The sequence below is a fragment of the Bartonella sp. AA168HLJHH genome, assembly GCF_042197365.1.
Classification (GTDB): domain Bacteria; phylum Pseudomonadota; class Alphaproteobacteria; order Rhizobiales; family Rhizobiaceae; genus Bartonella.
This window is the reverse complement of sequence record NZ_JBHIRS010000002.1, coordinates 1-57,671: the sequence shown is the minus strand read 5'-3', so window position 1 is coordinate 57,671 and position 57,671 is coordinate 1. Positions and strand designations below refer to the sequence as shown.

49 protein-coding genes and 3 tRNA genes (1 of these 52 running past the window's edge) are annotated in these 57,671 nt (G+C 36.9%); 43 read left to right on the top strand and 9 right to left on the bottom strand.

What is annotated here, in order from left to right:
* A protein-coding gene (gene bafA, locus ACFINM_RS02175) for a BafA family autotransporter (RefSeq protein WP_375640098.1) crosses the window boundary here: on the top strand, nucleotides 1–229 show its 3' end. The gene continues 2,339 nt to the left of window position 1, outside the view; the window shows 229 of its 2,568 coding nt (coding positions 2,340–2,568); its start codon lies beyond the left edge, outside the window; the stop codon is at nucleotides 227–229.
* A gap of 267 nt (nucleotides 230–496) precedes the next feature.
* The gene (gene ndk, locus ACFINM_RS02170) at nucleotides 497–919 is read left to right on the top strand and encodes a nucleoside-diphosphate kinase (RefSeq protein WP_375612918.1); all 423 of its coding nucleotides are present in this window, start codon (nucleotides 497–499) and stop codon (nucleotides 917–919) included.
* 312 nt (nucleotides 920–1,231) lie between these two features.
* Here the strand turns inward: ndk and pgsA are convergent, their stop codons facing one another.
* The 3 genes from pgsA to ACFINM_RS02155 all read right to left on the bottom strand — a co-directional run bounded on the left by pgsA (nucleotide 1,232) and on the right by ACFINM_RS02155 (nucleotide 5,121).
* Nucleotides 1,232–1,813: a CDP-diacylglycerol--glycerol-3-phosphate 3-phosphatidyltransferase gene (gene pgsA, locus ACFINM_RS02165; protein ID WP_273723320.1), complete on the bottom strand. Its 582-nt coding sequence runs from the start codon at nucleotides 1,811–1,813 to the stop codon at nucleotides 1,232–1,234.
* A 72-nt stretch (nucleotides 1,814–1,885) separates the two neighbouring features.
* The gene (uvrC, locus tag ACFINM_RS02160) at nucleotides 1,886–3,865 is read right to left on the bottom strand and encodes an excinuclease ABC subunit UvrC (protein WP_375630189.1); all 1,980 of its coding nucleotides are present in this window, start codon (nucleotides 3,863–3,865) and stop codon (nucleotides 1,886–1,888) included.
* A 392-nt stretch (nucleotides 3,866–4,257) separates the two neighbouring features.
* Entirely contained in the window at nucleotides 4,258–5,121 is an 864-nt protein-coding gene (locus tag ACFINM_RS02155; protein ID WP_375611253.1) for a 23S rRNA (adenine(2030)-N(6))-methyltransferase RlmJ, read from the bottom strand.
* A 1,643-nt stretch (nucleotides 5,122–6,764) separates the two neighbouring features.
* Between ACFINM_RS02155 and tatA the strand changes: the two genes are divergently transcribed.
* From tatA to ACFINM_RS02110, 9 genes are all read left to right on the top strand, one after another.
* Complete coding sequence (gene tatA / locus ACFINM_RS02150; RefSeq protein WP_375640094.1) at nucleotides 6,765–7,067, top strand: twin-arginine translocase TatA/TatE family subunit; 303 nt, start codon at nucleotides 6,765–6,767, stop codon at nucleotides 7,065–7,067.
* Nucleotides 7,068–7,122: 55 nt separating this feature from the next.
* On the top strand, nucleotides 7,123–7,563 hold the full coding sequence (locus ACFINM_RS02145; RefSeq protein ID WP_375640090.1) for a twin-arginine translocase subunit TatB: 441 nt from the start codon (nucleotides 7,123–7,125) through the stop codon (nucleotides 7,561–7,563).
* On the top strand, nucleotides 7,560–8,342 hold the full coding sequence (gene tatC / locus ACFINM_RS02140; protein ID WP_375640086.1) for a twin-arginine translocase subunit TatC: 783 nt from the start codon (nucleotides 7,560–7,562) through the stop codon (nucleotides 8,340–8,342). Before ACFINM_RS02145 ends, tatC begins: the two co-directional genes overlap by 4 nt.
* A 61-nt stretch (nucleotides 8,343–8,403) precedes the next feature.
* Nucleotides 8,404–9,681: a serine--tRNA ligase gene (gene serS, locus ACFINM_RS02135; RefSeq protein ID WP_375620754.1), complete on the top strand. Its 1,278-nt coding sequence runs from the start codon at nucleotides 8,404–8,406 to the stop codon at nucleotides 9,679–9,681.
* 133 nt (nucleotides 9,682–9,814) lie between these two features.
* Nucleotides 9,815–10,474, top strand: coding sequence for a protein-L-isoaspartate(D-aspartate) O-methyltransferase (locus ACFINM_RS02130; protein ID WP_273791164.1), 660 nt, complete (start codon nucleotides 9,815–9,817; stop codon nucleotides 10,472–10,474).
* Nucleotides 10,475–10,629: 155 nt separating this feature from the next.
* Complete coding sequence (locus ACFINM_RS02125) at nucleotides 10,630–11,811, top strand: peptidoglycan DD-metalloendopeptidase family protein (RefSeq protein WP_375640082.1); 1,182 nt, start codon at nucleotides 10,630–10,632, stop codon at nucleotides 11,809–11,811.
* Nucleotides 11,812–12,495: 684 nt separating this feature from the next.
* A complete protein-coding gene (gene yajC / locus ACFINM_RS02120) occupies nucleotides 12,496–12,948 on the top strand; it encodes a preprotein translocase subunit YajC (RefSeq protein ID WP_375640077.1) in 453 nt (150 codons plus the stop codon).
* A 462-nt stretch (nucleotides 12,949–13,410) separates the two neighbouring features.
* Nucleotides 13,411–13,797 carry an Mth938-like domain-containing protein gene (locus tag ACFINM_RS02115; protein ID WP_375611259.1) on the top strand — a complete coding sequence of 129 codons (387 nt, stop codon included), beginning with the start codon at nucleotides 13,411–13,413 and terminating at the stop codon, nucleotides 13,795–13,797.
* A gap of 877 nt (nucleotides 13,798–14,674) precedes the next feature.
* Nucleotides 14,675–15,535 carry a phytoene/squalene synthase family protein gene (locus ACFINM_RS02110; protein ID WP_375611260.1) on the top strand — a complete coding sequence of 287 codons (861 nt, stop codon included), beginning with the start codon at nucleotides 14,675–14,677 and terminating at the stop codon, nucleotides 15,533–15,535.
* A 912-nt stretch (nucleotides 15,536–16,447) separates the two neighbouring features.
* Here ACFINM_RS02110 and ACFINM_RS02105 read toward each other — a convergent pair.
* On the bottom strand, nucleotides 16,448–18,337 hold the full coding sequence (locus tag ACFINM_RS02105) for a peptidyl-prolyl cis-trans isomerase (RefSeq protein ID WP_375640074.1): 1,890 nt from the start codon (nucleotides 18,335–18,337) through the stop codon (nucleotides 16,448–16,450).
* A gap of 154 nt (nucleotides 18,338–18,491) precedes the next feature.
* Here ACFINM_RS02105 and tpiA point away from each other — a divergent pair, with 154 nt between their 5' ends.
* The 15 genes from tpiA (at nucleotide 18,492) to ACFINM_RS02030 (ending at nucleotide 33,465) form a co-directional block, all read left to right on the top strand.
* The gene (gene tpiA, locus ACFINM_RS02100) at nucleotides 18,492–19,256 is read left to right on the top strand and encodes a triose-phosphate isomerase (RefSeq protein ID WP_375612907.1); all 765 of its coding nucleotides are present in this window, start codon (nucleotides 18,492–18,494) and stop codon (nucleotides 19,254–19,256) included.
* Between the two features lie 82 nt (nucleotides 19,257–19,338).
* Entirely contained in the window at nucleotides 19,339–19,791 is a 453-nt protein-coding gene (secG, locus tag ACFINM_RS02095) for a preprotein translocase subunit SecG (protein WP_375638112.1), read from the top strand.
* Nucleotides 19,792–19,919: 128 nt separating this feature from the next.
* Nucleotides 19,920–21,548 (top strand): CTP synthase, encoded by a 1,629-nt coding sequence (locus tag ACFINM_RS02090; protein WP_375611264.1) that lies wholly within the window; start codon nucleotides 19,920–19,922, stop codon nucleotides 21,546–21,548.
* A gap of 36 nt (nucleotides 21,549–21,584) precedes the next feature.
* Nucleotides 21,585–22,421: a 3-deoxy-8-phosphooctulonate synthase gene (kdsA, locus tag ACFINM_RS02085; RefSeq protein ID WP_273791141.1), complete on the top strand. Its 837-nt coding sequence runs from the start codon at nucleotides 21,585–21,587 to the stop codon at nucleotides 22,419–22,421.
* A gap of 71 nt (nucleotides 22,422–22,492) precedes the next feature.
* The gene (gene eno, locus ACFINM_RS02080; RefSeq protein WP_375620762.1) at nucleotides 22,493–23,764 is read left to right on the top strand and encodes a phosphopyruvate hydratase; all 1,272 of its coding nucleotides are present in this window, start codon (nucleotides 22,493–22,495) and stop codon (nucleotides 23,762–23,764) included.
* 112 nt (nucleotides 23,765–23,876) lie between these two features.
* On the top strand, nucleotides 23,877–24,284 hold the full coding sequence (locus ACFINM_RS02075) for an NINE protein (RefSeq protein ID WP_375620763.1): 408 nt from the start codon (nucleotides 23,877–23,879) through the stop codon (nucleotides 24,282–24,284).
* A gap of 379 nt (nucleotides 24,285–24,663) precedes the next feature.
* Nucleotides 24,664–25,074: a TM2 domain-containing protein gene (locus ACFINM_RS02070; RefSeq protein ID WP_375620764.1), complete on the top strand. Its 411-nt coding sequence runs from the start codon at nucleotides 24,664–24,666 to the stop codon at nucleotides 25,072–25,074.
* A gap of 370 nt (nucleotides 25,075–25,444) precedes the next feature.
* Nucleotides 25,445–25,876: a hypothetical protein gene (locus ACFINM_RS02065; protein ID WP_375620765.1), complete on the top strand. Its 432-nt coding sequence runs from the start codon at nucleotides 25,445–25,447 to the stop codon at nucleotides 25,874–25,876.
* A gap of 182 nt (nucleotides 25,877–26,058) precedes the next feature.
* Nucleotides 26,059–26,370: a septum formation initiator family protein gene (locus tag ACFINM_RS02060; protein WP_012754998.1), complete on the top strand. Its 312-nt coding sequence runs from the start codon at nucleotides 26,059–26,061 to the stop codon at nucleotides 26,368–26,370.
* 137 nt (nucleotides 26,371–26,507) lie between these two features.
* Complete coding sequence (pdhA, locus tag ACFINM_RS02055; protein ID WP_375620766.1) at nucleotides 26,508–27,548, top strand: pyruvate dehydrogenase (acetyl-transferring) E1 component subunit alpha; 1,041 nt, start codon at nucleotides 26,508–26,510, stop codon at nucleotides 27,546–27,548.
* 16 nt (nucleotides 27,549–27,564) lie between these two features.
* Nucleotides 27,565–28,932 carry a pyruvate dehydrogenase complex E1 component subunit beta gene (locus tag ACFINM_RS02050; RefSeq protein WP_375640069.1) on the top strand — a complete coding sequence of 456 codons (1,368 nt, stop codon included), beginning with the start codon at nucleotides 27,565–27,567 and terminating at the stop codon, nucleotides 28,930–28,932.
* A gap of 14 nt (nucleotides 28,933–28,946) precedes the next feature.
* Nucleotides 28,947–30,290, top strand: coding sequence for a pyruvate dehydrogenase complex dihydrolipoamide acetyltransferase (locus tag ACFINM_RS02045; protein ID WP_375612899.1), 1,344 nt, complete (start codon nucleotides 28,947–28,949; stop codon nucleotides 30,288–30,290).
* Nucleotides 30,291–30,510: 220 nt separating this feature from the next.
* A complete protein-coding gene (gene lpdA, locus ACFINM_RS02040; protein WP_375620768.1) occupies nucleotides 30,511–31,971 on the top strand; it encodes a dihydrolipoyl dehydrogenase in 1,461 nt (486 codons plus the stop codon).
* Between the two features lie 67 nt (nucleotides 31,972–32,038).
* Nucleotides 32,039–33,001, top strand: coding sequence for a lipoyl synthase (gene lipA, locus ACFINM_RS02035; RefSeq protein WP_375611273.1), 963 nt, complete (start codon nucleotides 32,039–32,041; stop codon nucleotides 32,999–33,001).
* A 2-nt stretch (nucleotides 33,002–33,003) separates the two neighbouring features.
* Nucleotides 33,004–33,465: a type II toxin-antitoxin system RatA family toxin gene (locus ACFINM_RS02030; RefSeq protein WP_273791149.1), complete on the top strand. Its 462-nt coding sequence runs from the start codon at nucleotides 33,004–33,006 to the stop codon at nucleotides 33,463–33,465.
* A gap of 597 nt (nucleotides 33,466–34,062) precedes the next feature.
* Here ACFINM_RS02030 and ACFINM_RS02025 read toward each other — a convergent pair.
* From ACFINM_RS02025 to rirA, 3 genes are read right to left on the bottom strand one after another with little or no spacing between them, the layout of a single operon-like run.
* Nucleotides 34,063–34,551 carry a CinA family protein gene (locus ACFINM_RS02025; RefSeq protein WP_375611275.1) on the bottom strand — a complete coding sequence of 163 codons (489 nt, stop codon included), beginning with the start codon at nucleotides 34,549–34,551 and terminating at the stop codon, nucleotides 34,063–34,065.
* Nucleotides 34,548–35,738, bottom strand: a complete 1,191-nt coding sequence (locus ACFINM_RS02020; protein WP_375620814.1) for a bifunctional 2-C-methyl-D-erythritol 4-phosphate cytidylyltransferase/2-C-methyl-D-erythritol 2,4-cyclodiphosphate synthase — start codon at nucleotides 35,736–35,738, stop codon at nucleotides 34,548–34,550. The genes ACFINM_RS02025 and ACFINM_RS02020 overlap by 4 nt, the downstream gene beginning before the upstream one ends.
* A gap of 24 nt (nucleotides 35,739–35,762) precedes the next feature.
* A complete protein-coding gene (gene rirA / locus ACFINM_RS02015) occupies nucleotides 35,763–36,206 on the bottom strand; it encodes an iron-responsive transcriptional regulator RirA (RefSeq protein WP_375611276.1) in 444 nt (147 codons plus the stop codon).
* A gap of 172 nt (nucleotides 36,207–36,378) precedes the next feature.
* On the opposite strand from rirA, the gene ACFINM_RS02010 reads away from it, so the two are divergent.
* From ACFINM_RS02010 to ACFINM_RS01975, 8 genes are all read left to right on the top strand, one after another.
* Nucleotides 36,379–38,646, top strand: a complete 2,268-nt coding sequence (locus ACFINM_RS02010; protein ID WP_375630198.1) for an ATP-binding protein — start codon at nucleotides 36,379–36,381, stop codon at nucleotides 38,644–38,646.
* 1 nt (nucleotide 38,647) lies between these two features.
* Nucleotides 38,648–40,006 (top strand): sigma-54-dependent transcriptional regulator, encoded by a 1,359-nt coding sequence (locus tag ACFINM_RS02005; RefSeq protein ID WP_375611278.1) that lies wholly within the window; start codon nucleotides 38,648–38,650, stop codon nucleotides 40,004–40,006.
* Nucleotides 40,007–40,010: 4 nt separating this feature from the next.
* Nucleotides 40,011–41,387: a Trk system potassium transporter TrkA gene (gene trkA / locus ACFINM_RS02000; protein ID WP_375611279.1), complete on the top strand. Its 1,377-nt coding sequence runs from the start codon at nucleotides 40,011–40,013 to the stop codon at nucleotides 41,385–41,387.
* 10 nt (nucleotides 41,388–41,397) lie between these two features.
* On the top strand, nucleotides 41,398–42,207 hold the full coding sequence (locus tag ACFINM_RS01995; RefSeq protein WP_375630199.1) for a hypothetical protein: 810 nt from the start codon (nucleotides 41,398–41,400) through the stop codon (nucleotides 42,205–42,207).
* 147 nt (nucleotides 42,208–42,354) lie between these two features.
* Nucleotides 42,355–42,987 (top strand): ATP-dependent Clp endopeptidase proteolytic subunit ClpP, encoded by a 633-nt coding sequence (clpP, locus tag ACFINM_RS01990; RefSeq protein ID WP_375630200.1) that lies wholly within the window; start codon nucleotides 42,355–42,357, stop codon nucleotides 42,985–42,987.
* 183 nt (nucleotides 42,988–43,170) lie between these two features.
* Nucleotides 43,171–44,445 carry an ATP-dependent Clp protease ATP-binding subunit ClpX gene (gene clpX, locus ACFINM_RS01985; RefSeq protein WP_273723371.1) on the top strand — a complete coding sequence of 425 codons (1,275 nt, stop codon included), beginning with the start codon at nucleotides 43,171–43,173 and terminating at the stop codon, nucleotides 44,443–44,445.
* 183 nt (nucleotides 44,446–44,628) lie between these two features.
* Entirely contained in the window at nucleotides 44,629–47,055 is a 2,427-nt protein-coding gene (lon, locus tag ACFINM_RS01980; RefSeq protein ID WP_375640064.1) for an endopeptidase La, read from the top strand.
* A 229-nt stretch (nucleotides 47,056–47,284) separates the two neighbouring features.
* Nucleotides 47,285–47,563 carry an HU family DNA-binding protein gene (locus tag ACFINM_RS01975; protein ID WP_375611283.1) on the top strand — a complete coding sequence of 93 codons (279 nt, stop codon included), beginning with the start codon at nucleotides 47,285–47,287 and terminating at the stop codon, nucleotides 47,561–47,563.
* A gap of 1,057 nt (nucleotides 47,564–48,620) precedes the next feature.
* Here the strand turns inward: ACFINM_RS01975 and trmFO are convergent.
* A complete protein-coding gene (gene trmFO, locus ACFINM_RS01970) occupies nucleotides 48,621–50,036 on the bottom strand; it encodes a methylenetetrahydrofolate--tRNA-(uracil(54)-C(5))-methyltransferase (FADH(2)-oxidizing) TrmFO (RefSeq protein ID WP_375640060.1) in 1,416 nt (471 codons plus the stop codon).
* A gap of 135 nt (nucleotides 50,037–50,171) precedes the next feature.
* Between trmFO and ACFINM_RS01965 the strand changes: the two genes are divergently transcribed.
* The 6 genes from ACFINM_RS01965 (at nucleotide 50,172) to ACFINM_RS01940 (ending at nucleotide 56,150) form a co-directional block, all read left to right on the top strand.
* A tRNA-Leu gene (locus tag ACFINM_RS01965) sits at nucleotides 50,172–50,254 on the top strand.
* Between the two features lie 135 nt (nucleotides 50,255–50,389).
* Nucleotides 50,390–51,817 carry a trigger factor gene (gene tig / locus ACFINM_RS01960; RefSeq protein ID WP_375640055.1) on the top strand — a complete coding sequence of 476 codons (1,428 nt, stop codon included), beginning with the start codon at nucleotides 50,390–50,392 and terminating at the stop codon, nucleotides 51,815–51,817.
* Nucleotides 51,818–51,947: 130 nt separating this feature from the next.
* Entirely contained in the window at nucleotides 51,948–53,447 is a 1,500-nt protein-coding gene (gene gatB / locus ACFINM_RS01955; protein WP_375640051.1) for an Asp-tRNA(Asn)/Glu-tRNA(Gln) amidotransferase subunit GatB, read from the top strand.
* A 181-nt stretch (nucleotides 53,448–53,628) separates the two neighbouring features.
* A complete protein-coding gene (locus ACFINM_RS01950; protein ID WP_375620774.1) occupies nucleotides 53,629–54,027 on the top strand; it encodes an NADH:ubiquinone oxidoreductase subunit NDUFA12 in 399 nt (132 codons plus the stop codon).
* A gap of 89 nt (nucleotides 54,028–54,116) precedes the next feature.
* Nucleotides 54,117–54,542, top strand: a complete 426-nt coding sequence (locus ACFINM_RS01945) for a DUF2155 domain-containing protein (RefSeq protein WP_375620815.1) — start codon at nucleotides 54,117–54,119, stop codon at nucleotides 54,540–54,542.
* An 876-nt stretch (nucleotides 54,543–55,418) separates the two neighbouring features.
* Entirely contained in the window at nucleotides 55,419–56,150 is a 732-nt protein-coding gene (locus tag ACFINM_RS01940; RefSeq protein WP_375630205.1) for a rhomboid family intramembrane serine protease, read from the top strand.
* Here ACFINM_RS01940 and ACFINM_RS01935 read toward each other — a convergent pair.
* Nucleotides 56,147–56,977 (bottom strand): TrmH family RNA methyltransferase, encoded by an 831-nt coding sequence (locus ACFINM_RS01935; protein WP_375640046.1) that lies wholly within the window; start codon nucleotides 56,975–56,977, stop codon nucleotides 56,147–56,149. The two genes, ACFINM_RS01940 and ACFINM_RS01935, sit on opposite strands and share 4 nt — an antisense overlap.
* A gap of 205 nt (nucleotides 56,978–57,182) precedes the next feature.
* Here ACFINM_RS01935 and ACFINM_RS01930 point away from each other — a divergent pair.
* From ACFINM_RS01930 to ACFINM_RS01920, 3 genes are all read left to right on the top strand, one after another.
* Nucleotides 57,183–57,266, top strand: a tRNA-Tyr gene (locus ACFINM_RS01930).
* 31 nt (nucleotides 57,267–57,297) lie between these two features.
* Nucleotides 57,298–57,371, top strand: a tRNA-Gly gene (locus ACFINM_RS01925).
* A 181-nt stretch (nucleotides 57,372–57,552) separates the two neighbouring features.
* A partial coding sequence (locus ACFINM_RS01920) for a GTP-binding protein (protein ID WP_375640331.1) occupies nucleotides 57,553–57,671 on the top strand: 119 nt, incomplete at its 3' end.

The window sequence follows — 57,671 nt, the reverse complement described above, 5'->3', positions numbered from 1 at the left end:
GTATATTACAGCAGCATGGTTGCGTGAGAATAAAGATGACAATCAAACGTTAATTAATCAACGCCATCCATTTACCACTGACTTATCGGGGAATGCAGGTAAATTAGGAATAGGTTTAAGCAGTTTAGTGAGTGAGAAGTTAAAGTTATATGGTGAGGCACATTATATTAAAGGGCGTAAAACAAAACAGTCCCTTCAGGGTGTTTTAGGTGTACGCTATAGTTTCTAACGATATGGTTATTTTTTAATTGATCTCAATGATAATTTTGATGGAAAGCGTTGAGGAATATAAAAGAAGTTCAACATTTGCTAAGGAGCGGTAGCGCATCTTTATGATGGGATGAGCAATTGCAGGTGTTTTTATTAAAGTCTTCTTTATAATTCATTCTATATTTTTGAGAATTTGTATAGAATTTTGCAGAGTCACTTGGCAAAGGGCTCCTTGCTCGCTATAGAAATGGCTAGAGAATATTATAAATGAAATAAAGGTGGTTAAATGGCTTTAGAGCGTACTTTTTCGATGATTAAACCAGACGCAACCCGTCGTAATTTGACTGGCGCAATTACTAAAATGCTTGAGGATGCGGAGCTACGTGTTATTGCGTCTAAACGTGTCTGGATGAGCAAACGTGAGGCTGAAAAATTTTATGCTGTTCATAAAGAACGTCCTTTTTTTAGTGAATTGGTTGAATTCATGTCTTCTGGTCCAACCGTTGTACAAGTTTTGGAAGGTGAAAATGCAATAGCTAAAAACCGTGAAGTAATGGGGGCTACGAATCCTAGTGATGCAGAAGAAGGGACAATTCGTAAGGTTCATGCTTTATCGATTGGCGAAAATTCTGTCCATGGATCCGATAGTGCTGAAACGGCAAAAACAGAAATCGCCTTTTGGTTTCCTGAGGTAGAAATTGTTGGTTAATAAAGCGTATATAAGAAGCAAAAATCCGAAACACTATGTTTCGGTTTTTTGCTTATAAGATTATAGATTTTTTTGAAAGCATATAGAGCATTAATCGTTTTTTTAGCTTTTAATATTACAGCTGCTTTTACGAAAATATAAAGCCTATTTACTCTTTTCTGAAGAGTTTTTATCTACACGTCCCCCTTATTTGTAATGTGCAAAACAGTGTTTGATTGATTTATCATTAATAAAAATAAATCAATCTTATGCTATTCTTATCTCTTATTTAAGTACAAAAAGATAAATTATCATTATAAATCTCCATACTCTTCATAGGATAACGTGTTTTAAACCTGCACGAAAATAATCCCACCCTGTCCACAATGTAAGGAGGGCAGAAATCCACAACATAGTAATGCCAAACTCTACTGTGTAAGGGAAAATTTTATTACCGGCTGGTCCAGCTAAAAGAAATACAATAGCGATCATCTGTACAAAAGTTTTCCATTTTGCAAGACGAGAGACAGGAACACTAACTTTTAACTCAGCCAAATATTCACGTAATCCTGATACAAGAATTTCTCTGCAAAGAATGATAATAGCTGCCCATAGTGTCCACCCAGCGATGGTACTGTCTGCGGCAAGCAAGAGCAAACAAGCAGAGACGAGAAGTTTATCGGCAATTGGATCTAACATGCGACCAATATTGGATGTTTGTTCCCAAATACGAGCAAGGTAACCGTCAAGAAAGTCAGTAATGGATGCAACGATAAAAATAGAAACAGCAATCCAGCGAGTGATATCACTTGATTGTAGTCGCCCTTCTAAAAAAAAGCATGCAACAACCATTGGGACTGCAACAATTCGTGCATAAGTTAAAATATTTGGAAAAGAAAAAGTATGATTTTTCATGGAGCCATTTTTAATTCTTTTGAAAGAGAATATATTTCCTAAACGTAACAAGGCGAAGGTTATGAAACAAGCCTATTTTTCATGAAAATGGTTATAAATTTTTTGTGCAATTGTCATAGAGATTCCCGTAACTTTTTTTAAATCTTCAAATGAGGCACTAGCAACAGCTTTGGCACTTCCAAAATGATGAAGCAATGCACGCTTTCTTGTCGGACCGATATTTTCGATTTCATCAAGTGGGTTTTTGAATGTTGCTTTTTTTCGTTTTATCCTATGAGTTCCAATCGCAAAACGGTGTGCTTCATCACGCAGACGTTGCAAAAAATAGAGGATAGGATCACGTGGAGGAAGTGTAAAGGGGGGAATACCTTTTATAAAAAATCGTTCACGTCCCGCATGACGGTCAACACCTTTGGCGATTCCAACAACTGTGAAGAGATCATTTAATTGTAATTCAGCAAGTATTGCATGTACGCTGTTGATTTGTCCTTCACCACCATCGATTAAGATAAGGTCAGGCCAAATGGGAAAAAGATCATCATCTTTTATGTCATGACTTCTATTTGGCAGATCATACTCTTTGATAAGGCGTGAAAATCTTCGTTTAATCACTTCTTTCATCATGCCAAAATCATCGCCAGGCGTGATATCTGTTGAGCGAATGTTGAATTTTCGATATTGATTTTTAATAAATCCCATTTGACCAGCAACAATCATAGCTCCTACAGCATTTGTTCCCATGATATGAGAATTGTCATAGACTTCTATCCGGCGTGGAGGAAAAGGTAGTTGGAATGTTTTAGCAAGACCTTGAAGCAATTTTGTATGGGTGGCTGTTTCAGAAAGCTTATGTTCAAGTGCTTCATGAGCATTGAGATAGGCACGATTAACAAGAGTTTTTCGTTCACCTTGTTTAGGTAAAGAGAGGGACACTTTGTGATTTGCTTTAAGACTAAATGCCTCTGTAAGAAGTGTCTTTTCTTCAATTTCTTCAGATAAAAGGATGCTTTTAGGAAGTGGTTTATCATCGTAAAATTGGGCAAGAAAACTCGCTAAAATTTCAGTGCGGGAAAAAGAGGGATCTGCTTTAGGAAAATAGGCACGGTTTCCCCAATTTTGCCCCATGCGAAAAAAGAACACTTGAATACAGGTCATTCCTTCTTTTTGCGCAATTGCAAATACATCCGCTTCTTTTATCGTTTGAGGATTAATACTTTGATGGCTTTGTATGTGAGAAAGGGCTGATAAGCGGTCACGATAGGAAGCTGCTTGTTCAAAATCAAGATTTTCTGCGGCTTTATGCATAGCTTGAACCATATCGTTTTTAATAGATTGATCTTTTCCCGAAAGGAACGCTTTTGCTCCTTTCACCAGTTCTTTATAATCACTGTCACTAATTTCATGAGTACAAGGTGCAGAACATCGCTTAATTTGATAAAGCAAACAGGGGCGTGTACGGTTTTCAAAAACTGAATCAGTACAGGTTCGTAATAAAAAGGCGCGTTGTAAAATATGAACTGTTTGTGTCACTGCACCAGCAGAAGCAAAAGGACCAAAATAGTGAGCTTTTCGTGTTCGAGCACCACGATGTTTGTAAAGTGCAGGCACTTGATGATCATCTGTAATCATAATATAAGGAAAACTTTTATCATCACGTAGGAGTACATTAAAATGTGGATGCAATCTTTTGATGAGATTGGCTTCTAAAAGGAGTGCTTCTGTTTCTGTATGGGTGACAATAAATTCCATATGATATGTTGCACGAATCATGCGGGTAATACGATTATTGTGTCCTTGTTCACGTGTATAGCTTGAAACACGTTTTTTGAGATTACGGGCTTTGCCAACATAAAGAATATCACCATTTTCACCAATCATCCGGTAAACCCCTGGCTTATGCGGAAGGTGTCTAACAAACTCTTGTATGAACTTGATACCTTGGAATTGATTTTTCTCATTGCTTTGATTAGCATTATGCCATGTAATATTAGAGAGAAAAGAAAGATTTTCCCGTTCATTTTGCGGACAATTTGTATTATTTTTCAGGACCATTCCGTTTATTACGAATATGTTGTTTGTTTAATATATGAAATATTCTTTTTTGTTAAATAATGATTATTTATGTCTTTATATTTTTTTCTATAAATAATATCTTATAACATAAGAGTGTGATTTTAGAGAGCCGATCTTTCATAAAAAATATGAGAGTTGTTATTCTAAGACAGCTTTATGAATTTGCCCAATTTATCCATTAAAATGATTGAAATAAGAAATCCATGATGATTAAGAGGATAGGCTTTCTAAAAAAAATAATTCACGCTGATCGTTATTAGCTTACCATTATAATATGTTGATATTATCCAAAGAATCAAAGAACTTTATCATTTAATGCCTTTGTATTTTACAACATGATATTTGATTTAGGAAAAATATTAGAGAAAGATCTAAAATAATAGATGTTCTTTTTGAAGCCACTTATGCGTTATTTTGGCATTTTCATCTTGTCCAAGACGGTTGATAAGAAAGGGGCTGAGTTTTTTCATTTCTTCTTCCAAAAGGTAGGGAGGGTTAATAATAATCATACCACTTCCATTCATTGTCGGTGGACTTGAATTTTTTCGGATACGCATTTCAAGCTGTAGAATCTTAGGAATTCCGGTTTGATAAAGCGCGTGAAGAAAACTTTCAATTTCTTTGTCATATTTAACAGGATACCATAAAGCGTAGATTCCTCCAGAAAAGCGACGATAGGCTTTCGTTAATCCATCAATAAGGCGGGAAAACTCTCCAGCTTTTTCAAAGGGAGGGTCAACAAGGATAAAACCACGTTTTTCTTTTGGTGGTACATGAGCATTTAAGGAAAGCCAACCATCTAAATGCAGAACTTTTGTTTGATAATCTCCTGCAAAGTTTTTTGCTAAAATATGATAATCTTCATTGTGCAATTCTATTGCGGTGAGGCGATCTTGTTTCCGTAATAATTGACGAATAAGAACAGGAGATCCAGGATAAAATACAATTTCTTTTTCCCCTTTATTGAGGGCATCAATGATATCACACCATGGACAAAGGAGTGTTCTTAAATCTTCTGGGATAGGAGTTGAAAAAAGTCGTTGGACACCTTCGCGCCACTCTCCTGTTTTATGTGCTTCTAAAGAAGAAAGGTCATAAATACCGATTCCAGCATGCGTATCTATAACGCGAAAAGCTTTTTCTTTGCGTTTGAGATATTCTACAATGCGAGTGACAATAATGTGTTTAAAAACATCAGCAAAATTGCCAGCATGATAAATATGCCGATAATTCATGGAGTAAACTCTATCATATGTATAACTGTACCGGATTATTAGCATAGAATAATAGAATTGATATCCATAAAAATACTCTTGTAGAAATCAAACAATACCCTCACTCCCAAATTATACACTACAGAAAAAATATTAATGTCATTAGAGCATTTATTCACAAGGCTATTTTTATACTATGAGATTAATCGTTAAAATTTTAATTTTTTTATATGAAAGATAGACAAGAAGAGACAAAACATTTCAATAGAGATATTTATGTTGTAAGAGAATTTTTTTATGACCGCGGACTCTTTCAGGAAAACTATAAAAAAACTCAATTAACGAGAATATTAGTGAAGTTTGTTGAAAAATTGAAGGGTATCTTTCAAATTCATTCATCAATTTGCTTGTTTAAAGATTAAAGAATTTCAAATGGTTGATAAAAACATTGTTACATTTATAAGTTTTTTAGCAAGCGTAAAATTATGGATAGAGCAATAAAGTGCTGGTGTTATAGTGATAGATTTTTGTAAAAGTGTGAATGAATTTCATTGCTTTAAGCGGAGCCAAAGCTTTACATTATACACGCTAAATAGCTAGGTTATTGTGTATGATGCTAAAATAAAACTTTTGAAAATTGATATGTGCTCTGCAAGCTATCTCAATCAAAATGAGGAATTTTAAACTAAAGTAAATAGGTTTATCTATCTCTAACACTGTATTATCGAGCGACTTTATGAGGTAATCTTATAAAAAAGGCTAGGATAAGAAATTCTTTTTATATGGATTATGCTTCGATACCATGCTTTTGATTGAATGTAATTTTCTATTCATGCCCATTCTGTTTTCAATACTGAGATAGGTTAAACACATGATATTATGAGAACGCATGCCCAGAATCCGGAGACTTGTAATAGTTAGAGCATACAGTGGTTTAGAGAGCTGGTTATATGGAGGTATTTTACTGAATAAAGGCACAAGCTGGTACCTTTTTTATTTTTTAGCAGTATTGCCATACCTCTTGGCACTTGAGTTGGTTCATAAAGTACATTTTTACTCTTTCCGCTAATAGTTTTATTTACACGCCAGATATTTAATTGAATGCTATGATGGCTCATATTTCGTATTGTATATGGAATAATGGATGATAAAATTTCCACCCCAACGCAAAGAATAAATGTTGTGCGTAAGATGATCGTTTTTGAAGAGACTGATGATGTGTTAAGAAAGTTTTTTAGAGATTTTTCTTTCTGATTTTTTTAATTGAATACGTAAAATGTTTTACAGCATGTTATGATTTTTATCAGTAAAGGATAATTTGGCGGAAATGTTTGTAATGATATGTAAAGCATTGTTTAAAAGGAAAGACATTGGCTATAGTATTTACAGGAAGATGAGTAACCTAAGAGATCAGATGAAGTTATTTTAGAAAAGTTTTTAAGTGTTTTGAACTTTGTATGAAGTGGTTTATCATTTTTGAATGGTTTGTGTTATAATACGCTAAAAAAGGATGAGAGGATAAAAAGTTCTTTTTGCAATAAAAGCGTGTAATTGCTTTTAAGTTAAGAAGAAAATATATAAGTAAGATATTATATTTGATACATTCTTCAGAGGAAGCATGGATAAATGAAATCAAATTTAAAAGCATAAAGTTAGAGAGAATAATGGGTAATATTTTTTCACCAACGCATTTAATTATAATTTTATTGATTATCTTTGTGCTTTTCGGTCGCGGTAAAATTTCTGAATTAATGGGCGATGTTGCTAAAGGAATTAAAGCCTTCAAAAAAAATATGAAAGAAGAAGATGACGGCATTGAGGATAAAGTTGAAATGGCTCCTACTTCCCAAATGATTGATGTAGAATCTCAACAATCTCAACCGTTATCGGTAAAACATGCAACAGCGCGCAGAAAGGTTTCTTCTGCTTCTAAAAAAAGCAAAACATCTGTTGCTAAAAAACAGTAACAAAAACGCAATCATCATTGTGCAATATTTTTTGATGAGAAAGTCGAATTAAGAGATGTTTGGGATTGACGGACCAGAGTTTATCGTAATCTTACTTGTTCTCATCATTGTCGTTGGACCAAAAGATTTACCTAAAATATTAAAGACAGTAGCAAAGATAAGAGCGTATGTGTATTCAACAGCAAATGAACTTCGTCATCAGTTTGATGATGTAATAAAACAAATCGAGCGCGATGATTTGCAAAAAGTATGTTCGGATATTAGCGATTCAAGCAAGAAGTTGGCAGAAACTTTTGATCCCACTCAAAATATATTAGAGGATATCCACGATAATTGGGATGTTAAGGAAACACATCATAAATCAAAAAAAGGTAAAGAAATTTTGGAATGTGATCAAAACGTAATCAAGAAAGATATAACAGTTTCTATAGCTTCTCATCATTCTGAAAACATTTTTGTTTCCCCTAAAGATAAAGATAAAGAAGATATGTCATGAATGCTAAGAAAGATGAAGTTGATGCCCATATGGCACCACTTTTAGAACATTTAATTGAACTTCGTCAGCGAATTATTGCTGCCTTGGTTGCATTTATGATCGCTTTTATGATGTGTTTTCTTGTTAAAGATTATATCTTAAATTTTTTACTATGGCCATATCAGTGGGCAATGAAAATAGCAGGGGGTAATCCTGAGGGTATTCGTTTGCAATCAACGCAAGTATGGGAAACTTTTTTAACGAAGATGAAGCTTTCTGCTTTTGGGGGAATTATTTTATCTTTTCCCTATACGGCTTTTCAGTTTTATAGTTTTATTGCACCAGGGCTTTATAAAAATGAGCGGATGGCTTTTTTACCATTTCTCATTGGGGGGCCTATTTTATTTTGTATTGGGGGAGCGTTTGTTTATGGTCTATTAGCGCCAATAATACTATGGTTTAGCCTTTCTCAACAATTTCTTCCAGATGTTCATTTAAAAATAGAGTTTATAGTGCGTATTTCTGATTATTTGGGCTTTATGACATCATTTATCCTAATTTTTGGTTTGATTTTTCAATTACCTCTTGTCATCAGTCTTTTAACAAAAATTGGATTTTTAACGTCTCATGATTTGGTGTCTAAACGAAAATGGGCTATTTTGCTCTCTTTTATTATTGCGGCAATCATAACGCCGTCGGATTTTTTTACGATGTTTGCAGTGGCTTTACCAACGATAGCACTTTACGAGATTTCAATTTTAATTGCTTACAGTATAGAAAAGAGAAGAAAATCCGCTTAAGAAAAGTGTATAATCTTATGCGATAAGGAATGAATAAAAACAATATAAATGAGGAATTTTTATGCTTGATATTAAGTGGATTCGTGACAATCCTGAGAAATTAGATAAAGCACTCGTAAGTAGAGGTCTTGAGCCACAAGCTGAAAGGTTAATACAACTTGATCTTGCACGTCGGTCGCATATTGCTAAGGTGCAATTGGCGCAGGAACGTCGCAATGCTGTTTCAAAGGAAATAGGACAGGCTTTAGCGGTATCGGATCAGCAAATGGCTGAACGTCTTAGAGCTGAAGTTGAAGAGATTAAAGCTTTTCTTTCCTCTGCAACAGTGGAAGAAAAACAGCTGACGGAGAGTCTTGAGAAAATTCTTTCAGCACTTCCAAATATTCCATTAGATGATGTTCCAGAAGGTAAAGATGAAAGTGATAATGTCGTCATTCGACATTTTGGTACACCTCCAATATTTAATTTTACACCAAAGGAACATTTTGATCTTGGTCAAGATCTCAAACAGATGAATTTTGAACGAGCTAGTCGTTTGTCTGGAACACGTTTTACAGTACTTTCAGGGGCGTTAGCACGGCTAGAACGAGCATTAGGCCAATTTATGCTTGATGTGCATGTCAATGAGAATGGTTACACAGAAGTCTCAGTACCTCTTCTTGTTCGTGATGAGATTGTTTACGGAGCAGCACAATTACCGAAATTTGCTGAAGACCTTTTTCGTACAACAGATGGTCGATGGCTTATTTCCACAGCAGAAGTGCCATTAACCAATTTGGTCAACGATGAAATTTTTGAAATATCAGATTTACCACTGCGATTTTCTTCTTTATCTCCCTGTTTTCGTTCAGAGGCGGGAGCAGCCGGTCGTGATACGCGCGGTATGTTGCGTCAGCATCAATTTTGGAAAGTTGAAATGGTCTCGATTACCAGTGAAGAGCAGTCTTTAATTGAATTGGAACGTATGACGGAATGTGCAGAAGATATATTAAAACGGCTTGGTTTGCCTTTTCGCACAGTGGTTCTTTCTACGGGTGATATGGGGTTTGCAGCGCGTAAAACCTATGACATCGAGGTTTGGCTTCCTGGTCAAGAATGTTATCGTGAAATTTCTAGCTGTTCAGTTTGTGGAGATTTTCAAGGTCGTCGTATGAATGCGCGCTATCGTAAAGACGGCGATAAAAAATTGCATTTTGTTCATAGCCTTAATGGTTCTGGTACGGCTGTTGGACGTTGTCTTATTGCTGTACTTGAAAATTATCAACAGGCTGATGGATCAATTATTATTCCAGATGTTTTACAACCTTATATGGGAGGCATGCGCTGTATTACTGCTTAATTTTACGAAAGGAGAGACAATATGCGTTTATTGCCAAGAGGTGATGATACACAGACGCAAGTTTTTGCCATTTTAAAAGAAGCAGTTTGTCAGTATGATAAAAGTGTACCTCCATTGGAGATTGAATGATACTATGGGGCAAAAGGGTATTTTACAATTTCGTGAGGAGTTAGCCGCTCTTGTACTGAAAATGCGTAGCAAAGGCATTGATGACGTGCGATTTTTTTCGGCATTAGAGAAAATTCCGCGTCAACAGTTTGTTGCTGCTCCTTGGTTCAATAGTGCTTATGATAATAAAGTTATTCCCCTTGAGTGTGGTGAATATATGGAACGTTTGGAAGAACAACTCTTAATTCTTTCGGCATTATCGTTGAAAAAAAGGCATCGTGTCTTAGAAATTGGTACAGGATCTGGTTTTTGTACTGCTCTTATGGCATGTCTGAGTGACCGTGTGACAACGATTGATCGTTATAAAACGCTTGTTGATTTAGCACGCCAAAAATTTCAAACTTTAGGAATTGAAAATATTGTTATACGGCAGATTGATGGAAGTCATAGCGTGACAGGCTTAGGATCATTTGATCGCATTCTTATTTGGCCATCACGTTTTGATGAACCAAAGGAATTTTTAGAACTTTTAGCTGAAAATGGAATTCTCATTCAGGCGATAGGACCTGACGAAGGGGTACAAACGGTGACGCGCTATACAAAAATTGGTAGTCGATTTGAGTGTTTAGAACTGTTCCAAGTGCGTTACCAACCTTTTATTAAAGGCATTGCGGAGATACTTTAATTTTTACAAGCTAAGAAGTTTCTGCAAATTGTCTACGTTAAGTTCATTTTGATCTTATATAAAGATATTTATGAATAAAACATCTCATTTTAACTCTTCGGTAATTTAAAAAAGCTTTAATGGAGTGAGTTGATTATTGATGAGTGAGCAAAACGATGTGTCTAAAAGCTTTGGATAATATTTTCCAGCATAATTTTCAGAGAATAACTTTGTTAGCGGTGGTAACTATTGTTGCTGGTTGTAGTTCTGGTACACAGCGTTTTTCCAATACGTTCTCTCATCGTACGGTATCATCTCAATCAAATATATCAAGCACTATGTATACAGACCCGCGAATGCTATCATACGGTAGTGGTATGATACAAAGCACTGAATTGCCACCTGTGGAATCAAGCGATGATTCGTGGGGAGATGATAATTCCCCCTATAATTTTCCACATCAAGATAGGATAACTTCTTCTGATGGTCGCGTTATGGGCTCCCCTCCACGTAATCTTGGAACACTTTCTCGTTCACAAATGGATAAATCTCCTATTTTTCGGCGGAATTCTTATATTGTCCAGAGTGGAGATACACTGCTCAGTATTGCACGACAAGTAGGGGTTAGTGTTGAGGCATTAAAATTAGCAAATGGTATAAACAGCAATTCCATTTATATTGGTCAGGTACTGGTTGTTCCAAGCAGGCGTACATTAGCATCTTCAAATGCACACAATAATAACGATTGGGCAGTGTCAACAACAGAATCTGCATCCCAATCTCAAGTGATGTCCTCTATAAAAAACAAGAAGTCCTCTCCTATATATAAAGCTCCTGTAACAACGCCACCCTCTGCAAAGATGAACAAATCAAGTTCTGAGAAAAATTTTTCTAAACAGATGACGCAATTGAAACATGAGACTGGTTTGTCAAGTACTGTTACGAATACAGATAATATGACGACTCCGCAAGCCACAGGAATTTCTAAGATGCGTTGGCCAGTACGAGGGCGTTTATTAAGCCAGTTCGGTCAAAAAAAGGGAACAGTAATGAATCGAGGAATAGATATTGCAGTGCCTGAAGGGTCTTCGGTAAAGGCGGCAGAAAATGGTGTGGTTATTTACGCGGGAGATGGATTAAAAGAGCTTGGTAATGTTGTGATGATTCGACATGAAAATGATATTATCACTATTTATGGATGTAATAGTAAGCTTGTTGTTAACAAAGGACAAAGGATAAGGCGCGGTGATGAGATTGCTAAATCTGGTGTTTCAGGAAATGTTAAAACGCCACGTGTCTATTTTGAGATGCGTAAGAATTCATTACCTGTTGATCCCCTTAAATATTTAGAAAACTAATTTATTGATAACTTTGACATTTGAATAGTCTTACAGTTTATAGAAAATTCATGAAAAACAATTGATTTTCTTAAATCAATAACATAGCAGCAAAAAATCATTGGTTTCAGGAGAGTAGTTCGTTGGGTCGTTAGATATTACCATCTTTGTATTTATGAAAGTGTAAGACAATAGTATCATACTGTTTGTCAGCTTTGAGTATTCCAATTGCTCTTGCATTTGAGAGAAGCATGAAAAAAGATATTTCACGCCTTTCTTAAAAAGTTTTTATCGACAGGCTCGTTTCATATGTGTGACGTGCAAGAAAATCGTTTTGATTAATTCAGAAGGTTTGAAATGAGATCGTTTTATTGTATTTAGATCTGTCATTTGATATCAAAAACGATAAATTATCTATATAAATTAAGTTTGTTCATTAGAAAAATTATCTTGTATAATTTATTGAGTTAGTGAAAAGATTTGTATTGTAGGATATACAATAGGGGAAAGTGAATCTATTTTTTAAGATTTTTCTCATTGTATTTTGGTATTCTGCCTCTTAAGGATTTATTGTATTTTTGTAAAGCTGTGATTAGATTATGTAGTTATTGCTTTTTATGATAAATTCTTTAGGAATTTTTTCTGTATCGGAATTTCATTTTAATAGAGTGGGAAATACCTGAGGTTTAACTATAGGAGATAAAAATGTTTATTACGAACGCTTATGCTCAAGTTGCAGGCGATGTTTCCGGTGGAATTTCATTTGCTAACGCTGTCCCATTCATTTTACTTTTTGCAATTATGTATTTTTTTATCATTCGTCCACAGCGTGCCCAAATGAAAAAACGCCAAGAAATGCTTAATGCAGTACGTCGTGGTGATACAGTTATAACGGGTGGTGGTATTATCGGCAAGGTTACGAAGGTTCACGATGAGAGTGGTGAATTAGAGGTTGAAATTGGTGAGAGTATGAATATTCGTGTTATTCGCTCAACATTAGCTGATGTGCGCGTTAAAGGTGAGCCGATTGCAGAAAAAAAGTCAAAACTTAATGCTAAAGCAAAAACACCACAAAAGTCTAAATCTAAAAAGACAACGAAAGAAGATATGAGTATCTCTGAAGAGAAAAAAGCTGTATCAAAGGAAAATGCATCTTAAGGTGTAATGGCAGTTTATTACATTTTTTAAGCATTTTTATAAAAAGCTTGGCAAGATCAAGACAATTTCATTGAAAAAGAGGCTTTTATAGTGGCTACAGAAAATGGAGTTTTTGTTTTCTTTAGATTATTAAAATAGTTGTTTTATTTATAGAATGTTACGCAATTTTTTTCTGTTTTTTAAACAAGATCATTGTGTTTATAAAAAGCAATTTGTGAGTAAATAAGCTGAGGAAACTTTTTAAAAGATAGATTTATTTAAGCAGGTATAGCATTTTACTGCGGTTTATTCCAAAATTTTCATATATTTGTTGTATGAGAAGATTAGGGCATTATATAAAAATTTTCACTTCAATACTAGGCTATGTTTAACATATCAATGTTTATATCAGCCTTACTTTAATTTTTATGGTGAGAAGAAGCAAAGACAATTGGATTATTCAAAAATAAAAGGTGCATATTCATGTTCGATGCAATTCAAATTCGTGAAGCACATTTTCCAAGTCGCGCACCTATTGATGCTTATGGAAATGGTGGGTTTCGTTTTGCTGATATGTCTCATAGAGGTTCTATTATTTGTGTACCATCAGGTATTTATGGCATTGAGATGGCAGGGCCTGTTCCCACTCAAAGGGATATATCTCGTATTTTAGAAGAAGCTTCTGAAATCGAAGTTTTATTAATAGGTACTGGAATTGAATTATTACGATTACCTGAAGAGTTACGGGTGCTTTTATGGGAAAAACGTATTTCATCAGATACAATGAGTACGGGAGCGGCGGTGCGTACATTTAATGTTTTATTGGCTGAAGATCGCGCTGTTGCGGCGTTATTATTTGCGGTAGAATAGAGTATTGTTTAATAAAACAAAGGCTCTGGTCTAGCATGAAAGACTTGTGTGATTATTTTCTGCGCTGTAAAATACTGTCGTTTAAGGCGGTGATATAAGGGTATAGAATATACATAACTTAACACATTAAGTGTTTTTTAAATACAGCAGCAAGTATTCAGGACAAAGTTTGCTCATAGTTCCTAATGAATCACATGAGTGATCAGCTCTTGGGACTTAAGATAGTTCATAAGAGGCATTTTAATTCTTTCTTATACAGTTTTTACCTACAAGCCAGTTCCGCTTATGACGTGCAAGGGAATAGTTTTTATTGATGTAACATGGAATTGGTTTGAAATGAAAGCATATCTACGATATTTGGGATTCTAATTTAATATACAAAACACAAAATTATCATTATAAATCAATGCGTTTATAGTAACAGAAACGCACCGAGAGCAATTGGATTTTTTACAAATTGGTGTTGGTAAGAACCTTTGTCTTTTAGGATGGGGAGGAGGTCAATGATTGATGAAGTTTTTGTGATCAGTGCATTTTTTATAAAATAACATTGTCATCTATCCACTGAAAAAGTGTTTTGCGTTGCTTGTTGTTCAAGTTTTACTATGCATGTTACGATTGGTTTTTAGCTTTTTTATTGCAAATGAAAACTTGAAGTCCGATAAGATAAGTTTTATCAGAAAAATTATTTATTTAATTTTTTTCTTTCTAAAACGAAAAGGGATTAGAAAAGAAATTTTAATTCATAATACAGTTAAGAGACACATTTAAAAATCTTATTTTCTGAACTGTATTTGCTTATCCTTCATTTTTTAATATGAATAAAAAGAGGGTATTAATTTAATTGCTAAAAAAGGGACGTTAATAGGTTCATAGAATGATAGGCTCTCTTCCTTATTGTCTTGATATTTTACGTACCATAGATCGTGATCGCTATATATCGGTTTTATTTGCACCTAAAAAAAAGCGCCAAGCATTGGCTGCTCTTTATGTATTTAATGCTGAAGTTTCTCGTATCCGCGAAAGTGTACATGACCCACTCATAGGAGAAATACGGTTACGTTGGTGGTATGATGCTATTGCTCATGGTGAAATGCAAACGAGTGGAAACAATCCGATTTTGAATGATTTATTAAAAGCAATCACTCTTTTTAATTTACCTAAGACAGCTTTTTTACGTTATTGTGATGCGCAAATTTTAGATCTTTATCACAATCCAATAGAAACACTTCATGATCTAGAGCATTATTGTGGTGAGACAGCAGGCATAATTTTACAGCTTTCTTGTCAGATATTAGATCCTGAAACTGCACAAGAGTTTACAGATATCTATGAACATGGAGGGATTTCTCAAGGATTAAGCGGTGTATTGCGTCTTTTATCATTCATGCAATCACGATATCAATATTATTTACCCACTGATATATTAAAGGCTGTAGGAGTGAATAGGGAAGATTTGGAATCTCATCGTCTCAGCGATCAACAAAAGGGTTGTATTGTTGAAGCTATGGTAGCATTATCGCGCGATCATTATACCCAATTTTACGAGTATTCTTGTACTTTACCTAGAGTTCTTAAGCCAGCTTTTCTTCCATTGGTCATTGTACCAGCTTCTCTTCAAAAAGCTATACAGCTGGGGGCAGCAATTTTTCAAGAGAGTGCAACTTTGCCATTGATGTATCGCTATTGGTTGATAACAAGGGCAGCAATAAGCGGCAATTTTCCAAAGATATTGTAAAAAAATATTACTACGTTGGAATGCGTAACATGTAGACTGATTTTTTCATATGAAGATAAAAGGAGCTATTGTGATTCCAAACCATTTTTTTGTTATAAAAAATGTTGATGTTTTGGTTGTTATGAACGCAAAAGAATAAGAAATTTTATGATCTTGAAAATACGCTGTATTTCTTCATCAGTAATATGTTTTATTCAGTGTATTGGATGGGTGAGATGCAGAGAAAGAAAAACATGAGATAAATCTTAATACATTGGTTTGTTTGAAGAAGAACTTTTAAGTACTCTGAATGTATTGATTGTATCTCATTTGCAAATGAAATGAAATTTCTATTTTATGAGAGAAGTTATCTTAGCAGTCTATAAGTCTATAAAAAACTCTTATTTTTGAGAAATTATAACATCATAATTGATGATTGTTATGATTGATGAATATATTGATTTATAATGATAATACGTTTTTTCTCATATTGAATGAGAGTCTTGAATAGAAAAAGATTTCTCCATTTTTATAATGAATTTTAAAAATAGTTTTTTTATCTATTATAAGTTGGATGTGTAAATGAAATCATTTAAGGAAGAAGCAATACGCTCCCTATGAATGAATATTAAGAGTAGCAATATAATGAGCTATGAATGAATGACGATAGGGATGATATTTATAGCTTAATGGGCGGCAACCTTTACGACCTTTGGATGGATAATGTTTTTTAATGCATTGCAAAAACGATTCTACATTCCATTGACTATTTTCTCGCAAATCCATACATGCACTGTTTTGCGAGAAAATGAATCATTATACAAACGCTGATCCTAAGATATGCAGACAAGAAATCCGTCTTACCTCTTCAACTATAGACGAAGAGCTGATGAAAACTTTATCAATAAGTTCTTAAAATTATGCACAATCTTTTTATTGGAGAGCGTTAAAGATCTGATTATAATTTGTGCTATTAATTTCCAAAGGATGTTCTTTATTGGCAACTTGTAGCATTTCTAGCTTGAGATCTTCTCTTATCATCATATCTATATTGGCGCGGACCTCAGTTGAAAGAGTATGAGACGTGATATCTTTAGGCATGATTACAGTCTTTATTTGATAAATGATACGGTTTGTTGCAACCGGACCTTTTATGATGCCATAATGACCTTTGGGAGCAGCAAATAATGCTTTAATCCCTTCAACGCCAAGGATTTCAGATGAGTCTTGACGCCGGAGGGCGGGTGTTGTTTGTTTTGTAACACCAAGGGTATGAGCAAGAGCAACAAGACTTTTTCCTTCCGTGAGCTGTTTGAGAGCATTTTGGGCTTTTTCATCAAGAAGACGTTGGATTTCCTCATTTTTCCATTGAGAAAGAACATCTAGCTTAGCCTCTTCAAGTGTCTTATCGCGGGCAGGAATAATTTTATCGACCTTGTACCAGAGATATCCACCATTTTGAAAAGAGAGAGGATCAAGATCGACTCCTTCGTTTGATTGATAGATGGCATTCAGTAAAATATCTTTTTGAGGTAAATCCGTGAGTATTGCACCTTCAAGCGTTTTTCCCGTTTTATCAATAGTAATTGTGCGCAAAGATAACTTGTATTGGTCAGCTAACTCTTTGAGAGAAGCTCCCTCAAAACGAGCATTTTCAATGGCAGCATAATTGTTACGGATATCATCAGTAGCACGATTTTTGGCAAGTGTTTGGCGAATATTTTCTTCTACACTTTCAAAAGGAAGAGAGCTTGAAGGTTCAATATGCGTAACGCGAATGAGAACAGGTCCCTGTAAGTCATTCATCACAGGACTGACTTGGCCTTGTTGAAGTTCAAAAATTTCAGATGTCAGATGATTAGGAAGTTCATTTTCTGCGAGAGGACCTTTTTTTATGTCATTAAGAGTCTTTTTTTCAGCTTTTACCAGTTCATCAAAACTCAATCCGTCAGCTATTTTTTTTGCTGCATTATCGGCTTCTTCGCGTGAGGGGAATCGCAGTTCTTCGAATGTACGCTTTTCAGGCGTTACAAAACGTGAAGCATTTTGTGTATAATAGGCTTTCGCCTCATCTGTTGAGATATCTTTAGGTTTTACAAAATCATTAAGTTCCATAGATAGCAAAGAGACAGTACGGTATTCTGGAGCACGAAATTGACTTTGATGTGTTTCAAACCATTTTTGTAATGTTTCGTAATCAGGATCAGCAATTGTTTCCTTTTCTTTTAGATCAATAACGAGATAATCAGCAATACGCATTTCTCCCTGATAAAGAGCAAGTGCTTTATAAAAGAGATTTGGTGCCTTCATATCAGAAAGTAAAGCAGCAATAAGCTGATTACGCTTTTCTTGTTTGGTGTAATAATTAAGAAAAGCACTTTCACTAATACGTAAATGCTGAAGATAGTTATAAAACAAGTTTTTATCAAAAGTGCCATTTACTTGGAACATTTTATCAGAACCAATCGTATGAGCTATTGTATCTTTTGAAAGACTTATTTTCATTTTACGTGCTTGTTCATCAAGCAGTACATTTTGTTGTAATTGATTAAATACAAAAGCAGGAATTTGGTATTGCTGCATTTCATTTGTTGTAAACATTCGTCCAAGATGAGCAGCATATGCTAAACGTGCGCTTTGATCGGCGAGTGCAAGACGATAATCATCGACAGTTACTGTGGACTTTCCAGAAGTAATAAGATCTCTTTCACTTTTTTTGTGTAACTGCGGTACCCCCCATAAAAGAATGAAGCATAAGAGTAAAATAGCAAGGAAAATTCTAAAAATCCAAGAATTTGTAGCATTTCTTATGATGTCAAGCATTGTTCAAGTCCATTTTTAATGTGAGTTATTATCAAAGCTGTAATGGAATTTGCAATAAAGAGATGAAAGATGCAAGCTTTAAAGACTTGCTTTCATTTTATAATTTGGTAACTACAGATAAACAATGTATTGTAAAAGCTCTTGAGGTGAAAATATGTCTCAAAATATTCGGCCTTTTCTTGCTGGAAATTGGAAAATGAATGGAACGAGTGAATCGCTTGGAGAGTTGCGTGCTATTGCTACAGGCGTTAGCTCTGATCTAGGTCATCTTTTTGAGGCGCTTATTTGTGTTCCAGCAACGCTTTTATCGCGTGCTTCTAATACGCTGAATGGTGAAAATCTCCTTTTGGGAGGACAAAATTGTCACTTTGATGATCATGGTCCTTATACTGGAGATATTTCAGCTTTTATGCTTAAAGAAGCGGGAGCAAGTCATGTTATTATTGGGCATTCAGAACGTCGTACAGTGTACCAGGAAAATGATGCGATTGTCTGTGCCAAAGTGCAAGCTGCGTGGCGAGCAGGTCTTGTGGCTCTTGTATGTATTGGTGAAACATTGGAGGAGCGTAATAATAATAAAGTACTGGATATTCTCACGCAGCAGCTTGAAGAATCTCTCCCAGATGATGCAACAGCAGAGAATACCATTATCGCTTATGAACCAGTTTGGGCGATAGGCACCGGCAACACAGCGACTCCAGAAGATATTGCAAAAGTACATCATTTCATTCGTGATAGGGTGCGCTCTCGTTTTGGTGATGAAGGCAATAAGATACGTTTGCTTTATGGTGGATCCGTAAAGCCATCCAATGCATTTGAGCTTTTAAGCATTGCTCATGTTAATGGTGCTTTGATAGGTGGAGCAAGCTTAAAAGCGATTGATTTTTTAACTATTTGCGATGTTTGTCGTAAACTATAGCAGAGAAATTTGAGTTTCCCCTTGGATTGTGCGTTATTTATGTGTAAATAGCTATTAAAGAGTTATTTAAAGAGCAGGGTTTATGCAAACAGTACTTATAGTTATTCATTTTTTGATTGTGATTACTTTGGTTGGTATTATATTAATTCAACCTTCAGAAGGTGGTGGGTTAGGTGTGAGTAATAGCTCAGGGTTGATGAAAACTCGTGGATCTCGAAACCCTTTAACACGTTTGACTGCTATTTTAGCCTGTTGTTTTTTTGTTGTATCTATTGGACTTACCGTGGTGAGTAATATATCAAATTCTAGTTCTGATATTTTAAAGCGTATACCGGTTAATTCAGAGCAGAATTCTACCAATAAAGACTCAGGATCAGTCCCATCATCAGATGGTGAGTCTTCCCCTTCTATTCTTGAACAGCTAGGAGGCACTTCGAATTCTTCGCAGGAACAGAAACAGTCCACAAATCCTGAAGTAGAAAGTCCAGTTCCTCAGGTTCTTGAAAATACAGTTCCCGATAACAGTACAAAATAGTTTTTTAAGAAAACATAGACTTTTTAAAAAAGGTGATTTTTTCGCCTTTTTTATTTTAGAAGGAAAATTGTTTCTTTTTACATTTTTTGCTGGAAAAATCATTATAAATTGCTTATCACCATAAGCCCATGGCACGTTATGTTTTTATTACTGGTGGTGTGGTTTCTTCCCTTGGAAAAGGCATCGCAGCGGCGGCGTTAGCAGCGTTATTACAGGCTCGTGGCTATCGCGTACGTCTTCGCAAACTTGATCCTTATTTAAATGTTGATCCAGGTACGATGTCACCTTATCAACATGGTGAAGTATTTGTAACCGATGATGGTGCAGAAACGGATCTTGATCTTGGTCATTATGAGCGTTTTACTGGGCGTTCTGCAAATAGCCAAGATAATATTACAACAGGGCGTATTTATCGCAATATCATTGAACGAGAGCGGCGTGGTGATTATTTGGGGGCAACAGTCCAAGTTATTCCTCATGTTACAGATGAAATTAAGAGATTCATTACGATGGGAAATGAAGAATTTGATTTTGTTTTGTGTGAGATAGGTGGAACGGTTGGTGATATTGAAGCAATGCCTTTTCTAGAAGCGATTCGTCAGCTTCGCAATGAGCTACCGAGACAAAATGTCGTTTATGTCCATCTCACATTAATGCCTTATATTCCTTCAGCAGGTGAATTAAAAACGAAACCAACACAACATTCTGTCAAAGAATTGCAAGCAGTTGGTATTTCTCCTGATATTTTGCTTGTACGTGCAGATCGATCTATTCCAGAAACAGAACGGTGCAAATTATCACTTTTTTGCAATGTTCGCTCCAATGCAGTCATTCAGGCATTAGATATGCCAACAATTTATGATGTTCCTATGGCATACCATAAGGAGGGTTTGGACTCTGAAGTTCTTTGCGCTTTTGGAATCGATTCGGCACCTTCCCCCAAGATGGATCGTTGGGAAGATATTACGCATCGTATTCACCATCCTGAAGGAGAAGTTACGATTGCTGTTGTGGGAAAATATACGGGCTTAAAGGATGCTTATAAATCTCTTATTGAAGCGATTGCGCATGGTGGTTTAGCGAATAGAGTGAAGGTTAATATTGAGTGGATTGATTCGGAGCTTTTTGAAAAAGAAGATTCTGTTTCAGCTTTACAAAAAGCCCATGGAATTTTGGTTCCAGGTGCTTTTGGGGCACGAGGGGCAGAAGGGAAGATTCGAGCAATTCAATTTGCGCGAGAGCGTAAAGTTCCATTTTTAGGGATTTGTTTTGGGATGCAATTAGCTTGTATAGAAGCTGCGCGCAATATTGCACAGATTGAGAATGCTTCATCGAGTGAGTTTTGCGAAACAGACAATCCAATTGTAGGTTTAATGACAGAATGGCTTAAAGGAGACGTCCTTGAAAAACGTACAAGAAATGGTGATCTCGGCGGTTCGATGCGCCTTGGTGCTTTTGCTGCTGAATTAAAAGAAGAGAGTCATATTGCTCAAATTTATGGGGTGACCAAGATTGTCGAGCGACATCGTCATCGTTATGAGGTCAATATTGATTATAAGGATAAGTTAGAACAGTGTGGTTTGATTTTTTCTGGGATGTCTCCTGATGGTATTTTACCAGAAACGATAGAATATGTAGATCATCCATGGTTTATTGGTGTTCAATATCATCCAGAATTAAAATCCCGTCCTTTTGATCCACATCCGCTTTTTTCTTCTTTTATTGAAGCTGCTGTAGAACAAAGTCGATTAGTTTAATGCATAAATTGGGTTACTTTGCTTTTGAGGGATAAAATGACTAAACCAAATGCCCGTGTGAAAGTTGGAAATATGATTTTTTCAAATGAAATGCCTCTTTCATTAATTGCAGGGCCGTGTCAGATGGAAAGTCGTGATCATGCTTTTGAAATGGCTGGTCGTATTAAAACAATTACCGATCAGCTTGGTATCGGGTTTGTTTATAAATCAAGTTACGATAAAGCCAACAGAACCTCTTTGGGGGCGGCACGTGGTATTGGTCTTGAAAAAGCAATGTCCATTTTTTCTGATTTAAAAAAAGAGTTTAATTGTCCCATATTAACTGATGTGCATACAGAAGAGCAATGTACAATTGTTTCTTCTACAGTTGATATTTTACAAATACCGGCTTTTTTATGTCGTCAAACAGATCTTTTGGTAGCAGCCGCCAAAACAGAATGTGTTATTAACATTAAAAAAGGTCAGTTTTTAGCGCCGTGGGACATGGAGAATGTTTTAAAAAAGGTTGTTTACAGTGGTAATCCGAATGTTATGCTTTGTGAGCGAGGCACGTCATTTGGTTACAACCGACTTATTTCTGATATGCGTTCGTTGCCTATTTTACGTTCATTTGGTGCTCCTGTTATTTTTGATGCAACGCATTCTGTTCAAGAACCTGGGGGGCAGGGGGCTTCATCTGGTGGGCAGCGTCAATTTGTTGAAATTTTAGCGCGTGCAGCTGTCTCTGTTGGGGTAGCTGGTATTTTTTTAGAAACACATCAAGATCCAGATAATGCACCTTCTGATGGACCTAATATGGTTAAAGTTGATGATTTACAAAGATTGCTTGAGACTTTAATGGAATTTGATTATCTGTCAAAAAAGTTGAGCTGAGAAGAGAAAAAATATTTCATTAATAGGGCATTATAAATGAATCGAGACTTTTATTGGATAAGGAAACACATATGACTATAATTGTCGATATCATTGGGCGTGAAGTTCTTGATAGCCGTGGTAATCCAACGGTAGAAGTTGATGTTCATTTGGAGAATGGAGCTTTTGGTCGCGCTCTGGTTCCTTCGGGAGCTTCAACAGGAGCACACGAGGCTATAGAGCTTCGTGATGGTGGTTTGCGCTATCAAGGGAAAGGTGTTGAAAAAGCGGTTGCTGCAGTTAATGGCGAAATTCTTGAAGAACTTGGTGGGCGGGATGCAACAAATCAAATTGCTATTGATCAAGCAATGATTGCTTTGGATGGAACGCCAAACAAAGCCCGTCTTGGTGCCAATGCACTTCTTGGTGTTTCATTAGCTGTTGCAAAAGCAGCTGCGGATTCATTAAATTTACCTTTGTATCGTTATATTGGTGGTACACAAGCGCATATTCTTCCAACCCCCATGATGAATATTATTAATGGTGGCGTTCATGCTGATAATTTGATTGATTTTCAAGAGTTTATGATTATCCCTATAGGAGCTCCTACTGTAAGAGAAGCTATCCGTTATGGCGCTGAGATTTTCCATGCATTGAAAAAGCGTTTAAAAGATGCGGGTTATAATACCAATGTTGGTGATGAAGGTGGTTTTGCTCCTCAATTTAAAAGTGCTGATCAAGCAATTGATTTTATTATGGAATCTATCATGATATGTGGTTATAAACCAGGTGAACAAATTGCCATTGGTTTAGACTGTGCTTCAACCGAATTTTATAAAAATGGTTCGTATTTTTATAAAGGTGAGGGGAAATGCCGAGACATCCAAGAGCAGGTAGATTATTTAGCGCATCTTGTGAAAAATTATCCTATTATTACAATTGAAGATGGAATGGCAGAGGATGATTGGGAAGGTTGGAAGCTACTTACTGACACAATTGGAGAAAAATGTCAGCTTGTTGGCGATGATTTGTTTGTAACGAATTCAGCACGTTTGCGTGATGGTATCAAAATGGGGGTAGGCAATTCTATTCTCATAAAAGTTAATCAAATTGGTACATTGAGTGAAACACTCGATGCTGTAGAAGTAGCACATAAAGCAGGTTATCGTGCCATTATATCTCATCGTTCAGGCGAGACAGAGGATTCTTTCATTGCAGATCTTGCTGTTGCAACGAATTGTGGACAAATTAAAACAGGTTCTCTTGCACGTTCGGATAGATTAGCAAAATACAATCAACTTATTCGTATTGAAGAAATGCTAGGAGCCCAAGCGCATTATGCTGGTGATTTATATCGTGTATAGTTGTGAGCAAAAAATATGAAAATATAAGATCATTTAGATTATGAAATTGATATTTCTTATCAAAGGCATATGCATAGTAATTTTATAGGTATTTAAATTTATAGGGATTAAGATGAGAGGTGTGATTATTACTCAAGATCAAGGAATGTATCTCGTTTCGGGTGATGACGGTAAGCGTTATCAGTTTGCGACTTGGGATTGGTTGGGAAAGAAACCACCAAGGATTGGTGATGCGGTTGATTTTGTCTATGAAGGGGGTGTTGTCAGTTCTGTTTTTCCATTGTTGAGATCAGGTACAGAGAACACAAAGATAATGTTCGCACTGCTTTGTTGGGTTGCAGGTATCTTTGGTGTTCATCGCTTTATGGTTGGGAGAGTTCGGACGGGTACTTTAATGCTCGTTTTATCTTTATCATTGTTTGGATTGATAATTACCGGTATTTGGGCAATTGTTGATTTTATACTCATTGTTGCTGGAAAATTTACTGATAAAGATGGGAATCAGATTACAGATTTGTGAAAATCTTATAATAAAAAAAATAGTAAAGTTTACTTTTTATTTCGATCAATATATTAAGTTGCATAATGCAGGATTATTGTATTCTATTTCTTTAATGTGAGATATTAAGAGAAATATGCACAGCTGAATAAAAGTATTGAAAAAGACTGTGCTATTTTATGTGGGTAAAACAACGACGTAAATCAACTAAGGTTGTTTTGTATTGCTGCTTATAGCAGCAGAAAGCGTTAGATCATTGGGGGGACAAAACTATTTTAATTTCATGTTTATCACAGCTGCTACAAATTTTATTTACGTCGTGAGGTTAATCAACATATTATAAAAAGAAATAATCTCTTTATGAATAACACATAAGGAGCAGCTTTATAGGTGGGCAAGGATGAAGGGTAAAATTATTGGTCAAGATCAAGGAGTTTATCTCGTTTCGGGAGGTGATGATAAGCGTTATCAATTTGAGGATTGGAATTGGTTAGGAAAAAAACCACCGAGTATAGGGGATATTGTTGATTTTGTATATGAAGATAATGTTGTTAAATCTGTTCTCCCTCTCTTGAGTCAAAAAGAATCAGAGCAATCAAGATTAGGTCTGGCAGTTATTTGTTTTTTTTTGGGATGGTTGGGTATTCACCGCTTTATGGCTGGTAAAATTGGAACGGGTATCGTAATGCTTCTCATAAATGTAACAGGTATAGGAATTCTTATCAATATACTGTGGTCATTTATTGATTTTATAGTTATTTTATCTGGATATTTTAGAGATGCAGATGGCAATAAAATTACCAAGTTATAGCGACTCGACAAAATTTTAATATAAATAAATAATTTTATTTATATTTATCAATATATTAATTTAATAATGTAAGTTATTTTATTCTATGTCTTTAATGTTAAATATTAAATAAAATTATGAGTATTTAAATAAAAATATTGAAAAAGAATGTACTATTTCATATAAAAAAACAAAAGTACAAATCGAACAGCGTGCTTTGTATTGCCACTTATAAATGCGGGAATTTTAAGTTGTTGGGGGATTTTAGGCTTTTTTAAATGTCGTATATCACTGTGAGTACAGATCGTATTCATGCAGTGAGGTTTATCCAACATATTATCATATTAGAAGAAAAGCTTCTTTATGCATAACAATTTTATAGGTGGTGAAGATGAAAGGTAAAATTATTAGTCAGGATCAAGGAAATTATTTCGTTTCAGGTGGTGATGGTAAGCGTTATCAGTTCTTGAGTAGGAATTGGTCAGGAAAAAAGCCACCAAAGGTTGGTGATATGGTTGATTTTGTCTGTGAAGGGGATACTATTAAGTCTGTTTTCCCTATCTTGTCAGCAGGGCAGCCACAACAATCAAAAATGTTGTTAGCGATCGTTTGCTTGTGTTTTGGTGCATTGGGGATTCATCGTTTTATGGTTGGTAAAATTATAACAGGCATTGTAATGCTTCTTATAACTATACTAAGTACAATAGGTCTACTATTTATGGGAATAGGGCTTATAGGGATTATTTTTATAATTATACCTTGGGTATTGATTGATTTTATTCTTATTTTAACAGGAAATTTTAGGAAAAAAGCTACAAATTAGAGGATATCCAATATTTATAATATAAAAAGTGAGGCATTCAACTTACTTTGATCGTATTAAGGGGGGGGATAAATTGAAATAACAAATTATTTTGGTGTAGATTTGGTAATGAGGTATTAATCAAAATCATGCATAGTTGGGCAAAATATCAAGAAATTTTGCTGTAAAGACTGTGCTATTTTATGTGGACAAAGCAGAAACGTCGATCAATCAAAGTACGCTTTGTACTACCTCTTATGACGGTGGGAGTCTTAAGCTATTTCAGTTATCACATTTATCATGGTGAGTATGGATTGTATTCACGCAGTGAAGTTAATCAGCATATTAGCGAATTAGAAAAGGAGCTTCATAAAATAGAAGCTGAGCGGATATTCATGGAAAAGCGTATTTCTCTTTTACGCAACGGGCATATAGAAAAAGATATGTTGGATGAGTATGTCCGAAAGAATTTGAACTTTTCTAAGCCAAATGAACTGACAATCTTAATACCTTGAAATTGATACTAAAGGTAAATGAAAAATCGCTTAATTTAAACAACAATCAGCAATGATATTGTTTAAGCCGGATTGATAAGGCTTGTAACTTTTGTTCGTAAAGGTTATTCCTAAATAATCATAAAAGGGAGTTTAATATGGCAGAACGACTTAAAAAAAATTCTGCGTCGGTGGCGCGCACTGCATTATCAAGCACCACAAAGAAAGCACCAATAGCAGATTTTACAAAAGAAGAAGAACTTGATGCTTATCGTGAAATGCTTTTAATTCGCCGTTTTGAAGAAAAAGCAGGACAACTTTATGGTATGGGGCTTATTGGGGGATTTTGTCACCTTTATATTGGTCAGGAAGCCGTTGTTATAGGAACATTGAAAGCGGCAAAAGAAGGTGATCAGGTTATTACGTCTTACCGTGATCATGGTCATATGTTAGCGGTTGGGATGAGTCCGCGTGGTGTTATGGCAGAATTAACGGGACGTCAAGGTGGCTTTTCCAAAGGGAAAGGTGGCTCGATGCATATGTTCTCTAAAGAAAAGAACTTTTATGGGGGACATGGTATTGTTGGTGCGCAGGTTCCCATTGGTTCAGGTTTGGCATTTTCGAATCAGTACCTTGGTAAAGATAATGTGACATTGGTTTATTTTGGTGATGGTGCTGCAAATCAGGGGCAGGTTTACGAGAGTTTTAATATGGCTTCACTTTGGAAGCTTCCCGTTGTTTATATTATTGAAAACAATCAGTATGCTATGGGAACGTCAGTTTCACGTGCATCTGCAGAAACTGATTTTTCACGACGTGGTCTTTCTTTTGAAATTCCAGGTATTGTTGTTGACGGTATGGATGTTCGATCAGTAAAAGGAGCTGCTGATGAAGCAATTTCTTGGGCACGCTCAGGTAAAGGACCGATCATTCTTGATATGCAGACCTATCGCTATCGTGGTCATTCCATGTCTGATCCAGCAAAATATCGTTCAAAGGAAGAAGTCCAAAAAATAAAAGAGGAGCACGATCCGATTGATCAAGTAAAAAGTCGGATTCTTAAAAAAAATTGGGCGAGCGAAGACGATTTAAAATCTATTGAGAAAGAGGTCCGTGCAATTGTTGCTGATGCGGTAGATTTTGCACAAAGTGATCAAGAGCCAGATGCTTCTGAGCTCTATACTGATATTTTAGTTTGATGCGAGGGAAGCAAGTATGTCTATTGATATTTTGATGCCGACGCTTTCACCAACTATGGAAGAAGGTAAACTGTCTAAATGGCTCAAGAAAGAAGGTGATAAGGTTAGCTCTGGCGATATTATTGCTGAAATTGAAACGGATAAGGCTACAATGGAAGTAGAGGCCGTTGATGAAGGTACTCTTGGTAAAATTTTTGTGCCTGAAGGTTCAGAAGGCGTAAGGGTTAACACTGTTATTGCAATTTTGTTAGAAGAAGGTGAGCGTGCTGAGGATATTTCGCAACCTACTGATACAGCACAAAAAACTAAGGAATCTGCTCTTTCTCTGCCTTTGTCAGTTCCGCAGGCTGCTCCTACTTTTGATACATCTCTTAATTTTGATATTCCAGCGGGAACACAAATGGTTACAATGACAGTTCGTGAAGCGCTTAATCAGGCTTTGGCTGAAGAAATGCGGCGTGATGAAACAGTTTTTCTTATGGGGGAAGAAGTCGCGCAATATCAAGGTGCCTATAAGGTTAGTCAAGGTTTGTTGGAAGAATTCGGAGAACGCCGAGTTATTGATACCCCAATTACAGAACACGGCTTTGCTGGGCTGGCTGTCGGGGCTGCTTTTGGTGGGTTACGTCCTATTGTCGAGTTTATGACCTTTAATTTTGCGATGCAGGCGATGGACCAAATTATTAACTCAGCAGCCAAAACACGTTATATGTCTGGTGGACAAATGACCGCTCCTATGGTTTTCCGAGGTCCCAATGGCGCGGCTGCCCGTGTTGGTGCTCAACATTCTCAATGTTATGCTGCATGGTATAGTCATGTACCAGGTTTGAAAGTTGTCATGCCTTATAGTGCTGCAGATGCAAAAGGTTTGCTGAAATCTGCTATTCGTGATGATAATCCTGTTATTTTCCTTGAAAATGAGATTTTGTATGGGCATCAATTTGATGTTCCTCAACTGGATGATTTTCTTTTGCCTATTGGTAAGGCACGTATTCATAAGTCTGGACAAGATGTGACGATTGTTGCATGTGGAATTGGGATGCATTATGCTGTTCAAGCGTTACCAGAAATTGAAAAACTTGGTATTGATGTTGAATTGATTGATTTACGAACCATTCGCCCGATGGATCTTCCAACAATTCTTTCGTCAGTTAAAAAAACAGGTCGTTTGGTAACAATTGAAGAGGGATTTCCTCAGTCATCTGTGGGAACTGAAATAGCAACGCGTGTTATGCAGCAGGCTTTTGACTATCTTGATGCACCAATTGCTACGATTTCTGGTAAAGATGTTCCGATGCCTTATGCCGCTAATCTTGAGAAGTTGGCTTTGCCTAATACTGCTGAAATTATTGAGGCCGTTAAGGCTGTGACATACAGAGCATAACGGAGGAAAGCATAATGCCCATTAAAATTACAATGCCAGCGCTTTCCCCTACGATGGAAGAGGGAAATTTAACAAAATGGAATATTAAGGAGGGAGATAAGGTTTCCTCTGGTGATGTTATTGCTGAAATTGAGACGGATAAAGCGACAATGGAAGTCGAAGCCGTTGATGAAGGTAGGGTTGCTAAAATTGTTGTTCCTGCTGGAACACAAGGCGTTAAAGTAAATGCTTTAATTGTTGTTTTAGCAGAAGAAGGTGAAGATTTAGCTGAAGCTGCAAAAGTTGCAGAAGAAATCTCTTCTTCTACAAGACAAAAACCAGAGGGCATCAAACAGACAGATTCTCTGAAACAGACGGACTCAAAGGGAATAAAAATGTCTCACGAATCATCAACTGGGCAATTAATACAGCAAGATAAAAAGGAAGCTCGTCTTTTTGCCTCTCCCTTAGCGCGGCGATTAGCATCTCAGGCAGGTCTTGATTTATCCCTTATTTCTGGAAGTGGTCCGCATGGGCGTATTATTAAGCGCGATGTAGAAAAAGCTGTGAGCAGCGATATGTCTAAAGTGTCTTATTCATCATCGATAGGGGAGCTAATAGCTACAGGTGCTTCGGACAAACAGATATTGAAACTCTTCAAAGAGGATGAATATAGCTTCGCTCCCCATAATAATATGCGTAAAACAATCGCGACACGTTTGGTGGAATCAAAACAGAGAGTCCCACATTTCTATGTAACGGTAGATTGTGAACTTGATGCGCTATTAGCACTGCGTACACAACTAAATGCTGCTGCTCCAATGGTTAAGGGGCAGGAAGAAACTCAGCCTACTTATAAGCTTTCTGTTAATGATATGGTGATCAAAGCTGTCGCACTTTCTTTGAAAGCGGTTCCTGATGCGAATGTTTCTTGGCTTGAAGGCGGGATGCTTCATCATAAACATTGTGATGTTGGGGTTGCTGTTTCTATTCCCAATGGATTAATTACACCAATTATTCGCCATGCAGAGAAAAAGCCGTTATCACTTATTTCCAAAGAGATGAAGGATTTTGCAAAGCGTGCGCGCGAGGGCAAGTTAAAAATGGAAGAATATCAGGGTGGAACAACAGCTGTATCAAATATGGGGATGTATGGTATAAAAAGTTTTTCGGCTATTCTTAATCCACCGCATGCGACGATTTTTGCGATTGGTGCAGGGGAGCAACGCGCCGTTGTTAAAAATGGTGCATTAGTTGTTGCGACAGTTATGTCAGTTACGCTTTCTGCGGATCATCGTGCTGTCGATGGTGCTTTAGCAGCAGAGCTCGCGCGGACTTTTAAGAAGATGATTGAAAATCCATTAGCAATGTTGGTTTGAACTGTTTAACAGTTCTTCACGTAAATTGTGAGAAAGCGTGTTAGGAGAATAGAAACAAATTTAAAGAGTTTAAAGAGCAATGTTATTGCTATTTCTGGTTTGGGTAAAGCATTTACGTGAAGCTTAAAGCAAAGACATAAGATAATTCTCTCATGTTGTTTTACAGTCTTAAGTTCAAAAAATGCATATCCGTTTTTTATATATCCATGGAGGAATTACTGTGGCAAATCTTTATGATGTAATTGTGATTGGATCAGGTCCAGGCGGATATGTAACCGCAATTCGTGCAGCACAATGTGGCTTTAAGACTGCGATTGTTGAACGTGAACATTTGGGAGGGATCTGTTTAAATTGGGGATGTATTCCAACAAAGGCCCTTCTACGTTCAGCGGAAATGAAACATTTTGCTGAACATGCGACAAATTATGGATTAAAAATTAATGGTTCAATTGAGGCAAACATCAAAGATGTTGTGGCACGTTCACGGGGTGTTTCAGCACGTTTAAATGCTGGTGTTGGTTTTTTAATGAAAAAAAACAAAATTGATATTATCTGGGGTGAAGCAAAGCTTACTAAAGAAGCAAAGGGAAGCCTTCCTGCGGAAATTATGGTTTCTTCATCCTCCAAACCGATTATGCAACCGCAAAATCCAGTCCCTAAAGGGACGTTAGGGGAGGGAACTTATCAAGCAAAGCATATCATTATTGCAACGGGCGCACGTCCTCGTGTCCTTCCTGGTATTGAGCCAGATGGAAAACTCATTTGGACTTATTTTGAAGCTATGATACCGCCAGCAATGCCAAAATCGCTTTTGGTTATAGGGTCTGGGGCTATTGGCATTGAATTTGCTTCTTTTTATCATGATATGGGGGCGACAGTAACTGTTGTTGAAATGATGCCCCATATCATGCCTGCTGAAGATATTGAAATTTCAACGTTTGCTCGTAAACAGTTAGAGAAAAAAGGTTTACGTATTCTTCGTCAAGCAAAAGTAACAAAGGTTGAAAAATCTTCCGATTCTGTAAGTGTACATATTGATGTTCAAGGTAAAATAGAGTCAATGACTGTTGACCGGTTGATTTCCGCTGTTGGGGTGCAAGGTAATATTGAGAATCTTGGTTTAGAAGCTTTGGGAATAAAAACCGATCGCGGCTGCATTGTAACTGATGAATGGAGTTGGACGGGGGTGGAAGGTATTTATGCTATTGGTGATGTAGCAGGCCCTCCTATGTTGGCCCATAAAGCAGAAGAAGAAGGTGTGATATGTATTGAGCATCTTGCAGGTTTGAAAAGAGCTCATCCACTTGATAAAAGAAAAATTCCAGGGTGTACATATTGTACACCACAGGTTGCCTCTGTAGGGCTTTCAGAAGCGGCAGCAAAAGAAGCAGGTTATGATATACGTATTGGTCGTTATTCTTTTGCTGCGAATGGTAAGGCGATTGCTTTGGGTGAAGATCAGGGGTTAGTAAAAACGATTTTTGATAAAAAAACAGGACAGCTTCTCGGGGCCCATATGGTAGGGGCTGAGGTAACAGAATTGATACAGGGTTTTGTTATTGCTATGAATCTTGAAACAACAGAAGAAGAATTAATGCATACTGTCTTTCCACATCCGACCTTATCGGAAATGATGAAAGAAAGTGTATTAGATGCTTATGGTCAAGTTTTAAACGCTTGATGACTGGATTGTATGAAAAATTTTATATTTTTGATTGTTACTTCGTATTTATAAGGCAAAGGCTTAAATGGTTACGGTTGTTGATAGAGTTGCAAATAGACGATTGCGTCATCCTGAAAAGGCACATCGTCCTGATACAAGCGTTCAAAAAAAGCCAGATTGGATTCGTGTAAAAGCGCCAACATCACCAATTTATAAGGAAACACATGGTATTGTACGTACGCATAAGCTAGTGACTGTATGTGAAGAAGCTGGTTGTCCTAATATTGGCGAATGTTGGAGCCAGAGGCATGCTAGCTTTATGATTTTAGGTGAAATATGTACGCGTGCTTGTGCTTTTTGTAACGTTGCAACAGGTATTCCACTTGCCGTTGATGATAATGAGCCAGAACGTGTCGCTGATGCTGTTGCAAGGATGGAATTAAAACATGTTGTCATTACATCTGTTGATCGTGATGATCTTGCTGATGGTGGTGCTGAGCATTTTGCAAAAGTTATTTATGCGATTCGTCAAAAAACTCCTAAAACAACAATTGAAGTTCTTACACCTGATTTTCGTCATAAGGATGGCGCTTTAGAAGTTGTTGTTGCTGCTAAGCCTGATGTTTTTAATCATAACTTAGAAACAGTTCCTTCTAAATATTTGAAGGTCCGTCCAGGGGCACGTTATTTTCATTCAATTCGTTTGTTACAACGTGTTAAAGAACTTGATCCAACAATTTTTACAAAATCGGGAATTATGGTTGGCCTTGGGGAGGAGCGAAATGAAGTTTTGCAATTGATGGATGATTTGCGCGCTGCTGATGTTGACTTTATGACAATTGGACAATATTTGCAGCCTACACGAAAACATCATCCAGTTGTTCGTTTTGTGCCTCCTGAAGAATTTGAGTCTTTTGCCAAGATTGGTAAAGTAAAAGGATTTTTACATATGGCCTCCAATCCTCTAACGCGTTCATCTCATCATGCTGGAGATGATTTTGCCATTTTGCAAAAAGCGCGTGATGAAAAATTTTCCTTACAGAGATAATTATGCCGATTTTTACAATACATCGGCAGATCACCCATAGTGCCAGTGAAATGTTTGATCTGGTTTCAGATATTGAGCGTTATCCTGAATTTTTACCAATGTGTGAGTCTTTAATAATACGTTCTCGAAAAGAATATGGAAAAAAAATATTGCTTCTTGCGGATATGACCGTTGGCTATAAGATTATTCGTGAAACTTTTACGACTCAAGTATTTCTTCAGCCGGAAAAAAGTCTTATAGAAGTTAAATATATTGATGGTCCATTCAAATATCTTGAAAATCGTTGGGCCTTTCATGATATTGAAAATACCAATGCATGTAATGTAGAGTTTTTTATTGATTATGAGTTTAAAAGTAAAACGCTTGGATTAGTGATGGGCTCAATGTTTGATATTGCGTTTCGTAAATTTACCGAGGCTTTTGAGAAGCGTGCGCATCAGATTTATGGCTCTACGGTAACATAGTCTATTCTGTTATTTTTTAACAATACCTATTGCTTAAACAGCGTGAAGGTGAAAACCGGTTTCCATCTTTACTATTTGTTTTTAATTCAGCTTTCAAAAGTATATTGAAGGAATATCATTTTAAATGATGAAGATGATGCACAGCTTCATGCTTTTGTTTCTCTCTTTTTTAATGGATGCACACTCATTAAACAAAACGCCCAAATAGAACCTGCTTGCGTCATACCCATTTCATAATAGTGCTCATAATAAATAGTATAGATTCTCGTAAAAGTATATAAAATCTACATCTGTACACTTATGAAGAATTCCTCCTGTATCATTTATTTGCCATCTCTCAAGATGTTGTGCCAGCTCTTAGCACTTGAGAGAAGTACAAGTGTCTCTTTCTTTAATCATTTTATTTATACAGTTTTTTCTCTTGTGGCGTGCAAGTGAATAAATTTGATTAATTCAACCTACACAGGACTGAAGTGAGATAACTTTACGCTATTCAGATCTTTCATTTTCAGGTTGTGATACAATAAAATTTTTTCAAGATGTTGACGATTATAGACACGATGGGGAATAAAGAATTTTGAAATTAGTATGGGGAATTCAGTGAAGCAATTCCAGAATCATTTTAAAAGCATTTTCAACAGTTGCGTGGCGGATAGCATTGCGATTAAGATGAGCAAAGTGCATTTCTTTGTGCAGGGGAGAGTGGTTTTTGTAAGCAACTGCGCAATGCACAAGTCCTACAGGTTTATCAAGACTTGCACCTCCTGGACCAGCAATTCCTGTTACAGAAACTGCAATGTCAGCTTGTGAATGTTTTAATCCACCCTCAGCCATTGCAAGAGCAACTTCTTTTGAAACGGCACCATAGGTTCTTATAAGTTCAGCACAAACGCCAACAAGGCGTGTTTTAGATTCATTTGAATAAACAACAAATCCACAATCGAGAACATCTGACGATCCTGCAATATTTGTGAGGCATGCAGCAATGAGTCCCCCTGTACAAGACTCTACAGTTGTTAACAGCAAACCTTTTTGGCGAAAGGTATTAAGGACTTCATGTGCGTGTTTTTCACAAAGATATGTCATTGGGGAATTTCTCCTGAATAAAGGACGCTCACTGTTGCAAGAGCAGCAATTCCCTCACCACGACCAATAAATCCAAGCCTTTCATTTGTTGTTGCTTTGATAGAGATTCGATCAGGTGTTATTGCAAGTATTGTTATAAGATTTTCTGTCATGGCATGACGATATGGACTAATTTTAGGATTTTCAGCGATAATTGTGATATCAACATTGGCGATACGACCACCTGCTTGTTTTATAATATCAAGAGCATGACGGAGAAAAATTTCTGATGATACATTTTTCCATTGAGGATCAGAGGGAGGAAAATGTGTACCGATATCTCCAGCACCTTGAGTTGCAAGAAGGGCATCTGTTAATGCATGAAGAGCAACATCCGCATCGGAGTGTCCATTTAATTTTTTATGAAAAGGGATTTTTATACCACATAATATAAGAAAATCACCATCCTCAAAAGAGTGAACATCATAACCATTGCCGGTACGAATATCAGGAAATATTTGCATTTTCTTTTGGAGATATAAATGTGCAGTATTAAAATCTTCATGCCATGTAATTTTTATGTTGTTAGGATCCCCAGGAATGGTACGCATAGGAATTCCAAACCATTCGGCAATTGCAGAATCGTCAGTGAATTCTTGTTTGCAAGCTTGTTTTGCTTGTTTATGGGCCGCTAAGATATGTTCAAAGGGAAAACACTGTGGAGTTTGTGCACTATAAAGATGGGTACGGGGAATTGTTTCTAAAACATGCTGATTATTTATACGTTTAAGGGTATCAGAGATGGGCAGAACAGGAAGAACACCTTCTTGAGGCGTGATAGTGTTGTGAATGTTATTAAGAAGCTTGTTTTCGATAAAAGGGCGTGCACCATCATGAATATGCACATATTGGGGGGCAAATTTTTTGAGTGCCTGAAGTCCATATAAGGTAGAGATTTGACGTGTATTGCCTCCTTCAACGATAATAAGGCGCTCTTTAAAATCGTCAATAGCTTGTTCACAGATTTGACGATCTTCTGGATGAATAACAAGAATAATTGTTGTGATAGCTGGATGCTGCAAAAAACAATGCACGGTATGATAAATAATTGGCTTTTGTCCTAGAAGCCGATATTGTTTTGGAATTTTATGGGGAGATCCTGCTCTTTCACCCCGTCCAGCGGCTAATATTATTGCTGCAATAGAAATACTTAATCTCCTTGTATTATAATCTTAGTTTGCTTTTTTGTCATTAATTTTAAAATGATTTTGAAAGGATGGTTGTTGTAGATCAGCAAGGGATATCACGGATAACACCTCAAAAAAAGCATTTAATGCTTTTTGAAGTGCGGTATTTAAACCACAAAAATCAAACAAGGGGCAAGTTGGTTCTGCAGTATCGAAACATTCTGCGAGGGAAAAGTTGTCTTCTGTTACTTTCACAACATCAGCGACTGAAATCTCTGCTGCGGGTTTAGCCAATCTAACTCCACCATTGCGTCCACGCACTGTTTGTATAAAACCTGCTTGAACAAGCAGCTGAAGGATTTTAAATAAAAAAAGCTCTGAAACGGCATATGCTTTAGCGATTTCTGGAACACGACTGAGAGTTCCCTGATTATCTGCACAATACATGAGCATTCGAAGAGCATAATTTGTTTGTTTTGTTAATCGCATCTCATTTCCTTCGTAAAGTATCGTCGAACACAGTCTATTTTAAAGATATTTTGCAAAATGTAGAAGTTTTTTCTCGTTGACTATATTTGCCTATTTTAAATGTAGTATTAGTATTGTCAATTTTTGCTACAAAAGGTTATATGAGAATAATGGGATAAGGGTATGTAAGCTCATGACGAATATAACATCTGTGACGAATCTTCAAGACATAGATAAAAATACTTATAACGATGAGTTGTATCGTTTAAGTAAGGTATATATTTTTTTAGGGATTACAATTATTGTATTGGCTTTACTTACGGCCTCTGTTTCATTTATTATTCTTATTGGATTAACTCCTGTTGTTCCCAGTAGAACAGTAACCCTTATTCTTATAGGAATTAATAGTTTTTGGGTTTTAGGGCTTATTGTCATCGTTTTTTATGAGATGATACCGATCATTCGTGCTTGGCGTTCAAGGCGTGCAGGATCGCGTCTTCATGTGCGCCTTATTTCATTGTTTGCACTTGTTGCGACAATGCCAGCTGTTGCTGTAGCTCTTGTATCGGGTCCAGCACTAAATTTGGGACTTGATCGATGGTTTGATACAACAACGCGGCAAATTGTGGGCTCTTCTATTGATTTAGCAAATGCTTATGCAGATGAAATGCTCCAAAATTTAAAAAATTTATCCTACGCGATGGCATTTGCACTTGATAACAAAAAACTCTTAGAACGTAATCCAGCTGAATATAGGATGCAATTGACGCGTCATGCTCTAGGACGCAATTTGCGTGGTGCATTTTTGTTAAGTTCTAGTGGAGCTATTTTTGTATCGAGTGCTCTTGGTGATGAAGATAAACTGCCAATTCCTCCTTCTCATCTTATTGAACGTGCAACCAGTGCGAGACCTTTTTCTTTTCAACCAGGCGTCCATGATTATTTTGGTATTATTTTAAAATTTACCAATATTCCAAACACATTTTTATATTTGGTGCGTGACGTTGATAAAGGTGTTTTATCTGCTTTGCGTTTGACGGAAGTTAATACAGATCGTTATCGTGATTTAAATGAGAATCGCCTGCTGACACAGATTGCATTTGGTATGCTTTATTTGTGTCTTTTTTTTAGTTTATTCTTATCAGCCATTTGGGCTGCTATTGCTGTTGCTGATCGCTTAGTACGTCCTATTCGTCTTCTCATTAGTGCTGCCGATGATGTTGCTTCTGGAAATATGGAAATTTTCGTGCCAGTACGAGCAAAAGATGGAGATATTGGGCAATTATCCAAAACTTTTAATTACATGGTCAGTGAATTGAAAAGTCGGCGTAATGAATTGATTGCAGTGCGTGATCAAATTGATGAAAGACGGCGTTTTTCTGAAGCTGTGTTATCGGGTGTAACAGCGGGAGTAGCAGGTATAGATGATAATGGTGATATCACCATTATCAATCGGTCTATTGAAGCGATGTTTGATATTCGCTCAGAGCGCGTTGTTGGAAAAAGTCTTTTATCTTTAAGCGCTGAAATTTGGCAGGTTTTTCAGTTTGTGCGTTCATTGGATCGTAAAAACCATCGTGAGCAGGTCACTTTAAACGTTGCAGGAAAAGAGCGTGTCTGTAATGTCCAAGTTACGATGGAGGAGGATGATGGACAAGGGCAATCTTGGGTTCTAACAATTGATGATATTACAGACCTTGTTGCAGCGCAACGTACAGCGGCGTGGGCGGATATTGCGCGGCGTATTGCACACGAAATTAAAAATCCTCTTACACCTATTCAGTTATCCGCTGAACGCATTCGTAAACGTTATAACAAAGCTATTACACAAGATAGAGAGGTCTTTGAGCGGTGTATTGACACAATTATTCGGCAGGTTGGAGATATTGGGCGTATGGTTGATGAGTTTTCCTCTTTTGCACGTATGCCCAAACCCAAAATGCATATTTTAGATATACGAGAATTGTTGCGCGAAGCATGTTTCTTGATAGAGGTGACGCGACATGATATTCATTTTGAGCAAGATTTAGGAACTCTACCACTTATGGGTGCATTTGATAACCGTCTCATTGTACAGGCTTTTTGCAATGTTATCAAAAACGCGAGCGAATCCATAGATTCAGTTATGCGAGAGGAAAATATTCACGGTCATATTCTTATCCGTTCTTATCGTCAGGGAGAATGGGTGGTTGTGGATGTTGTTGATAACGGGAAAGGACTTCCTAAAGAGCAAAGACAAAAGTTATTAGAACCCTATATAACAACGCGGGAAAAAGGAACAGGGCTGGGGTTAGCTATTGTGCGCAAAGTTATTGAAGATCACGGTGGTTTCATGGAGCTTCATGATGCACCGGAGAGTTTTTATGAAGGTCGTGGTGCGATGATCCGTTTGATATTTCCAGCGGATGGGGGTAAGCAGGGTAATATTATACAAGCCATAAATCATAAGATAGGGGAATAGTATGGTATCAGATATCTTGATTGTTGATGATGAAGCAGATATTCGTGAGCTTGTTGCTGGTATTTTAGATGATGAAGGTTATGAAACGCGTGTTGCTTGTAACTCTGATGAAGCATTGGCTCAAATTAGTGAGCGTATTCCAAAGCTCATTTTTTTGGATATTTGGCTACAGGGTAGTCGTCTCGATGGTTTAGCACTGCTTGATGAAATTAAAACACAATATCCGGCTCTTCCGGTTGTTATGATCTCTGGTCATGGTAATATTGAGACGGCTGTTTCCGCTATAAAGCGAGGGGCATATGATTTCATTGAAAAACCTTTTAAAGCTGATAGACTTGTATTGGTTGCAGAGAGAACACTTGAAAATTCAAATTTAAAACGTGAGCTTTTAGAATTGCGAAAGCGTTCGAACGAGACATTAGAGTTGCTCGGAAAATCGACAGTTATAAAAAATTTGCGTCAAATCATAGAAAAAGTAGCACCAACCAATAGTCGCATCATGATAACAGGTCCTTCAGGGGCAGGAAAAGAGACTGTTGCACGAGCTATTCATGCGCTCTCAACGCGTTCGAATGGGCCATTTGTTACAATAAATGCTGCAACGATTACTCCGGAAAGAATGGAAATAGAGCTGTTTGGCAGCGAAATGGAGGGAAGAGAGCGTAAAATTGGTGCCTTAGAGGAAGCTCATGGCGGTATCTTATATCTTGATGAAATTGCTGACATGCCGCGTGAGACTCAAGGGAAGATTCTTCGGGTTTTAACGGGGCAAACATTTGAGAGAATTGGCGGCACAAAACGTGTTAAGGTGGATGTCCGTATCATTTCTTCGACAGCGCAAAATCTTGAAAACCTCATTTCTGATGGGCGCTTTAGGGAGGATCTTTTTCACCGTCTTTCCGTTGTTCCTATTGTTGTTCCGCCCCTTTCAGCGCGTCGTGAAGATATTCCAGAACTTGTACATCATTTTGTAAAAACAATATCACAGCAGGTTGGGATTAAACCGCGTGCAATCAGTGATGATGTGATTGCTATTTTGCAAACGCACGCTTGGCCGGGTAATGTGCGGCAATTACGTAATAATATTGAGCGTCTTCTTATTCTTGTGCGGGATGGTGATGGTCCTATAACAGCGGACTTTCTTCCCAGTGAAGTAAGTGATTCTTTGCCACGTCTTCAAATGGATTCAGATGAAAGTATAATGGATTTGCCGTTACGTGAAGCTCGAGAATTATTTGAAAAGAGATATTTAGTGGCGCAGATTGGGCGTTTGGGTGGAAATATATCACGTACTGCTGAATTTATAGGCATGGAGCGTTCAGCTTTGCACCGTAAACTTAAAGCGCTTGGAGTTTCTTAAAGCGATGCGTATTATTATTTGTGGAGCAGGACAGGTTGGTTATGGGATAGCAGAGCGTCTTGCTGCTGAAAATCACGATGTTACTGTTATTGATATTGAAACGAGATTAATTGAAAAGATTCGCGATACATTGGATGTGAGAGGTTTTGTTGGTCACGGTTCACGGCCTGAAGTTCTTTTGGCTGCAGATGCAGACAAAGCTGATATGTTGATTGCTGTCACTTTGTTTGATGAAGTTAATATGGTAGCTTGCCAAGTAGCACATTCATTATTTAATGTGCCCACAAAAATTGCTCGTATTCGCTCACAATCTTATTTAGAACCACGTTATAAGACGCTTTTTTCCAGAGAGAATATTCCCATTGATGTGGTTATTTCGCCAGAAGTTGAAGTTGGGGAAATGGTTTTGCGCCGTATTGCTTTACCTGGTGCAATAGATGTTCTTTATTTTTGTAATGATGATATTGTGGCACTAGCTTTGGAATGCATGGAAGATTGTCCCGTTATTAATACACCTTTGCGTCAATTAACAGAGCTTTTTCCAGATCTTCATACGACGGTTACTGCTATTAAACGTGGCGCGGAATTATTGGTTGCACATTCAGAAACGCAATTACGCGTTGGTGATATAACCTATCTTGTTGTTTCTCGTGAACAGATGCGTCGTGCTGTTGGGCTTTTTGGTCATAAAGAACAAGATGCCCACCGCATGATTATTGCAGGGGGTGGTCACATTGGCCTTTATGTTGCACAGGCTATTGAAAAGCGTTTTCATAAATTAAAATTGAAGATTATAGAAGCGCATAGAGAAAGAGCCCTCACAATTGCTGATCAGCTTGAAAAAACAACAGTTTTATACGGTAACGTGTTAGATCCAGTGATTCTTCAAGATGCGGGAATTGATCAGTCCGATTTAATGATTACATTGACCAATCAAGATCAGGTTAATCTCTTAAGCGCTATTATTGCTAAAAGATTGGGCTGCAAAGCCAATATGGTATTGATTAATAATGTTGCCTATCAAGAATTTAGTCGTGCTGTTGGTGTGGATGCATATCTTAATCCCCATAGTGTTACAATATCGAGAATTTTGCAACAAATGCGCCGTGGGCGTATTCGTTCTGTTCATTCAGTTTTTAATGGCCGAGCAGAAATTATTGAAGCTGAAGTGATGCAAACATCTTCACTGGTTGGTAAGTCATTATCAGAGCTCAATTTATCAGATGGTTTGAGAATTGGTGCAATTTATCGCAATAAGACAATAATACAGCTTTCGGCAGATACGCGTATTTTGTCTGGTGATAGAATAGTGATTTTTGCTCTTGCTGATAGGGTTCGTGATGTTGAACAACTCTTTCGCGTAAGTTTAGAATATTTTTGATGTATTATCTATGGATATTTGTACTTTTTGGTATAGTGGACAATTAAGATTGGTAGATAGGCTTTGTTTGTCTTCAATGGTTAAAACTGGACAGCGCGTTAAGCTTTTTAGTTATGATAAAAAAATAGATAATCTCCCTGCTGGTGTTGAGCTGTATGAAGCCGAATCAATTTTACCACGCTCAGCAATTTATCGCCTTGATCCCGATTTTTCTGATGATAAACTAGGGTGTACAATTGTTCAGTTCTCGGATTTTTTTCGTGTTATGCTGATGAAATATCAACAAGGTGTTTGGTTAGATACAGATGTTTACCTTGTTAAACAATTTCATCCAGATGCGGATAAGGTTTGGTTGGCAAGAGAAAATAATACAAGAGTAGGCGTTTCTGCACTTTATTTTCCGCCCAATAACCCTATTATAAAAATATTTGAGGATTATTGGGCAGGTGCAGAAATTATTCCTCATTGGCTTGGGTTTAAGCGTCGTGTTTGGAGACCGTTCTGGTTAAAGAGGAAAAAAATGCCGATTTTACCGGGAAATCTTGGCGTTACAATATTTGGCAATGATGGTATTTCACGATTAGCAAAACGATATGGTTTTTTTCATGAAGCAAAGGAAAAGGAAACTTTTTATTATTGGACTGGGCGAAAAACTGAACGTATTTTTGAACCAGCTTTTGGCGTAAAGCCGCTTACAGATTCACGCTTGATAGGTTTTCATATTCACAGAAAGACAAAGACTACGAAAAGACCTCAGGAAGGAAGTTTTTACCATTGGGCGGTATCTCGCATTCCGGATGTTCATCATTTGTTTAGGTAGAGTTATTATTGCTATTTTAACTATTGAGATTTTAATCTATCTTATACAATCTCTTGATTGTAGCTTGCACAAGAGAGTAATGTTAACATATGGACAAAAACATTGAATGTGTAAAGAGCGGTTGTTATATGAACGGAAAGTAAAAATATGAGTGATCCAATGAAAACAGCATTAAGCCTTGTTCCTATGGTTATTGAACAAACAAATCGTGGTGAACGGGCCTATGATATTTTTTCCCGTCTTTTAAAGGAACGGATTATTTTTATTAATGGACCTGTTGAAGATGGTATGGCAATGCTTGTTTGTGCACAATTGCTTTTTTTGGAAGCGGAAAATCCTAAAAAAGAAATTAGTCTTTATATTAATTCTCCAGGTGGTGTTGTAACATCTGGTATGGCTATTTATGATACTATGCAGTTTATTCGCCCTCCTGTTTCTACGCTTTGCATGGGGCAAGCGGCATCTATGGGGTCTTTATTATTAACGGCTGGAGCAAAAGGTCATCGTTTTACATTGCCAAACGCACGTATTATGGTGCATCAACCATCTGGTGGTTTTCAAGGTCAAGCTTCAGATATTGAGCGACATGCGCAAGATATTATAAAGATGAAACGGCGTTTAAATGAAATTTATGTTCAACATACGAGTCAAGATTATGAGATTATAGAGAGAACTCTCGATCGCGATCATTTTATGACAGCAGAAGAAGCCAAAGCGTTTGGCTTAGTTGATGATGTTATACAATACCGTGCAGAAACTGAAAAAGAAGAAAAAGATTAAGAGTTTTTATAGAAAAAATAGCTACTTTAAATCAAAGAGTTTTATAAAAAATATCGCAAAATAAGAGAAACACCTAAAAGTATTGAGACATGCATGGTTTTCTATATGTCTTTTAGTTTTCATGATGAAAAGCTTCCTTTGAAAAGGCAAAGTGTTCATATATTGTGGTGAAAGGAAAGAAAAATGAGCAAAATTAGCAATAGCGGGAACGAATCAAAAAATACTCTCTATTGCTCGTTCTGCGGCAAGAGTCAGCATGAGGTGCGTAAGCTCATTGCGGGGCCTACTGTATTTATCTGTGATGAATGTGTAGAGCTTTGCATGGATATTATTCGGGAAGAAAATAAGTCTTCTGGGGTTAAGGTGCGTGATGGTGTTCCTACGCCACAGGAAATTATAACAGTTCTTGATGACTATGTTATTGGTCAGCAGCATGCAAAGCGTGTTCTTTCTGTTGCTGTTCATAATCATTATAAACGGTTGGCGCATCAGTCTAAAAGCAATGATATTGAGTTGGCTAAATCAAATATTCTTCTTGTTGGTCCAACGGGTTGTGGTAAAACTTATCTTGCACAAACATTAGCACGTATTATTGATGTGCCTTTTACGATGGCGGATGCGACCACTTTGACTGAAGCAGGTTATGTGGGGGAAGATGTTGAAAATATTATTCTTAAGCTCCTTCAAGCAGCAGATTATAATGTTGAACGTGCACAGCGTGGTATTGTTTATATCGATGAGGTTGATAAGATTTCTCGTAAAGCAGATAATCCTTCTATTACAAGAGATGTTTCGGGGGAAGGAGTTCAGCAAGCGTTATTAAAAATTATGGAAGGAACGATTGCTTCTGTTCCTCCTCAAGGTGGACGTAAGCATCCGCAACAAGAGTTTCTTCAGGTTGACACCACAAACATCTTATTCATTTGTGGGGGAGCTTTTGCAGGTTTAGAACGGATTATTTCAGGGCGTGGTGAAAAAACTTCTATTGGTTTTTCTGCAACCGTTAAGGCTCCTGATGAGCGTTGTGTCGGTGAAATTTTTCGTGATTTAGAGCCTGAAGATCTTATAAAATTTGGTTTAATACCAGAATTTATTGGACGCCTTCCTATAGTCGCTACCTTAGAGGATTTAGATGTTAACGCCCTCATGCAAATTTTATCACAACCTAAAAATGCGTTAGTAAAGCAATATCAGCGTCTTTTTGAAATGGAGAATGTCGAGTTAGCATTTCATGAAGATGCTTTACGTGTTATTGCAAAGAAAGCAATTGAACGTAAAACTGGTGCTCGTGGTTTACGTTCAATTATGGAGAAGATCCTTCTTGAGACGATGTTTGAGCTACCGGCTCTTGAAGGCGTTCAAAAAGTGGTTATTTCGAGTGATGTCGTTGATGGGAAAGCGCGTCCTCTTTATATTTACTCAGAACGTGCAGAAGATAAAGAAAATGTATCAGCATGACATTGTGCTATGCACAATATAAAAGGTGGTAATGAATGGTATTTGATGGGTGTTTCTAATAATATCATTATAATGCTTGATTTATCTATGAGTAATTACCACTTCATGTACAGTGAAGAGCTGAGGTTTTCTAAAGGTGGGCTGATTGTTGTAGATAGCTCATAGGCTCCAGAAAGGAGAGTTATGCAATATATTGATGAAAAGATAGATGAAGTAAGAGATGGGGTTTATGCTGTTTTACCTCTTCGTGATATTGTTGTCTTCCCCCATATGATTGTTCCACTTTTTGTGGGCCGCGAAAAATCAATTCGTGCTCTTGAAGAAACGATGGCGGTTGATAAGCAAATACTATTGGTGACACAAAAAAATGCTTCTGATGACGATCCAAAATCAGAGGATATTTATCATATTGGTACATTTGCTAATATTCTTCAACTTTTAAAGCTTCCTGATGGTACTGTAAAGGTTTTGGTTGAAGGAACTGCACGTGCAAAAATTAGTCAATTTGCTTTAAGTGAAGGTTATCATCAGGCTTTTGCAACTGTTACAGAAGAACCTAGAGAGAGTGATGTTGAGATTGAAGCTCTTTCAAGGTCAGTGATTACTTATTTTGAAAACTATGTAAAGCTTAATAAAAAAATCTCTCCTGAAGTTGTGAATGCGATTGGCCAGCTTGATAATCCTTCTAAGCTTGCCGATACGATTGCTTCTCATTTGATGATTAAACTTGCAGAAAAACAGGAAATATTAGAGCTCTTACCTGTGCGGGCCCGTCTTGAACGTGTTTTGTCCTTCATGGAAGGAGAAATTTCTGTTTTGCAGGTTGAAAAACGTATTCGTTCGCATGTTAAAAGGCAAATGGAAAAAAACCAACGAGAATATTATCTCAATGAGCAGATGAAGGCTATTCAAAAAGAGTTAGGAGCAGGTGATGATAGCCGAGATGAACTCTCTGAATTAGAAGAGCGTATCAAGAATACAAAACTATCCAAGGAAGCGCAGGAAAAAGCTGGAGCAGAATTGAGGAAATTACGGAATATGTCTCCGATGTCTGCAGAAGCGACAGTTGTACGTAACTATCTTGATTGGTTATTAGCAATGCCTTGGGGTAAAAAATCTAAGATTAAAAACAATTTAGATTTTGCTGAAAAGGTCATGAATAATGAACATTTTGGTCTTGAAAAAGTTAAGGAGCGAATTATTGAATATTTGGCCGTACAAAGTCGCGCGTCAAAGATAAAAGGTCCCATTATTTGTTTGTTAGGTCCTCCAGGTGTAGGGAAAACATCATTAGCGCGCTCTATTGCAAAGGCAACGGGACGTGAGTATGTTCGTATCTCATTGGGAGGTGTCCGAGATGAAGCAGAAATTCGTGGACATCGCCGAACATATATTGGCTCGATGCCTGGAAAAATTATCCAGTCTATGAAAAAAGCAAAAAAATCTAATCCGCTTTTCTTGCTTGATGAAATTGATAAAATGGGCCAAGATTTTCGTGGCGATCCTTCATCCGCTTTATTAGAAGTTCTTGATCCTGAACAAAATGGTACATTCATTGATCACTATTTGGAAGTTGAATATGATCTTTCTGATGTCATGTTTATCACAACTGCCAATACGCTTAATATTCCAGGTCCGTTAATGGATCGTATGGAAATTATTCGTATCGCTGGTTATACTGAATGTGAGAAAATGGAAATTGTTAAACAGCATCTTTTACCAAAGGCACTAAAAGATCACTGTTTGTCTAAAAAAGAACTCAGTATTTCTGATGGAGCACTAAGGTCAATTATTCAGTTTTATACACGTGAGGCAGGCGTTCGTAACCTTGAACGTGAACTCATGAAAATTTCCCGCAAATCCGTTACAAAAATTCTCAAAACACATCAAAAATCTGTAAAAGTTACAGAAAGTAATATTCATGATTTCTTGGGTGTTAAACGTTATCATTACAATCAGATTGAAGGAGAAAATCAAGTTGGTGTTGTAACAGGTCTTGCGTGGACAGAAGTCGGTGGAGAGTTATTGACCATTGAAGGAGTTATGATGCCCGGCAAAGGGAAGATGACTGTAACTGGAAATTTACGTGATATTATGAAAGAGTCCATTTCAGCGGCAGCATCTTATGTACGTTCTCGTGCTGTTGATTTTGGTATTGAACCTCCACTTTTTGAAAAACGCGATATCCATGTTCATGTTCCAGAGGGTGCGACACCAAAAGATGGCCCATCGGCTGGGATTGCAATGGTGACAGCAATTGTTTCGGTCCTTACAGGAGTAGCTGTGCATAAAGATATTGCAATGACTGGTGAAATTACTTTACGTGGACGCGTTTTACCCATTGGTGGATTAAAAGAAAAACTCTTAGCAGCTCTTCGAGGAGGGATAAAAAAAGTACTTATTCCTGAAGAAAATGCAAAAGATTTGGTTGATATTCCTGATGATGTCAAAAATAATATGGAAATTATTCCGGTAAATCATGTGAGTGAAGTTTTGAAACACGCTTTGGTTCGTTTTCCAGACACTATTGAATGGAAAGAGCCCTCTGCAGGGGCTGTGCCAATCCGGTCAGAGAGCAGTGATAGTGAAGGAATACAGATTGCGCACTGATTCACTTATCTCATTTATAACGGCATTTTTTAGGTGGTAGAAGGTGTTGTTGAGGTTATTATTCTGTTTTTTGTTGGAAAAAGTGAAAAATTCCGTGAATAACTGTGATTATTGCTAAAAAAACAATGTTTTGGATAAAAATAAGACTTCTGTTTGCTGTACTTTTCAATAAACTGACCAATAACATGATTAAGTCATGTTCAGGTAATATAGGGAAAGGAAATATTTTATGAATAAAAGTGAATTCGTTAGCTCCGTTGCTGAAAAGGCAGGTGTTTCGAAAGCGCAAGCTGGTGCTGTTGTTGATGCTTTTATGGCTTCTGTAACAGAAGCTTTGGCTTCAGGGGGGGATGTTCGTCTTCCAGGTTTTGGCACTTTTGAAGTTTCTCATCGTGCTGCAACAAAGGGGCGTAATCCTTCAACTGGTGCTGAAATCGATATTCCAGCACGTTCTGTACCCAAATTTTCTGCAGGAAAAAGCCTTAAAGAAGCAGTTAATAAAAAATAATTTAAGCTACATTAAAAAAACCCGATTTATTTATAAGCGGGTTTTTTTAACACATGTGTTATGCTTGTTTTTCACATAAAACTTTGAGACCTTGCGATATTTTTATTTTCATGTATTGCTGGAAATATATTGTTTTTAGTCTTTTCAATGAAATATTGCACTGTTTTAATTGAGCGCGGGTATGGCTTATAAAATGTAATTATTAACTTTTATTACGCTGAAGTGTTACGGTATTTATTTCAAAACAAGATCCGTAAATAACATGAGGCGGAAAACTCTGTAAAGTCCATAAAAGTTATTATATATCACCATTTACGCTTAATAAAAGTGCATGTTGGTGCCACCGTGCTATCTATTTTCTCAGTTCCTATAATGTTGCGACTAGCCCCAGATATCTGAGACGAGTGCATAAGGGATAGTTTTATTCTTTTACTCTTATACGCCAACCTTTCTTGTGACGCACCAAGAGGATAATTTTATTGATTTATTATAAGATCCTGAAATAAAAAAATCTTTTGATATTCAGATTTGGTTTTTAATATTGGGATTTTTCTTGGCATTTGAGAGGGGAGAGATAGCTCCAGCTCTATCCTACAAATATTTTTTCCATATCTTTATTTCACTTGTGATATGCAAGCGAGTATTTTTCCTTCATCATACAAGAGTTAAAATAAGAGAACATCACAAATTTTGAGGGAGGAAGTTAAAAAACAGAAAAATTACTCTTATAAAATAATATACATTACGTAATATAAAAACTATTAATAAAGATAGTACAGTATTACTTGTGTATTTTCCATTTATTTATTTTGATTATTCATAATATATTTATATAATTATTTTGTTTTTAGTCATTAAATCATATTAAATTATTGATAGCGGTAAAGTTTTTTTATAGCCAAAAGTTATTTTACAGCATCTACATAATTGAATAAATGATGAAACGTAGGGTAGTATTTATTGATTGGGGGAGACAGTCTTTAAAAGGCTTTAGAATGATTTTTTCACGAGAGTCATAAAGATCTATTCAGTAGGAGAGAGGCGAATCGTGTGTTTTTTATAAACAGGAGCTCTTTGATTCTTTATTTGCTAACCACTGAGTACAATCATTGAGAGCTCTCGCTGTTATAGCTTGTTTTTTTACTAATTTTTTTTCTTTACTTGGTAAGCGTTTTCCTGAATGTTTAATAGAAGAAGCAATAGGCGGAAAGAGTCCGAAATTGATATTCATTGGCTGAAAAGATTGTGTTTCTGCTTTTTCATCTATGATGTGTCCCCCTGTAATATGATTCAAAAGGGCTCCGAATGCTGTAGTTTGTGGGGGTAGGCAAGGGGAAATATGATGATATTCGGCAGCAGCAAAACGTCCAGCAAGAAGCCCTATTGCCGCTGATTCTACATAACCTTCACATCCGGTAATTTGCCCTGCAAAGCGTAGTTGTTTTTTTTGTTTTAAACGAAGGGTTTGATCAAGAATAATTGGCGAGTTGAGGTAGGTATTGCGGTGAAGACCACCAAGACGCGCAAACTCTGCTTTTTCAAGACCGGGAATCATTCTAAAAATGCGAATTTGTTCACCATATTTCAATTTTGTCTGAAAGCCGACCATATTATAAAGCGTTCCAAGTTTATTATCTTGGCGTAATTGAACGACAGCATAGGGTTTAACTGTAGGGTTATGGGCATTAGTTAAGCCCATAGGTTTCATAGGACCATGTCTTAACGTTTCAAGTCCGCGCTCAGCCATAATTTCAATGGGGAGGCATCCATCAAAATAGGGCGTTTTTTCAAAGTCACGAAACTCTGTTTTTTCAGCATTTTTTAACGCTTCAACGAATGTTTCATATTGTTCTTTGTTGAGGGGACAATTAAGATAGTCTTTTCCTGTTCCCTCAGGACCAATTTTATCATAGCGAGACTGATACCAACAAATGTTGATATCAATACTGTCGGTATGGATAATAGGTGCAATTGCATCAAAAAAAGAAAGAGCTTTTATACCGGTTATTGCTTGTAATTTTTGAGCAAGTGCAGGCGATGTAAGGGGGCCTGTTGCAATGACAACATATTTCCAAGCTTTAGGAATTTCTTGAACTTCTTCACGTTTGATTGTTATAAGAGGGTGGTTTTCAAGTGCTGTCGTAACGGTTTTTGAAAATCCATCACGGTCAACAGCAAGAGCACTACCTGCGGGAACTTTGTTGGTATCAGCAGCTTTCATAATTAACGATTTTGCTAATCGCATTTCAGCATGTAAAAGCCCTACGGCATTTGTTAATGAATCATCGCAACGAAACGAATTTGAACAAACCAGTTCTGCCAATTTATCGGTTTTATGGGCATCTGATTTTTTTTCGGGTCGCATTTCATGCAAAACAACAGAAATTCCTGACTGAGCGATTTGCCAGCTTGCTTCACACCCCGCAAGACCGCCACCGATGATATGAATTGGGATATCAAATGTCTTTAACATAATTGACTTTTAGCGTAAGCAGTTATGTATGAAAAGCATAGATTTTGTTTTTTTTTAATATATTTGTTTGCTTTTTTTCTGTAATTAATGGTATAGAAACGCCGCTTGTATAAGGTTATTAGCTTGTAAGTTTGAGCGGATGTGGCGAAATTGGTAGACGCACCAGATTTAGGTTCTGGCGGGAGACCGTGGGGGTTCGAGTCCCTCCATCCGCACCAAAGCAATCCCTTAAGTGCTACGGATTTCTACGTGTCTGAAATTCCGCTTCATGGTAAATGTAACACTCGAAGTGTTAGAATGTAATGATTATTAGAGTGGGTTGATCCCTCTCCTTAGAAAAATGAAGGTGTTTAATGCAGGTTACCGAGACGCTTAATGAAGGACTGAAGCGCGAAATTAAGATCGTGGTTCCAGCGAAAGATTTAGAAGAAAAGTTGAATGAACGATTGGATGATACCAAGGGAAAAATCAAGCTTAATGGTTTTCGTCCCGGTAAAGTGCCTAGTGGGCATTTGCGAAAAATGTATGGTAAATCCTTTATGGCGGAGATTCTCAATGAGATACTCAGTGATGCACCCCGTTCTATTTTAGCGGACCGCAATGAACGTGCAGCGATGCAGCCAAAAATTGATATAGATGAAGATGAAAAAATTCTAGATGGCAAAGCTGATTTTACTTTTAGTTTAAAGTATGAAGTTTTACCAAAAATTGACATTAAAGATTTTGAACATATTACGGTTATCCGTGAAATTGCAATTATTCCTGAACAGGATATTGATGATCAAGTCAATCGCGTCCTTTCTTCTACGCGTAATTATTCTCTAAAAGAGGGGAATTCTGAAGAAGGTGATCGCATTACCATAGATTATCAAGGTAAGCTTGAAGGCGTTCCATTTGAAGGTGGGGCAGATAGTGATGCACAACTGATTCTTGGGTCAAAACAATTTATTCCTGGTTTTGAAGAGCAATTGGTTGGTGTGAAAGCTGGGGATGTAAAAACGATTTTTGTTAAATTTCCTGATAATTACAGTGCGGCACATTTGGCGGGACGGGAAGCAGAGTTTGACATTACTGTCAAAACTGTCTTTAAACCAGATGAATTAAAAATTGATGATGAAGCAGCGCAAAAAGTTGGTTTAGAGTCTCTAGATCGCTTACGTGAGGTCGTTCGTGGGCAGATTGAAAGCCAATATGGTTCAGTGACACGTCAAAAAGTTAAGCGTCAAATTCTTGATGCTTTAGATGCTGATTATAATTTTGAGATTCCTGAAGAACTTTTAGAGGTTGAGTTTAACAATATATGGGCTCAGGTTAATGATGATTTGAAAAAGGCTGGGCGCAGTTTTGAAGATGAAGGTATTACAGAAGAAAAGGCACGTGAGGAATATCGTGTCCTTGCGCAGCGTCGTGTTCGTCTTGGTTTGGTGCTTTCTGAAATTGGAATGAAGGTTGGTGTTAAAGTTAGTGAGGATGAGCTAAAAGCAGCAGTTTTTGATCAGGTTCGCCAATATCCAGGACAAGAGAAAGAGATTATGGATTTTTTCCGTAAGACTCCGGAAGCTGTTGAAAATCTACGTGCTCCGATTTTTGAAGAAAAGGTCATTGATCATTTATTAGCACAGATAAAAGTCACAGATAAAGAAGTGACGGTTGAAGAGTTGATGAAAGAATATGACGAATTAGATGTCCCTGAAGAAAAGCCGGCAAAGAAAAAGTCTGCAGTGAAAGAAACGTCTACAGAGAAAAAACCCGCTAAGAAAAAGGCTCCTAAAAAAGCTTAATATTTATGCAAACAACACAAGCCCGATAAAATCGGGCTTGTGTTGTAAGATTTATATCCTAGGATTGCACTGAGAGAATGGTTTTAGATAAGCCATGAGTGAATTTTAAAATATTGGTAGTGGATTGGCAATGAGCATCATTGATACGCGTACTCCTGATTCTAAGCGTTTTATTTCTGGAGTTACAGGTGATTGGGAAGTCATCATTGGCATGGAAGTTCATGCGCAAATCATATCAAATTCGAAACTTTTTTCAGGAGCATCAACCAAATTTGGTGCAGAGCCGAACAATCATGTATCACTTATTGATGCAGCCATGCCAGGTATGTTGCCTGTTCTTAATCAAGAATGTGTTCGTCAAGCGGTTCGAACGGGGTTAGGATTAAAGGCGCATATTAATTTAAAATCTGTTTTTGATCGCAAAAACTATTTTTATCCAGATTTACCGCAGGGGTATCAGATTTCTCAATTTCGCTATCCCATTGTAGGAGAGGGAAAGATTATTATATCTGTTGGTCCAGATTCGAATGGCCAATTTGAGGATATTGAAGTGGGAATTGAGAGATTGCACCTTGAACAGGATGCTGGAAAATCGATGCACGATCAACATCCAACAATGTCTTTTGTAGATCTTAATCGTTCTGGTGTTGCTCTTATGGAAATTGTTTCCAAGCCTGATATGCGCTCATCAGATGAAGCTAAAGCCTATATGACAAAATTGCGTACGATTGTTCGTTATTTGGGCACTTGCGATGGCAATATGGATGAAGGTTCTATGCGTGCAGATGTCAATGTATCTGTTCGTCGTCCTAGTGAAGGTTTTGGAACGCGCTGTGAAATTAAAAACGTTAATTCTATTCGCTTTATTGGTCAAGCAATTGAATATGAAGCGCGTCGTCAGATCGCAATTTTAGAAGATGGAGGCGTCATAGATCAAGAGACTCGGCTTTTTGATGCCGCTAAAGGTGAAACGCGCTCTATGCGCTCAAAGGAAGAAGCGCATGACTATCGTTATTTTCCTGATCCTGATCTTTTACCATTAGAATTTGATCAAGCATTTGTGGATGCTTTGGCAGCGGACTTACCAGAATTGCCTGACGCTATAAAAGCACGTTTTGTTAAGGAAATGGGATTGACAATGTATGATGCTTCCATTCTTGTGACAGAAAAGGCTATTGCTGATTATTTTGAAGAAGTAGCACGTGGGCGTGATGGAAAAATAGTTGCCAATTGGGTGATTAACGACCTTTTAGGGGCTTTAAATAAAGATAATCGTGAGATTGAAGAGTCACCAGTATCGCCAAATCAATTGGGAAGCATTATTGATCTTATAAAAGAAGGAGTTATTTCTGGAAAAATTGCCAAAGATCTTTTTGAGATTATTTGGAATGAGGGGGGAGATGCACGCCAAATTGTAGAAGAACGAAATATGAAGCAGGTAACGGATACAAAGGCTATTGAAAGAGCTGTTGATGAGATCGTTGCCAATAATTCTGATAAAGTTGCGCAAGCAAAGCACAAACCTGCTTTAGCTGGTTGGTTTGTTGGACAGGTAATGAAAGTAACAGGTGGTAAGGCAAATCCCCAAGCTGTTAATGAATTGGTTAAGATGAAACTTGGCATAGATTAAATTTTATGGGGTGGAGAAGAAGCCATACATATGATATCTTCTTGAAATTAAAGGATAGCACGTTAACCTATCAATTGGAATTGTAGTTGAATTTACTAGTAACTTTTTCGATAATTTCAATCGTTAATAATTTTATTCCAACGATTAATTTCATGAGCGCACTAAATGAATGGAATAGCAGATGGTTCGTTTTTTTAAGCAAATCTTCACATGGTGGAATGGCAATACCATTGGTACGCGTTTTTTCACATGGCGCAAAGGTAAGCGGATAGGGGAAGATCAATTTGGAAATATATATTATGAAGGAGGACTTCATAAGGATGGTTATCCGCACCGTTGGGTTATCTATAAAGACTATTCTGAGGCCTCTACTATTCCACCAGGTTGGCATGGCTGGATTCATCATCGCTGTGAGTGTCCACCAACACAAGAGGATTATCATCCTTATGAATGGGAAAAGCCTCATGTTGCAAATATGACAGGAACAAGTGAGGGCTATCGACCAAAGGGAGCTATCACCTCCAATGGAGAGCGTTCTTGTGTGCATGAAGATTATGATGCGTGGTCACCTAAAAAATAACATGTTTTAATGTGCGTGTGTATTTTTGTCTTATTTGACTCTATGTTATGAAAAGAATTATTTTTTAAGGTGCGATTGATTTTGATATGATGAGATTTTTTTTATTGTTAGGGGCGAGGCATTTTTTTTATATTTTTTTTATGGAAATTTTAGTGTTTTTATCCTTAAATAATGGGGTGCGGGCTGAGCGTATTAGCAATGGAATTGCTGTTTTTGCAGGTCTTGACAAAATCACGGGACGGACCACACGTTTTGAAGTTACTCTTGGTAAAATTTATCAGTACGGCGCATTACAGGTAACACCACGTGCGTGTTATACGAGCTCTAAAGATGAACCCACGCGTACAACTGGTTTTGTTGAAGTCAATGAAGTAACATTAGATAAAAAAATACGGCGTATTTTTACAGGATGGATGTTTGCAGATAGTCCTGGTTTGAACGCTGTTGAGCATCCTATTTATGATGTGTGGTTAAAGGATTGCAAGCAGAATTCTCAAGATCGTTCTCTTCAATAATTAGTGTGTTATCTATTTATAATACATTGATTTATAATGGTCCTTTATCATTTTACAACTTAATAGCAAATTCCTATGATTACCTCATTTAATTTTTTTTATATTGAATAATCCAAATTATTCTCTTGCGCGTTACAAGTGTCGGATGTGTCAATACGACTGTCTAAAAAAGGAATAAAAAATTCCGTCATGAACTGTTTAAATTCAAAGATGCATCATTAGAATCAACATATTTTTTCAGTGTTTCATAAGAGACAGTTCTTGAATTATATCTGTTAAAGGTTGAAATGAAAGGCTTGTTTATATTTGTTAAAGAGGTGAACTGACGCTTTTGCATGTATGAGGGAAACAGATTATCAAGTAAGTAATTCATCATGAAACACTAATTATTATATCTAGAGAACACTGTATTGGTATTTTTCTCATAGAGATGTCGTTTTTCGTTCAAAGCATAGAAGCAATGCAGGCCATATTAATGGAAAAATTGAGATTTAAGATTCTTTAAAGTTTATCAATCGAAGTATAGCTTGGTTAAAAAATGCAATAATCAATATATTTCTAGTAAGAAAATAATGTTTATATATTTTTATTATACACCACCTCATAAGTGAGTTTGTCTATTCGTAAGTTCTTGTATATTGCATGGTAACTTCACATTTAAGTAAGTAGGATACCACTAAGTTTGTAAATCATATTCTTGATATCCATGCTTTTTAAAATCTTTTGTATAAAATACACGTGTTTTCATATAGAGCTATTGAAAATTTAAAAAGGGGCTTCGAAGAGGCGTTGAAAAGATTCTGCATCACTGGGAATGGTATATTTATTTTGTATAAAAGAATAACCCATTTTCTAAAAAATACGAGATTTTATACAATGAAAGTTTCTAGTCACCAACATAATGATGTTTCCCGATTGCCAAAACAACCTAAAGAACCCTTATTGAATGTTCCATTTATTATAGTTGTTTTGATAGCATTTTGTTTTTGTCTTTATTGCATTTCTCAGTATTTTTTTTCTCATCATGTTTATGTTGAAAGTCTTGAGCTTTTTTCATTTATACCAGCATTGTTTAAGAGGGATCCTGTAGCATTTTGTTATACCATGGTGAGTTATTCATTTATGCATAGTAGTTTTAAACATGTTGCTCTTAATATGGTTTGGCTTTTGGTTTTCGGCTCTCCTTTAGCAAGGCATTTTGGTGTTTTACGTTTTTTAATTTTTTGGGTGTTAACGGCAGTTATTTCTGTTTTAACTTATTTTACATTTCATCAAGAAAGTACCATATCACTTATTGGGGCGTCAGGTGCCGTATCTGGAATGATGGGTGCTATTGCACGTTACGGTTTTCCTAGTGGTAATATAGCTGTCAATGCGCAGAACGAAAAACTTTTAGGACCTTTATTATCTGTCAAAAAAGCTCTGTGTTCTAAGGGGGTTCTTGTTTATATGAGTGTATGGCTGACGACTGATTTGATCATAGGTATTTCTTCTATTTTGTTTGAAGAAAATGGCATCTCAATAGCATGGGAAGCTCATATTGGCGGGTTTTTTGCGGGTTTTTTGTTGGTTGGTTTTTTTGATGTTTCACAAAAAATTAAAAACTAGAATCTAAGATATTGATGTGCCACATAAAGAGCTATTGTTGCTGCATTTGAAACATTTAATGATTTAATATTTCCAGGCATGTCAAGGCGTGTTAAAGCGCAAACGGTTTCGCGTGTTTTTTTACGTAAACCTTTACCTTCTGCTCCTAAAACAAGAGCAATTTTATTCCCTGTTAATGCTGTTTCTAGAGGTTGGTCACCTTCTGAATCGAGACCAAAGCTTGTAAAACCTGTTTGATGAAGTTCTTGAAGAGCTTCAGCAAGGTTTCGTACGGTAATATAATGAATCATCTCCAGAGCTCCAGATGCCGCTTTCGCAAGAACACCGCTTTCGTGGGGAGAGTGACGGCAAGTTGTAATAAGTGCTTTAGCTTTCAATGCAACTGCAGAGCGCATAATAGCGCCAACATTATGTGGATCGGTAATTTGATCCATGACAATGACCAGATCAGTATTGGTTAGTTCCGACAGTTTGCATGGTTTGAGGGGGAGAGTTTCCAAAACAATACCTTGATGAACAGCCTCACTTCCAACAAGCGAATCAAGATATTTGGGGGTGCATAATATAACAGAGCAAGGATAATCTGATTCGGATATATTTAATCGTTTTAAGGCATTTTGTGTAACGTAAAGACATTTTAAAATTCTTTTTGGGTTTTCTAAAGCAGCCTGAACAGAATGAATGCCATAAAGATGGATGATCTCTTGCTGTAAAGAAGCAGCTTTCTTCTTTGGGTGTGTAAAAGATCGAGAAGGAGAGCCTTTTGTATCGCGATATCGGCGACGCAAACGAGTATAATGAGAATTTTGTGATGTTTTTTCTTTCATAGCTTCTTTATAACGTGTTAATAAGAAAAATAGAGAGAAAAAATCTATGATTTAAAATTATGAGCAGGAAATTTGTACAGAATTGTATTTATTCTGTTGACAGATACAATAGTAATCGTCATAACCACTTCGCAATCAGATTGAATTGAATGGGTATTCAAGATGGTTGTCGTGATGTCTCATTGCGCGACTTTATCGGTGTAATGGAGGGGTGCCCGAGTGGTTAAAGGGGGCGGACTGTAAATCCGTTGCGTATGCTACGTTGGTTCGAATCCAACCCCCTCCACCATTCATCGAAGGAGAGTTAGTACGTGGGTCATGCGGGTATAGCTCAATGGTAGAGCAGCAGCCTTCCAAGCTGAATATGCGGGTTCGATTCCCGCTACCCGCTCCAAGTGGTTGTTGGTGATTGGGCAAATAGGTATGATGGAGGATATTCCATTTATAGATTTGGTGGGGTTTTCCGTCTAAGAGTTGTGGTGATTGGGCTGTTTACAGTCTGGTCAGACTTAAGTTTTGCAGAATTGTCCCTAGGTGCTAATAAAAATAGGGAATAAAACAAGAGATTAATAGCAATGGCGAAGAGCAAGTTTGAACGAACAAAACCGCATGTTAATATTGGTACGATTGGTCACGTTGATCATGGGAAGACCTCGTTGACAGCAGCGATTACGAAATATTTTGGTGAATTTAA

Bases quoted from the DNA above. Each gene is read 5' to 3' on its own strand.
- ACFINM_RS01945 (WP_375620815.1), top strand. From the start codon at position 54,117: ATGAGATTTTTTTTATTGTTAGGGGCGAGGCATTTTTTTTATATTTTT.
- ACFINM_RS02130 (WP_273791164.1), top strand. From the start codon at position 9,815: ATGGGGCAAAAGGGTATTTTACAATTTCGTGAGGAGTTAGCCGCTCTT.
- ACFINM_RS02110 (WP_375611260.1), top strand. From the start codon at position 14,675: ATGATAGGCTCTCTTCCTTATTGTCTTGATATTTTACGTACCATAGAT.
- tpiA (WP_375612907.1), top strand. From the start codon at position 18,492: ATGTCTCAAAATATTCGGCCTTTTCTTGCTGGAAATTGGAAAATGAAT.
- ACFINM_RS02005 (WP_375611278.1), top strand. From the start codon at position 38,648: ATGGTATCAGATATCTTGATTGTTGATGATGAAGCAGATATTCGTGAG.
- ACFINM_RS01935 (WP_375640046.1), bottom strand. From the start codon at position 56,977: ATGAAAGAAAAAACATCACAAAATTCTCATTATACTCGTTTGCGTCGC.
- lon (WP_375640064.1), top strand. From the start codon at position 44,629: ATGCAATATATTGATGAAAAGATAGATGAAGTAAGAGATGGGGTTTAT.
- ACFINM_RS02155 (WP_375611253.1), bottom strand. From the start codon at position 5,121: ATGAATTATCGGCATATTTATCATGCTGGCAATTTTGCTGATGTTTTT.
- ACFINM_RS02025 (WP_375611275.1), bottom strand. From the start codon at position 34,551: ATGACATATCTTTGTGAAAAACACGCACATGAAGTCCTTAATACCTTT.
- clpX (WP_273723371.1), top strand. From the start codon at position 43,171: ATGAGCAAAATTAGCAATAGCGGGAACGAATCAAAAAATACTCTCTAT.
- trmFO (WP_375640060.1), bottom strand. From the start codon at position 50,036: ATGTTAAAGACATTTGATATCCCAATTCATATCATCGGTGGCGGTCTT.
- clpP (WP_375630200.1), top strand. From the start codon at position 42,355: ATGAGTGATCCAATGAAAACAGCATTAAGCCTTGTTCCTATGGTTATT.
- secG (WP_375638112.1), top strand. From the start codon at position 19,339: ATGCAAACAGTACTTATAGTTATTCATTTTTTGATTGTGATTACTTTG.
- eno (WP_375620762.1), top strand. From the start codon at position 22,493: ATGACTATAATTGTCGATATCATTGGGCGTGAAGTTCTTGATAGCCGT.
- kdsA (WP_273791141.1), top strand. From the start codon at position 21,585: ATGACTAAACCAAATGCCCGTGTGAAAGTTGGAAATATGATTTTTTCA.
- serS (WP_375620754.1), top strand. From the start codon at position 8,404: ATGCTTGATATTAAGTGGATTCGTGACAATCCTGAGAAATTAGATAAA.
- ACFINM_RS02125 (WP_375640082.1), top strand. From the start codon at position 10,630: ATGTGTCTAAAAGCTTTGGATAATATTTTCCAGCATAATTTTCAGAGA.
- ACFINM_RS02075 (WP_375620763.1), top strand. From the start codon at position 23,877: ATGAGAGGTGTGATTATTACTCAAGATCAAGGAATGTATCTCGTTTCG.
- pdhA (WP_375620766.1), top strand. From the start codon at position 26,508: ATGGCAGAACGACTTAAAAAAAATTCTGCGTCGGTGGCGCGCACTGCA.
- ACFINM_RS02060 (WP_012754998.1), top strand. From the start codon at position 26,059: ATGTGGACAAAGCAGAAACGTCGATCAATCAAAGTACGCTTTGTACTA.
- rirA (WP_375611276.1), bottom strand. From the start codon at position 36,206: ATGCGATTAACAAAACAAACAAATTATGCTCTTCGAATGCTCATGTAT.
- gatB (WP_375640051.1), top strand. From the start codon at position 51,948: ATGAGCATCATTGATACGCGTACTCCTGATTCTAAGCGTTTTATTTCT.
- ACFINM_RS02070 (WP_375620764.1), top strand. From the start codon at position 24,664: ATGAAGGGTAAAATTATTGGTCAAGATCAAGGAGTTTATCTCGTTTCG.
- ACFINM_RS02065 (WP_375620765.1), top strand. From the start codon at position 25,445: ATGAAAGGTAAAATTATTAGTCAGGATCAAGGAAATTATTTCGTTTCA.
- ACFINM_RS02145 (WP_375640090.1), top strand. From the start codon at position 7,123: ATGTTTGGGATTGACGGACCAGAGTTTATCGTAATCTTACTTGTTCTC.
- tatC (WP_375640086.1), top strand. From the start codon at position 7,560: ATGAATGCTAAGAAAGATGAAGTTGATGCCCATATGGCACCACTTTTA.
- uvrC (WP_375630189.1), bottom strand. From the start codon at position 3,865: ATGGTCCTGAAAAATAATACAAATTGTCCGCAAAATGAACGGGAAAAT.
- ACFINM_RS02045 (WP_375612899.1), top strand. From the start codon at position 28,947: ATGCCCATTAAAATTACAATGCCAGCGCTTTCCCCTACGATGGAAGAG.
- ACFINM_RS01995 (WP_375630199.1), top strand. From the start codon at position 41,398: ATGGATATTTGTACTTTTTGGTATAGTGGACAATTAAGATTGGTAGAT.
- ACFINM_RS01975 (WP_375611283.1), top strand. From the start codon at position 47,285: ATGAATAAAAGTGAATTCGTTAGCTCCGTTGCTGAAAAGGCAGGTGTT.
- tatA (WP_375640094.1), top strand. From the start codon at position 6,765: ATGGGTAATATTTTTTCACCAACGCATTTAATTATAATTTTATTGATT.
- pgsA (WP_273723320.1), bottom strand. From the start codon at position 1,813: ATGAAAAATCATACTTTTTCTTTTCCAAATATTTTAACTTATGCACGA.
- ndk (WP_375612918.1), top strand. From the start codon at position 497: ATGGCTTTAGAGCGTACTTTTTCGATGATTAAACCAGACGCAACCCGT.
- ACFINM_RS01940 (WP_375630205.1), top strand. From the start codon at position 55,419: ATGAAAGTTTCTAGTCACCAACATAATGATGTTTCCCGATTGCCAAAA.
- tig (WP_375640055.1), top strand. From the start codon at position 50,390: ATGCAGGTTACCGAGACGCTTAATGAAGGACTGAAGCGCGAAATTAAG.
- yajC (WP_375640077.1), top strand. From the start codon at position 12,496: ATGTTTATTACGAACGCTTATGCTCAAGTTGCAGGCGATGTTTCCGGT.
- ACFINM_RS02030 (WP_273791149.1), top strand. From the start codon at position 33,004: ATGCCGATTTTTACAATACATCGGCAGATCACCCATAGTGCCAGTGAA.
- ACFINM_RS02050 (WP_375640069.1), top strand. From the start codon at position 27,565: ATGTCTATTGATATTTTGATGCCGACGCTTTCACCAACTATGGAAGAA.
- ACFINM_RS02090 (WP_375611264.1), top strand. From the start codon at position 19,920: ATGGCACGTTATGTTTTTATTACTGGTGGTGTGGTTTCTTCCCTTGGA.
- ACFINM_RS02115 (WP_375611259.1), top strand. From the start codon at position 13,411: ATGTTCGATGCAATTCAAATTCGTGAAGCACATTTTCCAAGTCGCGCA.
- ACFINM_RS02105 (WP_375640074.1), bottom strand. From the start codon at position 18,337: ATGCTTGACATCATAAGAAATGCTACAAATTCTTGGATTTTTAGAATT.
- lipA (WP_375611273.1), top strand. From the start codon at position 32,039: ATGGTTACGGTTGTTGATAGAGTTGCAAATAGACGATTGCGTCATCCT.
- ACFINM_RS01950 (WP_375620774.1), top strand. From the start codon at position 53,629: ATGGTTCGTTTTTTTAAGCAAATCTTCACATGGTGGAATGGCAATACC.
- ACFINM_RS02010 (WP_375630198.1), top strand. From the start codon at position 36,379: ATGACGAATATAACATCTGTGACGAATCTTCAAGACATAGATAAAAAT.
- trkA (WP_375611279.1), top strand. From the start codon at position 40,011: ATGCGTATTATTATTTGTGGAGCAGGACAGGTTGGTTATGGGATAGCA.